Source organism: Desulfitobacterium sp. THU1 (genome assembly GCF_038181555.1).
Lineage (GTDB): Bacteria > Bacillota > Desulfitobacteriia > Desulfitobacteriales > Desulfitobacteriaceae > Desulfitobacterium.
Genome location: NZ_JBBWUA010000013.1, coordinates 1 through 57,671 on the forward strand (window position 1 = coordinate 1; position 57,671 = coordinate 57,671).

The window sequence follows — 57,671 nt, forward strand, 5'->3', positions numbered from 1 at the left end:
CAACAGGAGCGGTGGGTCCGACAGGATCGACCGGGGCAACAGGAGCGGTGGGTCCAACAGGATCGACCGGGGCAACAGGAGCGGTGGGTCCGACAGGATCGACCGGGGCAACAGGTGAGGTGGGTCCGACAGGCCCGACCGGAGCAACAGGTGAGGTGGGTCCGACAGGCCCGACCGGGGCAACAGGAGCGGTGGGTCCGACAGGATCGACCGGGGCAACAGGAGCGGTGGGTCCGACAGGATCGACCGGGGCAACAGGAGCGGTGGGTCCGACAGGATCGACCGGGGCAACAGGAGCGGTGGGTCCAACAGGCCCGACCGGAGCAACAGGTGCTACAGGTGCAGGCTTGGCAGCCTACGGTTATGTCTACCAATTAGCTACTGTAGGAGATGCAATAGTGGTTGGTGGTGCAGATGTGCCTTTTAGCAACAATGGACCGCTTTCCAATGTAACCCATACAGCCGGAGCAACGACGGTTACAGTGGGTGTCGCAGGAAACTACCTGATTGAGTATTCGCTTTCTGCAACAGCTGGTGTTGGAGCATCAATCTCCATTGCCGTGAATGGTGTGGTGGATCCATCAACTCCTAAGACTGCCCTGGTTACCACAGGGCAAGTTGAAGGAAACGCTATTCTGGTCCTTGCAGCAGGGGATGTAATTACCCTGCGTAACAACTCCGCAATTCCGATAACTACGGATCTCGCTCCCGCAGTCGGAGCCCAATTAAACCTGCTTAAACTTGACTAACGCTGAAAAATGGTTAGAAAGGGGAATCCGATAAAAAGGATTCCCTTTTTCAACACAGAGGGTTTTATCGTTGAGGGGAGGAAAACTATGCCTGAACACTCGATCTCTATTAGCTTGTGCATGATCGTGCGCAATGAGGAAATGACCATTGCTCGATGCTTAGATTCTGTGCGTGACATTGCTGATGAAATCATTATTGTGGACTCAGGTTCAACGGACCGCACCAAGGAAATCGTGGCTAGGTACACGGACAAAATCTACGACTTCAGCTGGATTGATGATTTTGCGGCAGCTAGGAACTATGCCTTTAGTATGGCGACCAAAGAATACCTTCTTTGGCTCGATGCTGATGATGTCATCTTGGAGTCTGACCGCATTAAATTTCTGACCATGAAAAAAGACTTTGACCGTTCTATTGATGTGGTCAATATGCCCTATATACTGGCATTTGATGCTTTAGGAGGCCCAAATTTCACCTTAAGAAGAAATCGACTCGTTAGACGGAATAAAGGATTCCAATGGATAGGAGCAGTTCATGAGTATTTGGCAGTGGGTGGAAATATCGTTGATAGTGATATTGCAATCGCCCATAAATCAGAACAGCGTGATTCTGAGCGTAATCTGCGCATCTATGAAAAACGTTTGGAACAAGGAGAAGAATTCACACCAAGGGATCTTTTCTACTTTGCTAACGAGCTGAATGATCATAAGCAGTATCGAAGAGCCATCGAGTATTATCAGCATTTTTTGGACACAGAAAAGGGCTGGGTTGAAGATCAGATTTCAGCTTGTGGGAAGCTAGCAGATATTTATAAATCTCTGGGAGATTTGGATCATGCCCAGACTTATCTTTATAAGTCCTTTGAGTATGATACCCCCAGAGCAGAATTTTGCTGTCGAATCGGCTTTAATCACCTCAATGTAGGGAAATATCATCAGGCAGCTTTTTGGTATAAACTTGCTACTGAAATTGAAAAGCCTATCAATAGTTGGGGGCCACAGATTGAAGCCTGTTGGACCTGGTTGCCTCACCTACAACTATGCGTTTGTTATGACCGCTTGGGGAGGCATGAGTTAGCTTATAAGCACAATGAGATTGCCAGATCCTATCGACCCGAGGATCCTCAAGTTCTTCATAATAAAAAGTATTTAGAGGGAGTATTACGCATAGAAACCGAAGCCAGGAGTTAAAGTCTTGTGTATTGTAAAACCATAGCTAGAGAATTGCAGCTATAGAGTGGGTGCTGCTCTACTAGAATAATAAAGTAGAGCATGCCCTCACTTTTAATAACCATCTGCCAAGCTTAAAGACTGAGCAAAAAGGTCTCCACTTGGTCAGCAGTTCGTTGCCAAGTCCAAGATTGGGCAAAGGCATAACCTACAGTAGCCAGACGTTGGCGTTCATTATCCTGGGTCAGAAGTCGGTAAATTGCCTCTTTAAGCTGACCGATATCGCTGGGTGGGACTACCCGACAGTTTTCACCATTATTAGCGTAATCCCGGCTTCCACCGCAATCTGTTGTAATGACTGCTGTCCCGCAGGACATGGCCTCTAAGGGAGGTAAGCCAAGGGCTTCAAAGTAGGAGTTGTAGATAAAAAGATCAGCTTCGCCATAGAGAGTAGCCATTTCCTGATCGCTAACAGACCTAAATATTCGGCAAGGGATTGAGCTTGTAAGCTGTGTGCTTTCTGGAAGGGTCACTGTCAGTTCGAAATCAAGCTGGTTTTGTAAATCACTAAGGGACTTAAAAAAATCTTCCCCACCTTTCCAGGTATATCCTTGAGCTGGATTGCGCAGGATGTAAAAAATATTTTTACGTCCCGTATGGGTTGAACGTTTAGGGCAAGGATGAAAAAGGGTATGATCCACCCCACCGGAGATGACCGTGCTTTCTCGACCGGTTTCTTGAAGAATGAGTTGACGATGCCACTGGGAGATAGAGAGTATCGGAGCATCGATGAGATAACTTTCTTTGGCCAATTCCCGATCAACCACCCATAGTGGTTCGTAACCAAGACTTAGACGTACCACCTTTCCTTTTTGTGCAGCCCATGCAGGTGCAACTGTCGTATAAAAGTTGGGAAGGATGAAATCTCCTGGGGGAAGGGTAGAAGGAACTAACTCGGAGACTCGGGTGAGTTTGGCACGCAAAGGCCAGACTTGGGCACCCTTTCTGGGCATTACCACTTCAACATCGTGTCCCTTATCGGTTAGGGCATTGGCTAGGTGATATAGGAACCGGGCCCCCCCGCCCATCTCTAGACTCATGACTGGAAAAATAATTTTCATCGTAATCCTCCTAAAAGTAAGAGTGCAGAAACAGGGGTAAATTGAAACCGATTAATCTCAAGTGAATACCATATAAAGTAGGCAAATAGACAAGATATAAATTGGATTAATCAAGGGAAGGATGTTATACCGTGGCAGTAACCGTTGTTCAACACAAAAACTTTATCGATATAATTAAGGGCCTTATGAAGGATGATCAGTCTGTATTGGATATAGGTTGTGGTATCGGTGCAACGTTGAAGGAATTTCCATGCCCCATCAAGCTGGGTCTTGATGCTCATGAACCCTACCTCATAAAAGCCGGAGCGATAGCTCAAATTATCCCCTTAAAATTGAAAGCTGAGCGCATCGGGGAAGTATTCCTGCCCCAATCTATAGATTGTGTGACCTTGATTGATGTGATCGAGCACCTGAAAAAGGAAGTAGGAAGCGAGATCCTGAGCCAAGCGGAAAGGATTGCTTCGAAAAAGGTAATAGTATTTACTCCCCGGGGTTTTTTCAAACAGATGGAAGAAGATCACTATGGTTTAGGTGGAGAAGAATTCCAGACACATCGTTCCGGTTGGGAAGTGGAGGACTTTCTAACGAGAGGATATGAGGTCGTTCTGTTCAGCCAATTCCATGATCAAAGTAACTCGGCTTTTGTCAAGGCATACGGGAAAGAGGCCGAGCCTATCGACGCTTTATTAGCTTGGAAAGAGCCCTCTTAGGAGCGAGTTAGTTGCAGAAGAAACTTTTCCAAACGATCGGCGGCATGTACCCAAGTCCAATCTCGGGCAGTAACTAGTCCGCCTTGGCTCAACCGTCGACGATCCTGCTCATGTGTTAAGAGATGGGTCATGGCTTGGGCCAGTTGTTGGATATCGCTGGGGGGAACGACAATACAGTTCTCCCCTTTTTTTGTATAATCGCGATTTCCGCCGTTATCCGTGGTAATGACAGCTGTTCCACAAGCCATTGCTTCTAAGGGAGGCATAGCAAAGGCTTCAAAATAGGAAGTGGATACAAAAATATCGGCCTTGGCATAGAAAAGTGCCATTTCATGATCTGAGGAGGCAATGATCTGTTCGTACGGGACCGGGGATGGATAGGTAGCACCTTCAGGCGCTACCACTTGCACCGTAAATTGGGGGAATTTTTGTGAAGTTATGCGAATGGCATCCCAAAAGTCGTCGCTCCCTTTCCAGGTGTAACCATGCTCCTTAGCACGAAGGATATAGGCAATTGTGAGACCCGCTCCAGTGGATAGAGATTTTTTGGGGGAAGGATGGAAAAGGGAGGGATCCACACCACCGGGTATGATAGTGCTGTCACGACCAGTTTCTTGGCGGATGATCTGCTGATGCCACTGGGATATCGATAGGATTGGGGCATCAATCTGGTACGTTGCTAGGGCTTTTTCCTTTTCTTTTACCCATAAGGGCTCAAAGCCAAGGCTAAGTCGAACCACTTGGCCTTTTTTTGATTCCCAGGCGGGAAAGACCGTCGGCCAGAAATTGGGCAGGATAAAATCTCCAGAGGGGATGGTCGAGGCAACCAATTCTTTGACCCGACTAATCTTAGTGCACAGTGGCCAGGCAATGACGGCATTTTCCGGCAGAACAACTTCGACCTCGTGCCCTCGCTTAGCCATTTCATTGGCCATCTGATAAATATAACGCGTTCCGCCAGTCTCCAAGCTGAGTACTGGGATTACCAATTTCATGTGGAAACCTCCTCTATCCTTTAGTGTATGTCATAAGGGTTGACAAGGTTGCAAAAAGCTGTGTCAAGAGGGGGGATAATCCCATAGCATGTAATATGTGGAAGTCAGACTTTGGGGAAGCTTTAGTGAGAGCTAGAGTTTGCAAAGCACGCTAGGTGCCTATACTGAGGACTTAGCGTCACTTTGAAGCATCCTAGAGAGTTAAATTTATCGTGGTATGTAGTTACTACGGATGACTTGGGGAGGATAAGTAAAGATGAAAATTGCTGTTGTAGGATTGGGTAATATAGGCTTTAACCTTTTTCTTTATCTTAATAAGAAGTTCCCGAGTTCCGTCATCGGGGTTGATATTGATGCTAGTCGTGTCAACGAACTGCGCAATCAGGGGTATCGTGTAACCACTGATTATCGGGCGCTTACGGGCATAGACACCTGGCTGCTAGCCCCATCGACGGGTGATCAAGGGGAGAATCTCTTTGCTGCCTTAAGGGAAATGATCATCTGTCCCGGTGCTTTAATCTCTATCGAATCCACTTTGCCACCGGGTACCATGGAACTGGTCCGTAAGTACTTGGAAGGAAAGGGATATCAATGCGGGCAGGACGTCTATTTAATTCATGTGCCGCATCGGGTCATGTTTGGCGTCGATGAGACGGTCTGTGACACTCCGAGAGTTATGGGGGCATTTACCCAAGCTTGCCTCGATAAAGGGAGGCAATTCTATGGAGCCCTAGTCCCCCAGCTTGTCGAAGTTCAAGATGTGCGAATTGCTGAACTGTCCAAAGTAGTTGAAAACGTCAAACGTTATGTGGATGTGGCCTTTGCTCAGGAGCTTTATCGGTATTGTGTTGATAACGAATTAGACTTTGAGGTGTTAAGGGAGGCTGTCAATAGCAAGAGCAATGTAGAACTGCTCGGAACAGACTGGGGAATCGGTGGAGAATGCCTGCCGAAGGATATGCGCTTCTTGCGGAAGGTTTGCCCTTCGCCACTGCTGGAAGGAGCAGCTAAAGCAGATCAAGAGTATCGCGATAGAATTCTCCAGCAGGTGGGCAGTGATCAAATCGTTCTTATCAAAGGAGTAAGCTATAAAACAGGGGTCAAGGATCTCAAGCATAGCCGCGGAGTGGAATTAGTTCGAGCTTTAGAAGCAGCGGGTCACATCGTATGGGTAGAAGATTCTCTATTCACACCCGAAGAGCTGGAGACTGCCGGATTCAAAACTGTGGCAAAGAATGACGAAGCTATCACTCAGAATTGTATCGTCCTGGAGCGGGGCAAGGCGCTGAAATAAGTGAAAAGAGGAGCAGTGAGTATGTCAAAAGTTTTAGTGACAGGGAGTAAAGGAACTCTGGGCACTCGTTTAGTCAAGGAACTACAAAAACGGGGGCACGAAGTGTGGGAAGTAGATCTTCAGCATGCTGGGGAAGATAATTACTTTCGGGCTGATATTTCCAAATACCGTCAACTGGAGCGGGTGTTTGAACAGGATTATGATGAGGTCTATCATTTAGCGGCTGAGTTTGGTCGCATCAACGGTGAACACTATTATGATACCCTTTGGGAAACCAATGTGATCGGAACTCGCAATATCTTAGAATGGCAGTTAAAAAAGAGCTTCAAGCTCATTTTTACCAGTTCCTCAGAAATCTATGGGGAAGCCACGGAACCCCTGCTGACTGAAGATCTCCCTCAACAGAAGACTATCATTCAGCATAATGACTATGCTTTAACCAAATGGGCCAACGAAGTTCAGATAATGAACTTTGAGAAGAAATTTAAAACCCCCATCGTAAGATTGAGGCTTTTTAATGCCTATGGACCGGGGGAATATTACCACCCTTACCGCAGTGTTGTTTGTCTTTTTGTTTATCGTGCGCTCAAGGGAATCCCCTATGAGGTCTACGAAGGTTATCATCGCGTGTTTATGTATGTGGATGACCTCATTCCCACTATTGCCAATGTCGGCAATAACTTTAAGGCTGGTGAAGTCTATAACATCGGCGGAACTGAATATCGCAGTGTCAAGGAACTCAGCGATCTTGTGCTCAAACACACTCAAGGCGACCCGGAGCTGGTTCGTTATCTTCCTGAAGACAAACACAATACAGTGAGTAAAAGACCGGATATCAGGAAAGCCATTGTAGATCTTGATCATAATCCAAGGATAGCCTTAGAAGAAGGTCTTCCCATCACAGTCGAGTGGATGAAGAAAATCTACGGGGAGGGACGCTGATGGCAATGCCTAAAGTGAGTGTGGTTATACCCACCTATAACCACGCCCGCTATGTACCCTGGGCTGTGGAAAGTGTTCTTCGTCAAAACTATCCCAATTTAGAAATCATCGTCATTAATGATGGTTCTACAGATGACACTGCTCAACGACTGCAAGCATATGAGAATCGTATTCAAGTAATCAATAAGTCCAATGGTGGGACAGCAAACGCCCTTAATCATGGACTCCAGCGAGCTACAGGCGATTATATTTGCTGGCTGAGTGCCGACGATATGTTTCTAAAAGAGAAATTGATTAAGCAGGTTCAACTAATGGAAGATAACCCTGAAGTGGGGTTCTGCTATACGAGCTTTATTGTTATTGATGAAAATGGTTTGAATAAATATACAGTGACGTCTGACTTCCACCCTACCCGGCAAGAAATGGTGGTCAATTTGCATAGAGGGTGCTTTATTAACGGATCCTCGGTAATGATGAGGAGTTCAGCCCTAGAGCGAGTGGGACCATTCGATGAAGGACTGCCCCAAGCTCATGATTATGAACTATGGTTTCGTTTTCTTCGTCATTTCCCCTCGGGTTTCATTAGGGAACCTCTCATATCCTATCGATGGCATGGAGAGAATATGAGTCTGAAACCTGCCACAGAATGCATTCGCATCGTTCAGCAAAGAGCAACAGAGCTTTTCCCCGAGTGGTTAGGGGATTGAAATGAGGTGGGATGATGACCGTATGGACAACAGGAGAAATTCGTAATCCGGTGGTTGCGGGCTTGAGACAGATCGCTACACTATCCGTTAGGTATCGGAATGCAAGTTCCCAACCCGCTGTGGTTGAAATTAGAGGTTACTATTTCGAAAGAAATGCGAGAATAGAGTATGTGATGGATTCGATGACCTTGATTCCGGGTGAAGTGAAGGATACCCAGCACTATGCTCAATTCGATGCTTGGGAATTTCGGTTTATGACCACTTCCGACGATGTGGGGATCAATGTTTGGGGAAAAAACAGAGTGGGGAACATGATCGCAACTTACCCAGTTTGCCGAGTTGATAATAGTTTAGTAGGGCAAGGTAGGCAGCAGGGGAAGGATATCCTAGGAGATCGACTTTACCAGGTTTGCCCGGAATATAATCGTGTAGACGTTTTGGATAAATATACCCATATGCACATCACGACTATTCCCGTAGGCCTTAACCCGATGGGAGTTGGGGAAAACCCACTCACTGATCGAGTTTACGTGGCTAACCAAGGAAGCCATAACGTTTCAGTTATTGATGGCGCGACCAATGCTGTAATTGCTACAGTGCTTGTCGGAACGTCTCCCACAGCGGTTCGTGTGGATGCGGAGAACAATCGGATCTACGTTACGAATCAGGGGAGTAAAACGATTTCCGTGATCAACGGAACGACCCATACAGTTGTCGCGACTATCAATAACAGATGATTAAGAGGCAATAAGATAGAAGATGCGAGTTAATAAATGAGTTATGGATCGAGAAAATATGAGTTTGGGATAAATAAATATTGTTCGAGCTTAATAAAAGTGCTGTGTAAGACTTTTACGTCTATCACAGCACTTTGCATTCTTTATAGCCCTCATTTGCGGGGACTCTCATTCTATACTTTCGACAAAAACTCCCGCTCCGTTAGGAATCACAATGATATCAGCTTCCGGATGAGTATAGTCATAAGCTTTGGCCAAGGCTTCATCGAGGGTTGTGGCACAATCCAAGCCCATAGCTTGAAGATCGTGAGGTTTAACTCCTTCGGTGACCACAATGACTTTATAATCTAGGAGAATTCGCACGAGAATCTGGACTTGCCATTGATCAAGATCTGTAGCGGTAGGTTCGGTAGCACGGATATCTTCCAGTATGGCTCTTGCTCCTCCTGGATTCAACAGCATTCTATGGAAGGTATCACCGCCGATCCCGTCGATACAAGAAGCGGCAGTAATAATTACACCACCTTTTTTGGCTACATATTCAGCTGTGCGCATGCTTTTGACTGCTTGGTATAAGTTTTGATCAAGAGGATAACCGCCATTACTGGTCAGAACAATCTCCGCACGCTTAGAGGTCAGTTTCGTAAGCTTTTCAGTAAATTGCACACCATGGGCAAAGGCCTTTTCGGGATGCCCTGCAAAGGCTCCGATGATATTTTTTTCTTCATCAAGGGTAACATTGAGGATGAATTTTAAACCCGCTTGACGAGCGGCATCCTCCATATCTCTATGAAAGATGTTACCTTGAATCGTTCCGGATTGGGTCTTGGGATGGTCGATAAATCCGGCGGAATGATTGATTAAGATGGTTTCCCGACCGGAGATGCCCGGCATGATGCTTTTTCTGCCGCCGGAATAGCCTGCAAAGAAATGGGGCTCAATGAAGCCCTCGGCTAGCAACAAATCTGCTTCCACAGCCAAACGATTAACCCAGAAGGGTGCCCCTGATGGAAGATTTTCCAGTCTAAGCAAAGTCGAATAATCATCTGCTTTATGAATAACAAATTTCTCTTGAGCTACAATCTCGGCTCCGAATTTATCCACCATCTCTTGGTCTGTAGGGGCTCTGTGGAGACCGGTTGCTATTAGGATCGTAATCTCTGCAGAAGGGTTGCCCTCTCGGATATTCTTTAAAATAAAGGGAAGAGTCTGCTTGCTGGGCAGAGGTCGCGTATGGTCACTGGTCACCACTACAATTTTTTTAGCTTTCCGAGCCAATTCTTGAAGAGTGGGACTTTCAATGGGGGTTGCTAAAGCATCTTGTACTAAGGCGAGAGGATCTTTTTCTGGAGCATAGTTGTCTAAGGTTAAAATGCCAGCTAATCGATCATCGGGAATCGTGGTTTCCAGATATGAAGTACCATAGGGTAAGCGAATCTGCATGCGATTTCCTCCTGTCATCACTATCTAGAGTTGCCATAATTTTTACTCTATTTCTCTTCCTATAGCTTAAAGTCCTTTTTTGAATCAGATTTCTTCGCTAATGTGAGTCTACTAATATATAGATCATGTGTTAATAGTCAAAGCTCGGTTAGATGGGTATAATAAGGGTGATATTGGGTTGTTTATCAAAGGATGGTTAACGTTCAGAGCGGGTGGATTCCTCTCTATCGAAGTCTAGTTTAATTAAGGAGGTAACAAATTTGAAAAAATATTCTATAATCATCGGCTTAATAACTTTGCTTGGTGCACTCCTTCTTCTTGGGGGATGTGGTACAACTCAAGAAAATCCCCCTACCGGCAACAACCCGGTTGAGCAACCAGCGCAGGAGGATAAATTTGCTTACTACCTTGCTTACCAAGAAAATACGAGATATGTGTATGAAGGCCAAGGCAACGAGTATGCATCTTATGACATCTATGTCGATTACTCGACAGGTGACAGGGTGCAATTGCGGACGAATAATGGTGGCACTGAGATGGTACGCGTGTTAGTACTGGATGCCGGACAAATAGTCCAGCAGTTAGCTCAAGGAGAGACCTATTACCGCGAGGATTTGACCAAGAGTCCAAAACTAAATAAAAACGGGGAAGTTCTTCTGAAGGAGCCTTTGACAAAAGGGACAACCTGGACCTTAGCAGATAACCGCAAACGCACCATTACCAACGTGGATGCAGCCCTTTCCACGCCTTCCGGGAACTATAAAGTTGTAGAGGTGACCACGGAAGGAAATGATAGCAAAGTTATAGACTATTATGCACCTAATGTGGGGCTGGTCAAAACAGTATTTAAAGGTACCGATGGGTTTGAAGTGACGTCCACCTTAAGCAAGTTAGAGAAGAACACCCCTTTGGTGCAAAATGTTAGGGCCTATTATCCCAACATAGATGACGGAAAGATCCATACCACCTCACTACAATTATCCTTTAAGACCAACGATATAACGAAGCAGGTTTTTGAAGGGGAATTCAAAAAGCAGGCCGCTAATCATGGCAAGCTTATTGGAGAGAATGTTAAAATTAAGAGCCTTTATCTCAATCAAGATGGACGAGTTTATGTAGACTTTACCAAAAACTTAGTCACAGAAATGAATGCTGGAGCAGGCTATGAAGGAATGATCCTACAAAGCATTGTTAATACTCTAGGCGATTATTATGGAGTAAGTGAAGTAAACCTTACTATAGAAGGAGAACCCTATGCTTCTGGGCATGTGGAAATGAAAAAAGGGGAGTTCTTCAAAGTAAACAAGAATAACGTCGTGGAAAAATAAAAGCATTTGATTTTGTTGAAGATAGATTGTGTAAAGTAAAATAACTAACTCAAATAAGTTTATAGATGGTTTTTGCAATTAAATAATTGATATAACACAAGAACAGGTGGAGCTTTCACCTGTTCCTGTGTTATACTGACAGACTTCTATGTAGCTAAGGTCTTCGTCGTTTACTTATTACTAAATATCTGCAGTTTGGTAGCTACCTCGCCAGCTGCCTCGCTAGCTACTTCGCCTGTTTGCCCGTCAACACCGAACGAGTGCTAGGATTGTGTCTTCTGGCGACTGCTTAGTTTTGTAAGAACAGAAATGGTCTTGAATTAAGTGCTAAATTGTGTTCTAATAGATGTGTTGACAATAATGAAACAACGTTTCACTGAAAGGGGCCGCTTCATCGTGCAAGAACGTCATCCTATTAAGTACTTAGCGCCTGCCTGGTTTGCCGTCATCATGGGTACCGGCGGACTAGCCAATATATTATATCTTTGGCAAGATGTCTTTCCCCTAGGGCACTTTCTAGGTATAGCCATAGCGGCTTTAGCTGATGTACTTTATTTCTTCGTTTTGGTTCCTTGGGTGATCCGCTGGACAAAGTATTTTCCCTATGCTTATCGGGATTTGAATCATCCCTTGGCGGGGAACTTTTTCGTAACTATGCCTGTTGCAACTACAATTTTAGGGACAAATATCTATCTAATCTGGAGTCATTATTTAAGTGGGGCGCTAACCTATTCTCTGATTTTCAGTGTCTGGATTATTGCCATCATCGGGGTCACTTTCTTTACCTTTTATAGCACCTTTAGATTCATGCGAGCAGAAGAAACCCCCAAGCCGGAGATGATCAATTTTTCCTGGATTATGGCTCCTATCGCCAATATGGCTGTGTCTTTGATTGGGAATCCTGTCCTTGAGCTTACAATGAAAATGAAGCCTTCTTGGGGTGTCTCCGTACTCATCACCAATACCGCCTTATTCGGTATCGGCTTTTTCCTTTTTATCTTTATAAGTGCCATAGTTTTTGTCCGTTTAGCATACCATCCTCTTCCTCCTGCAGAGACGATCCCCTCCTTTGGTATTTTCGTCAGTGCGGTGGGGCTTGCTGTAAGTGCCATCATCGATCAATCAAAGCATGCTCATAGTCTTGGCCTTTTAGCTAACACGGATTTAGCAAATTTAATTGCCGCAGTGATCTGGGGTTTTGGTATCTGGATTGTGGGCATTATCGCGATTATTAGTATCAATCAAATGCGCAAGGGTGGAATTCCCTTTAGCATGGGCTGGTGGGCATATATCTTCCCCTTGGCGGCGTATACGATTTCCAGCCAAAAGATTGCTTCTATCTATTTGACCCCTCTAACAACGGGCTACACTGTTTTTTTAACTGTGCTTCTGGTTCTGCTTTGGGGATATACTTTTGTGAATACAGCAAGGGGAGCAATAAGTGGGAAGCTCTTTACCGGTACTCCCATTCCTGAGGCAGCTAAGAATGAGCCGGCCTGTTCAACTATCTGTAAGTCTGAATACGGTTCTTCCGCCCTCACTCAAGATTGAAGATCAGGGCTGCTTTGACAGCATAATGATAGTTCAGAACATTAAAGTGAACAAAGGGGAGGTTGCTAACTGCTTTTTATGTAGTTAGCAACCTCCCCTCTTTTTTTTGTCAGAAAGTACAACTTCGTTGATACTTTCCTCCTGTACAGGGCAACTAGGTAACTGCCCTCGCTAAGGCTTGGCACCAGCCAAGTTTTCTTTGTAATTATCTATCGTTAGTAGGATTCTATAAGGTGATAATTTGCTTTTAAAAAGGCTAATAGTTCGTGAGCAGCATGAGGAAGGTAACGCCCCTTTTTCCAGGTTAAGGCCAATTGCAAGCATAAATTCGTATCCGCAAAGGGGCGGTAGGTAATCGACTGGGGGTTCAGAGTCTGGCATATTTTAGTGGGCAGGAGAGCTAACCCCAGCTTAGCAGCCACCATTTGAGTCATCAGCTCACGTTGCGAGGTTTCAAAAGCAATTTCTGGAGTAATTCCTGCATTTTTACACCCAGCAATAATAATGTCGTGAAGCTTATAGTCGTTATTGTAGAGGATTAATTGCTCTCCTTCAAAATCTTTATAATCAATGAGGTCATATGGAGCTAAGCGATGGGTAGGGTGCATAATGACGCTGAGAGGGTCTTGCTCGAACCAAATCCATTCAAAGAGGTCAGGGCTTTCCGGCGTAAAAATCCCAAAATCCAGTAAGCCGTCGAGGAGGGAAGCTTCGATCTTCTTGGGTCCATACTCGAAAAGATGAATTTGAATTTTTGGATACTCATTTTTAAAAGCACCAAGCATATGAGAGAAGGTTGTAACAGCCGTAATCGGAGGGAGTCCGATGTGGATCTTTCCTGTTTGTAATTTTGCCAGACCTTCTAATTGAGTGTTGATATTTCTGAAGGCAGCCACAATTTGCTGAGCTTGGTCAAGTACAAGCTCTCCGGCGTCTGTCAGTTTTACATACTTTGTACTGCGATAGAATAAGGTTTTTCCCAACTCTGCCTCCAGATCCTTAATCGCTTTGCTGATTGAGGGCTGAGAGGTATGGGTTACTTCAGCTGCGATGCTGAAGCTTTTGTGACGTGCAACTTCGATGAAATATTCTAAATGCCGTATTTCCACGTATCCCTCCACCTTTGCGTTTATTCTTTGTCCGAATACACCGTATTCGTAACGAGTATTTTACATGTTCATAGATGATAATTAAAATGGGGATTAGAAGTGAGAAAAATCTGAAGAATATAATATTTGTGAGATTTGTTCAGCAATTAGTTTCACAATGGGATGGATAAAAAATTGCAATAGATTAATGCCTTTAATTATAATGCAAATTTTCGAAATCCTCTAGGCTGAACTTGGTTGAATGGATCGATCATTCTGAAAGGGTTAATGCTATGCCCAAAAAATGTTCTTTGAAGTATCGAAGCTTTGTTTGTTTAGCGATCATTGTTGGAATGGGGAGCTGGACAAATATCCTCTATCCATGGATGCCAAAGGTGATGTCTTTTTTCAACCCTTCGCATGTGTGTATTCTACTATTCTCATTATGGATTTTATCAGCAATCGGTGTTTCCTTCTTTATATATAGGAAGATATCCTTTCGGAAAGCGTTACGAGACAGAACTTTCGTTACCCGGATCGTTGAACAGTCGCTTACCTCTGCTGAGCTCAACTCTTTTTTGGTCTACCTCCTCGGAATTGTGGGATTGGCCATAGGCATAATCTTTAATCTTGCTGAAAACCTGCAGCTTATGGGTTTGGTGGATGGTGCTCAACTCCTTAAGTTACTGGCTTGCTGTTTTTGGGGCTTCGGCGTTTGGATTATTGGATTTACCCTTATTCCGTGGTGCTATCACAAGTGGACAAAGAAGATGCCAATCAAAATCGAGTGGGGGATATTCATTTTTTCATTCCAAGTGTATACGATCGCCAGCCAAAAGATTGCTGAAGAATTTCTTTCTCCATTGACTTCGGGAGTTTCACTCTTCCTAACCTTCTTTCTTACTGTACATTGGCTCTGTTTTTGGAGAAGTAAGGTAGGGATAGTCATTCACTCCATAGGTTATTTGGATATGAAACAAAAGAGAAGTAGAGTTTAAGTTCTTCTATTGAACATAAACTCTACTTCTTTAGCATTAACACCGGACTAACATTCAGAGAGGGATTCCCCTCTAACGGGGTCTCGCTCATCAATTATGAAGTTATTCAAGTATGAAGTAAATCAATTTATGAAGATTATTAAATGCATTAAAGATTCAAACCTGATCCCAAGCCATTTTGAGTACTCTCTTCGCATTAGCGATAACCAATTCAGGGTCCTCGTCTATATAGGGTTTGACCTCTAAGCTGACAATCGGCCGGTTCTCTTTGTTAAGAAAACCAATCCTTAAGAGGACGCGGAGGTACTCCACAAGTTCTTTAACGTCATTTTCACTACCTGGGAAGCCAAATCGCGGATGTTCATCTCCATAAACGGGAGAGGATTTGTCCTTAACCAGAGTATTACCCATATGGGCATGAATAATATAGTCCTTTACAGGGATTAGAGATTCCTCGGGTGTTTCCCGAAGCTGAGGCAGGTGGCTTAAATCAACCATTAACCCAAAATTATTGTATTCCTGACATATTTCGCTAGCATAGCGTTTAGTCAATTCCACAGGTCCGATGAGAGAACATTTGTCCACATCATAGTCAAACACTTCTATAGCGACCTTCATATCACCCTTAGATTTAGCATAGGCACATATTTCCTTAGTAGAACGAATTAGTGCCTGATAGGCCTCTTCTCTTTGAGCTTCTTCATATTTTCCGCTAAGGAAAGCAAAATCCTTTGCACCCATCTCATAGGCTTCATCGATACCCTCTTTAGTATTAGCGAGGGCTACTAATCTTTCTTCCTCGTTGAGGGAATTGAGGTTCTGCCTGGTGGTCAAGAGTCGGGGCATCCCTGCATAGGAAAATTCCATATGGGAGGTCTCGATGATCTGCTTAGCCTTTTTTCTTACGACAGGGTCCTTGATCCAGGTCATTTCGACTACTTCGAAGTAATCATCGAGAGCGATTGTTCTCAGAGTTTCCAGAATAGGCCCTTCTCCTTGGGCGGTGCTGGGATAGGCCATAAAATGAACTAGGCCTACTTTCATATACTTACGAAAGGATTCATTCATAGGGCATCCTCCTTAATCTCATTAGTTAACAGGGAAGTATTCGATAGGTACTGGAGCGGAAAAGCAATCACCATAAGGGGTTCATCTATAGAATAAGGAGTATTTCAGAGAGAGTAAAATAATTATTTGGAATATTGAGTATTCGACAAAGGCATAAAAGAAGCGCGCTGTTTTAGAAAAGTGACATTCAGAACTTATTCAGTTTGTAAATATATCGTATTCAGATTAGGTATTTTACTTACCGCCATGAGGTATCTACAATGAAAGCATAACAAGCGTATGAAAATTCTGATTTGTAAGGAGGAAGTAAAAATGACGATTATGAGATCAGTACTTTTTGTTGCCGGGAATGATAAGGAGGCCCTAGACGAGTCCTTAACCTATGGGGCGGATGCTCTTATTTTGGATCTGGAGGACTTGGTACCACCCCTGGAAAAACCCAGAGCTCGCAAAATGGTTCGTGAGAATATTAAACACGCAGGCTCTCGAGGAGCTGAGGTGTGGGTACGGGTGAATGCATGGGAGACCAATATGACCGATGATGATTTGGAAGCCGCAGTGTGTGAAGGCCTTACAGGAATCAATCTCACTAAGGTTGCCGGCGCAGGCGATGTACAGCGCCTAGCCTGGAGGCTTGAAGAGCTGGAACGAAAGAATGGCCTGGAAGTAGGAAGCATAAAGGTCTGCCTACTTCTTGAGACAGCGATCGGTATCATTCATGCTTATGAGTCTTGCGCTGCCAGCCCCCGAGTCGCCGCAGCAATTTTTGGAGCAGTAGATTTTACCCGTGATATGCAGGTTAAGCTGACCCCTGAAGCTAAAGAGCAGCAGTTCGCCCGTGGTTATGTTGCTGTTGCGGCTCGTGCTGCCGGTATTATAGCTCTGGATGCCCCTTTCCTGAATTATACGGATAAAGAAGCTTATGTACGCAATATTGCCGAAGGACGTCAGTTGGGGTATAAAGGCCGGATGATTGTTCACCCCAGTCTCGTAGAAGCTGCTAATCGTCTCTATTCTCCTGACCCAGAAGATGTACAATGGGCGAGAGAGATTAAGAAGGTTTTCGAAGAGGAAGCCATTGCTAAGGGGAAAGCGGCAATCGTCTATAAGGATAAGCTAGTGGATACCCCCGTATATAGCAATGCTCTCGATATCCTTGCGAATCAAGCGGAGATAGACGCTAAGCTAGGACAGAAGTAAATATTACTAAGGCAAGGTATAAATTTTATTAGAATAATAGATAAGGAAGTGTCTTAAATGTCTTTAAGAGAAAATGCACTAAAACTTCATGCTGATCATCGCGGTAAGATTAAGATCGCTCTTAAAGTCCCCTGCCGTGACTACAATGATTTAAGCTTAGCTTATTCCCCAGGAGTGGCTGAGCCCTGTCTGGAAATCGCTAAAAATCCTGAATTGGTTAATACGTATACCAATCGGGCTAATTGTGTGGCTGTGGTGTCCAATGGTACCGCTGTTCTCGGTCTGGGGGATATTGGTGCTCGTGCTGCCATGCCTGTAATGGAAGGGAAATCTCTTCTGTTCAAAAATTTTGCCGGAGTAGATTCCTTTCCCATTTGTTTGGATACTAAGGATATGGATAAGATTGTGGAAGTGGTCAAACTACTAGAGCCCACTTTTGGAGGTATCAATTTGGAAGATATCAAGGCACCTGAGTGCTTTGAGATCGAAGAGAAGTTAAAAGCAGTATACGATGGTCCTGTTTTCCATGATGACCAGCATGGGACAGCTGTTGTAACCTTAGCGGCTATGCTCAATGCTCTGAAAATTGTTAAGAAGGATCTAAAAGATGTTAAGATCGTGACCAGTGGAGCCGGTGCGGCTGGTATGGCTATCGTTAAGCTGCTGATGGATTGTGGTCTCCAAAATGTAATCATGTGCGATACCAAGGGAACCATTTATGAGGGTCGCAGCGAAGGCATGAATAAGTATAAGGTGGAAATCGCTTTAAAGACGAATCGCTCCAAGGTTAAGGGTAGCCTTGCGGAAGCATTGAAGGGTGCAGACGTATTTATCGGAATTTCCGTCGGAAATACGGTGACACCAGAAATGATTCGGTCCATGGCCAAAGATCCGATTGTCTTTGCTCAGGCCAATCCTGTTCCCGAAATCATCCCTGAAAAGGCTAAAGAAGCAGGAGCGGCTGTCGTGGGAACTGGCCGTTCCGATTATCCCAACCAAATCAACAATATCCTTTCCTTCCCCGGAATTTTCCGTGGGACCTTTGACACCGAAGCGGGAGAAATCAATGGACCTATGAAAATTGCCGCTGCCGAAGCAATCGCTTCGATCGTTAGCCCCGAAGAGCTCAATGCAGAGTATATCATACCGAAAGCCTTCGACACCCGGGTGGCTCCTGCTGTTGCCACTGCCGTAGCAAAAGCAGCCATGGAGAGCGGTGTAGCAAAAAAACAGGTCGATCCTGAGCAGGTCTCGCAGAACTTAATAAAATTACTTGCCCAAGAAGGCAGATAAGATTTAGTCGCTCTAAATATCTAAGCAAAGAAACAGCCCATGTCATGGCTGTTTCTTTGTCGGCTATTAAGTGGAACTATAGTGGGAATGGGATAAAAAGGGGCTGTTATGCAAATCAGAACAAAATCGTTCTTAGCATAACAGCCCTTCTTTGGTCAAGCAAATCAATCGTGTTCTAACCTAAATACTCTTATTCAAGGCTGGATGCCTTTTATCCAGGGTTAAATAACTTCTATCTATTATTCAAAGGAACATATTTCTGACGGGGAACGACATTCTTATAGGCGGGGCGAATGATTTTTCCCCCATTGAGGATTTCTTCAATCCGATGTGCGCTCCAACCGGCAATCCGGGAGAGGGCAAAAATAGGGGTGAACATTTCTAGGGGAAGATTAAGCATTTGATAAACGAATCCCGAGTAGAAGTCCACATTGGCACTAACGCCTTTGTAAATCTTCATGTGTTTAGCAATAATCTGAGGTGCTAGCTCCTCTACTTTAGCGTAGAGTTGGAATTCGTTCTCTAAGCCCTTTTCAGCGGCAAGCTTAGAAGCATAATGCTTAAGCACCACGGCCCTTGGGTCGGAGATGGAGTAGACCGCATGACCGATGCCGTAGATTAATCCGGAGCCGTCGAAGGCTTCCTTCTTAAGAATTCGGTTCAAGTATTCGGTAAGCAGTTCTTCATTTTGCCAATCGGAGATATTCTCTTTAATATCTTGGAACATCTGAATGACTTTGTGGTTAGCACCGCCATGTTTGGGTCCTTTAAGAGAGCCAAGTGCGGAGGCTATCGCAGAATATGTATCTGTCCCTGTCGAAGTGACGACATGAGTAACAAAGGAGGAGTTATTCCCGCCACCGTGTTCCGCGTGGAGGACAAGGGCCAGATCGAGAAGCCTAGCCTCAAGTTGTGTATATTTGTGGTTGGGGCGAAGCATGTACAGAATATTCTCGGCAAGGCTCAGTTCTGGTTGGGGACTATGGATGACCAAGCTTTCATTGCCATGATAGTGGGTATAGGCCTGGTAACAATAGACTGCTATGGAAGGGAAAGCAGCTATTAAGCGAATGCATTGCTTAAGTACGTTTCTTATTGACGTATTATCGGGATTGGAATCATAGCTGTAGAAACCTAGGACACTTCGTGCCATACCGTTCATAATATCTTTACTTGGTGCATTGAGGATCATATCGCGAGCGAAATTATCGGGGAGCTTTTGATAGATATCGAGAAGATGATGGAAATCCAACAGCTCTTGTTTGTTAGGTAAGTTGCCGAAGAGAAGAAGGTAGGCTGTTTCTTCGAATCCGAAACGATTATCCTCCATAAAACCCCGGGAGAGATCCTCGATGTCATACCCTCGGTAAATGAGGCGACCTGGGACGGGGACCATTTCCCCTTCGTCAATTATATAGGAGTGAACCTCACCAATCTCTGTTAAGCCAACCAGTACTCCTCTGCCGTCTAAATCACGAAGACCTCGCTTGACTTCGTACTTGCTGTAGAGTTCCTGATCAATCGGTCCCTTTTCAATGGTGAGATCACATAGAGTATCTAGCATTATTTCTTCAAATTGTTTTCCTTCATAATTTTCCATTGCACAACTCCTCTGTTTTTTGAGATAGACGTATTGTATTGTTACATAGATAGACAGACAACTTTATATATATTATGAGTTGCCACCTAAAATTTGTCAAGAGATTTTCTGTAGGCTGTTGTCGGGAAGCTTACTTTATATTATATATGATATTGTGAAGAAAAATAAGAATGGGAGAGGGCTCAATCCATGTATACATGCAATGTTGAGGCTTATGAAAAGAATCTGTTGAAGAATAGGTTCAACCTGTTATAGTTAGGTGGGGAAAATGTGTAGAATTCATAAAGGATGGGGTTCAATGAGCTTTCACAGCCAGCTTCTTACTCATATTCGCAGTATACTGACCTTCGCTCTTAGTATCGCCTATTTGGGCAATTTAGCGATAAAATCTCCAACCATTGAAGACTTAATTTTTGTTCTGTTACTGATTGTGCTTGTTTTGAGCTTCAAGGAGGTTTCAGGATCTTCGAGAATGATTGGTTACGCATCCTTTACGATCAGTAGTATTTTGTTGCTTTATACTAAAGCTCCTTTGAGTGTCTGGCGAGAGGCCTTGCATAGCAATCTTTTTTTTGTGGTTATGTTTGTTATGGTCCCTTTATTGGCAATTCCTATTCAACATGGGGGATATACTCAAGCTCTCAAAGGAGTTTTTGAACGATATATTAAGACCAATAGTCGCTATTATTTACTTGTTAGCTTTCTATCAGCCTTCGTGGGGATCTTGGTCAACATAGCTGTTGTGCCCCTTGTCTATCAAATCTGTCGGAACAGTAGACTAAGTTCAAACCATAAGCTACTCAGCTCAGCCATCAGTCGAGGCTTTAGTACCTGTACCATTTGGGCCCCAACGACAGCAGGCATTGCTTTAGTTGTCCAGCTAACGGGTTCTAATTGGGCTATGTTTTTTCCCTTCGCCATCACTAGCGGGATTATAATAGGAATCGTTGGTTATGTGATGACGATTTTTGAAGAGAGAAGGACGATTCCAAGACACGGAGTTATTGAAGAGTCAATCTCTATCGAAGGATCTACCCCCGGGGAATCGAATTCGTCTGGTGAGGGCCATCAACTAACAAAAATCATCGAACTTTGCGCCTTTGCTATTGTTTTGATTTCAGGAATCGCCATCATCTCCTGGGTGACGGGAATCTCAACTATTGCTATCGTTTCAATCTCAGGCTTGATTTATCCATTAATTTGGTTGCTGCTGATTAAGCGTTTGCCGGTATTTTGGCAAGAGTTCAAAGGGGATTACTTCTATCATCGCTTGCCGGCCATTAAAAATGAGATGATTCTTTTTATCGGGGCCGGCTTATTGGCTCATAGCATCAATTATTCTCACTTAGGGGATTATGTTCCGAAGATGCTATCCTACGTGGTGGGAACAAATGCGCTACTCTTGACCTTGGTGATTCTTGGTAGCTCACTTTGCATCTCTGCATTAGGTGTTCATCCCATTGTCACAGTGACGATTCTGGGGGGAACGGTGCAAGCCGCGGCTTATGGGGTTACGCCCACGTATTTGGCTCTTGTTCTGGCGGCCTGTTGGTCGATTGGCACAGCGATTTCACCCTCATCAGCAAATGTGATCGCCGTATCCAGCATTGTTGGGGAATCACCTTTGCGTGTGAGTATTCACTGGAACGGTCTATATGCACTATTTTCGGTCATTGTTTTGGTGATTTTCCTAACAATTATGCGTGACTTGGGGATTTTGTAGAATTTTAGCCCGATGTATAGTTGCAAAGGACAATTGCTGAAGATTATTCAAAAGAAGATTGCAAAAGATAATGAAAAGACCACAAATAATAAAAGGAAGCAGAGTGACTCTACTTCCTTTTAATGCATGATGCGTTGATGCGTGATTACTCACCGCTTTTATGATCGTTGACTTTTTCCATGATTTCGGGGACCATGTCGATGAGTTTTTCTAAACCACCGGCTTTTTTGATGGGAAGGAGTTCTACTTGATCGCCGCGAATGACAAGGATCGCTGTGGCACTGATTTTTGCACCGGTGCCAGCACCGCCGCCGTCGCCATCGTTGCCTTTCTCATCTTTACCACTGCCGCCGCCGATACCGAGACCGAAGGTAATATCGATGAAGGGGATAATGGTTGTTTCTCCGACTTGGATGGGTTCACCAACGACAGTTTTAGTTTTGAAGAAGTTTTCTAGTTTTTCAAACATTGAATCCATGTTTTCTTTAAGTTGTAGGGACATAGTGAGGACCTCCTTTTATTTTCCTAAATTTGTTGAAAAGCTTAGTGATATATATACTTCTAACTGGCTTGGCGAGCAGGAATCCCAGAATTAAATAGAGGAGAGTGGGAAACCATAGTCTACCACCAATTAAAAAATTTCCTTCCAAGCCTTCTTCATCGAAAACTGGCTGGAGCTGAACGCTGTATTTTTGGCAGAAGGGATAAAATTGGCTGAGCAAAGCATAGAGTAGGCCTGTAACCATCGGGTCGCTAAAGCCGACTTTTGCAGAAAGAGATAAGGTTTGGGGCTGGCAATGCTTAAGTACTTTCTTAAGGGTCAGGAGTGCCTTTTTAATAATCTTCGGGTTGAGTAGCTCTTTGGCAAAAGAGGGGTGCGATTTTTTTTCCTTCTTTAGTGCTTCAGAATTATGAGCTTCAGTATTCTTTTTAGTGATCATCTTAATATCGGTCTTCATAGACTCGGTAAGAATCGCATCGGACGTTTTTGCTTGTTTCGTAGTTATGTGTTGCTTGGCTGTAGTAGCTGTTGCTTTTTTTGCTCTTCTATTGGTTGAGTTTGGCTGGAAAGAAAATTTGATCCATTTAAATAGGGTAAGGATAGTGGTTGCTTTTTCTTTATTGGTATAACGAAAATTAACTTTGATTCCTCCAAAGAGCCAGAGAATTGCGCCTTCGACAGAGGTTTCATCGTTCTTTTCACCGGTCACTCGATACTGATAGGGAATCAAAATAAGTGCAATGAGAAGAATGGCTATGATTAATACCAGGTAGAGGATAATCTGCAAAAGATAACCCAAAATGGATAGGAGCAATATAGATCACCTCCTGATAGCTGTACCTATTCCAACAAATAATTAGTAGAATGATGGATAAGCTGATGAGCGGATAGTGGATGAACAAATTCAGATTGATATTTGTATTGAAAACAGTTATTTGGCTTTTAATAATTTTCCGGTCTTTAGCAAACTTTTTGATACGTATTTAAGAGCGGAAGGAGTAGCTTTGAGACTTTCTTTGGCTAGAGCGTTGCCTGCCTTGATACCGGGAACAAAATCTAGGAACTTACTTGCTGACTTCATGTTGTTACGGGCAGACTTTATGTTTTTGCGTTGCACTTCCATGAGGGAGTTGAATGTGCTTTGGGAAGCGGGTTCTAGGGACTGCTCAAGCAGGGCGTTTTTTATGTGGTCAAGTTCAAGCGGAAGTTCGAGGTCATAAGAGGATTTGTCATTAAGATCCCAGAATAGCAGCTTCAGCTCGTTGATCTCTTGCCGGCATTCCGAGCAGGCTTTAAGATGTTCTTCGACAAATAGCTTTTCGACTGGGTCGATGACGCCGTCCAGCAGATCCTGCAGCAGATTTTTATCTAAATTACATATCATCATGATCTCTCCCATAATCCGTCATTACCTCTCATAATTACCTCTTATCGTTATCTCTCCCATAATCCACCTATGCTCAAATCATCTTTCAGGTGCTTGCGCCCTCTATGTAAATAGGTCTTCACCGTTCCCAAGGGGACACCCATACTCTTAGCAATCTCTTCATATTTCATACCCTTCATGTGTCTCAAGAGGATTGCCATGCGTTCTTCAGGGGGAAGGGCATATATGGCTGTGGTCAAAAGTTTTTTGGTATCTAGAAAGAGCGTTGACTCCTCGGTGTTGGTGCTAGCAGGAAGAAGATCCTGGATTTCGTAGCCATCTTCACCTTGTTGGTTAAGCGATAAGGCATCTTTCTTGTCCCTTAAGTGGTTTAAACACTTATTGATGGTAATGCGCTTTATCCACGGGAGCATCGAGAAACCGGTTTCGAAGCTGTCGAGGGCCTTAAAAATAGACAGAAAGACCTCTTGAGTTAAATCCAAAGCGTCCTCCTTATTACCGGTATAATGGTAAGTGATGGTATAAATGTATTTCTTATACCGATCGTAAAGGATTTCCAACCCTTGATTTTTATCTTTCTTATATAGTTTTAGGATTGTGGCGTCTGAAGCATCCAAAGCTCGGACCATCCTTTTAACTTTGATATGAATTTAACACCGGGGTTCGGGTTGGAGTAAGGATTGGCGTGTGAATATTTTTTGTGTCACTTATTATTAATACACATTGTAGCTTAAAAAGTTTTGATTCCATAGATAGATATATAAAAATTTGATTAATGAGTTATAAAGCTTTACTAAGTAAGTGTTAGGTTTACGAAGCAACTGAAGACAATATTAAGTAGGCTAATAAAAGTAATTGGTAAGATTTCACTAAGTAAATGACTTAACTAAGGAAAAGCCTTTAAGAAAACTTTAAAAAGCTTTATAAGCAAGTCAACGGCTTTTAAGCAAGCATAGATTTTGCTGAGTGGGCAGGAAGCCAATTTGTTCTTGAGTAATGATTCTATTCTGGACTATAATATAATTTAGCATGTCTTACTGAAGTAGTTGTCAAAGGAATGTTATCAGTAGAATATGTTCAAGAGAAGATTATAAGATAATATTTATCAAACGAATAATATCAAACGAATAATATCGAGCGAGTATTATAGAGGAGATGCGGAGAATTGGGGATAAGCTTAAGCAAGAATAGATTTAAGGATTTAAATCTACGCAATATAGCAGCGGGACTTGTTTCGGCACTGATTGCGATCACGGGACCGCCAGCCATCATTTTAGAGGCTGCTGCAAATGGCAACTTTACAACTTCACAGGCTGTCATGTGGATGTTCTCTTGTTACGTGTTTGGGGGGCTTTTCAGTATTATCATCCCCTGGTATTATAAGATGCCGATTGTGGGGGCGAACACCATTACGGGGGTCGCCTTTCTGGCCACTGTGACAGCTCAGTTTAGTTATGCTGATCTCTTAGGTGCTTATATTGTTTCCGCTCTATTGATGTTAGGTATTGGCGTATTAGGCGTTTTTTCCAAGCTCCTTGATTATGTTCCGAAAGAGATCATCTCTGTGATGCTGGCCGGTATGATTACTAGCTATATGGTGAATTTCATTACCTCCATCACGAAGATGCCCTTGATTGGGGGAGGGGCCTTGTTAGCCTTCCTTATCTTCAGCAAATGGAAAACTAAAATTCCTCCTATGGTAGCAGGAGTGTTCACCGCGACGCTCTTATTATTTCTGACCCAGCCATTGGCGGGAATCACCTTTGGCACCGATGTGGTTTTACCAACCATACAGATGCCTGCGTTTAATCCGCTTAGCTTTTTATCGGTCTCCATTCCTTTAGCGTTATTGATATTGAGTAATGATGCGGCGGTTGGCTTAGGAGCCTTGGAACAAAATGATTATAAGCCACCTGTCAATAAGGTCATTGCCTTGAGTGGAATATTCTCGATCATCGCCAGTTTTTTTGGGGGGCAGTCGGCCAACGTGGCGGGTATGATGTCTGCCATTTGCTCTGATCAAGAGGCCGGTCCTAAGGAAAAGCGCTATATGGGGGCGGTGGTTTCGGGGGTCATTCTTCTTGGTTTTGGCTTATTTGCCTGGAAGCTGGTGCCGCTGATCCAAGTCTTGCCCAAACCCTTTATCTCACTGCTCGTAGGCTTTGCCCTGTTAGGGGTGTTTGGCAATAGCTTATCGACGGGTTTTTCTAACCCTAAGATCAAAATAAGTGCGGCTCTGACCTTTGTAATTGCTTTTTCCAACATAACGATTTTTAATATTAGTGCGCCAGTCTGGTCGCTGCTTATTGGGACTTTAGTCGCACGACTTATTGAATCCCAATAGATTTTAGAACTCTTAAAATTTCTAAATTAAAGATTTTATTATATTCACTTCCTTGGAAGGATTTTCAACAAATATGTAGAAAGTTAAGAAATGTGATTGTTTTTATTTGTTTTAATTACATAGGTGTCATAATTTAGTCGAAGTAGGTGAGTTGTATAGATATTCCGATACTTTCTTTATTGCTTCAAGGTATTCCGGAACAAATTGGAGTTGTAGCATTGGCATACGCGATTGCGAAGCTTCCTTTTCGTTGGAAAGAAATTATTCCTTTAGGGACATTGCTAGCCTTAACTGCATTTATCATCAGGTCCCTAAATATGCCCTTTGGAACGCATACGCTTGCGATTATTTTTTCTTTGTTCATATTTTTAATGCTGAAGAGCAAAGAAGTAATCACATCCTTGATTTCTACTCTTCTCTGCATTGTAGCGCTCAGCGTTTTTGAGCTTATTTCTATTTCATCTCTTCTGGCCATTTTTAATACATCGCAAGAAGCTGTTTTTACCGATCCAATGAAAAGGATATTATTTACTGAACCCCAAGTCATCCTGCTTTTTTTAACTGCCTTTATAGTTAAGCGAAAGAGGGAGAGAAATGATAAGCCTTAATGGGATGAGTAACGAACTGACTAATATTATCACGAAAGATTTGGGATTTAATGAAGATAAAAAAGAGATTGTTGCTTATGCCATCGAAACTTCACTCTATTCGGTGATAGGTGTCTTACTTTTGATTCTTTTTTCCTTATTAGTCGATGCTTTAAAGGCATCACTTATTGCAGCTGTCTTTGGCGTTATACTCCGCAGATTATCGGGTGGGGCACATTTTGATACTCCTACCAAATGCTTGATCTTCGGGGCAATCCTGTACACTGGACTTGGCGTGTTGGCCCAAAAGCTGGTGGAGTACCACCTCGTTACTGATCTTATGCTTTGGGCAAGCATAGGTATTGCCTTAATCATCGTCGGCATTTTAGCACCGGTCGATAGCGAGAATAAACCGATTCACTCTGCAAAACTAAAAAGAAATTTAAAAAGCTTATCCATCGCATTTGTTATTGTAAGTTTTATTATTGTTTTAATATCATCTAATGGGTTGCTAAATGTCAGCTTGAGTTTGGGGATACTCTATCAATCCTTAACCTTGCTGCCGCTATTTAATCACGGGGGAGGTGGATAAAGTGAGAAAAACAATCTTTGCAGCTCTCGCCACATCATTGATGGTCCTAGCCAGCGCAACATCTGTGTTCGCATGCGGTATTTGGGCCTACCAACCCAAGACGCCGAAATCCTTGCAGAAATAATCTAGAGTTCTCTTAAAAAGCTGGGTTTTGTCCCAGCTTTTTGAGGTTTGGAGGCTAAAATGGGTAGAGGACATTCTAATCGATCAATTATTCAATCCACCTTATTAAATATTACAATAAGTGTTTTCATTCTCAGTATGATTCTAATTTTCTTATTCGGCCAAACTTTTTGGCAGAAGGAATCGATTAAGTTGGATTATGAATTATTAAGCGTAGCCATTGAGGCCAAGGAAAGAATTGAAAGTCAATACATAGAGAAACTTGCCGATGATAACGCCGGTTCACAGCTTGTAGAAAATAATGACATGCAGAAACTGAGTGCCGAAATAAAACCCTTACTGCAGGGGACAGATTCTTATTCAGTCGCCTATTATGATAGCAGGATGGATTGGATCGTTTCCGAAGAGGAACAGATTAAGTATGTGCTGGATAAGATTCTGCCTGCTTTAAGTGAAAATAATAGTATACAGCAATTGAAGATTGAGCATTTGAGTCTCGTAAGCATTCCTATTTATCAGGATCATCTATTGATAGGGTATGTTTGGGCCTTTGCCGATCACCCGGAATTCAGTTTCACTTCCTTTTCCAGTGTTAATATTTTTTTTGTGTTCATTTTTGCACTTTTAAGCATTATTATCCTATTAATTAATAGGCATTTAAAAAACATCCAAACCCAACTGGAGCGTTTTAGTGAGTCTATTGTTCATCCTGAGTCTGCGCCCCTGTGGGATGTTTCTAAGCTGCCGGAGCTAGAACCGGTTTTTTATAAGATCATGAGCTATACTCAAGAGCTGAGCAGTATGAATGAAGAGTTGCTGGAATCTCAGCATCGATTGACTCGAATTATGGAGGGAATCTCCGACGGGTTACTTTCTATAGATGTCGAATGGCGTATCCTATTTTACAATCAAGTGACCAAGAAGCACCTGAATCGAACAGATAAAGATTTGTATATGAAAAGCATTTTCCAAGCTATTCCGGGCTTCCAAAACTCAACAACCCATCAGTTATTTGCCTCGGCCTTCAACTATTCGGAGCCGCTCCATTTCGAAGCGGAGGGGATAGTAGTTAATGGGAGGATATACCTTTTCAGCGTTTATCCCTTTAAAGGCGGAATCACGGTCTTCTTTAGAGATATTACAGAGCGGAGGATCCAGCAGCAAGAAATGGCTCGTCTAGAACGGCTTAACCTGATTGGCCAGATGGCGGCGGGAATTAGCCATGAAATTAGAAATCCTCTTACCACGGTCAAGGGCTTTCTGCAATTGCGTAGTTCCAAACTGACGAACTCCGAGGAAAATGAGTATAACGAGCTGATGATCTCTGAAATAGATCGGGCGAATATGATTATCACCGAATTTTTATCCTTGGCGAAAAGCAATATAGTTCATAACACGGAGCAGGACATCAATCAAATCATTTATCGGATTTTCCCCATGATTCAGGCTGATGCCAATAACACTGGCAAGGAAATCTTGCTCAACTTAAATCCGCTGCCGAGCTTATCCTTGAATGAAAATGAAATTCGCCAATTGCTGCTTAATCTCGTACGCAATGCTTTGGAGGTTACTTCGACAGGCGGATGTATCATCATTCGCACTTACGAGGAAGGGAATCATGTGATCTTGGCGGTTCAGGATCAAGGTCCAGGGATTCCTGCAGAGATTCAAGAAAAAATCGGTACCCCCTTCTTCACCACCAAAGAAAGTGGCACAGGTTTAGGTATCGCAATTTCTATGGGTATTGCTCATCGCAATAATGGTGATTTGGGCTTTGAGTCGAGCAGTCAAGGCACAACCTTTAAGGCTAAGTTTAAAAAGCTTACCTTAGCTAATGGCTGAGAAGGGTTAATCTACTGCCTTAAACCGTGGGGAAGTTGACAGATAATCAGTCATTTGGTTAAATAAATGAATAACCGTAGAGATGTTTGCAGTATAGGTGTGGAAACGGAGGAGTTAAGATATGTATACGAGTCAAAAGCCTCTGCCGGAGCAGTATCTTTCTCTTAGTGAGGCGGAAATGGATCAACGGATTCGGCAAGCGAAGGAAGCGTTGGGTTCGAAGCTAGTCATATTAGGCCACCATTATCAACGGGATGAGGTCGTGCGCTATGCCGATCATCGCGGAGATTCCTTGCGGCTTTCTCAATTGGCTGCCCAAGCAAAGGATGCTGAGTTCATCGTTTTTTGTGGTGTGCATTTCATGGCAGAGACCGCTGATATGTTGGGTGCGCCTGGGCAGAAGGTCATCTTGCCGGATTTAGATGCGGGCTGTCCCATGGCTGATATGGCAGAGATAGAAGATGTGGAGAGATGCTGGCAGCAAATTTCTGCCAAATACCATGCAGAATTCGTGCCTGTGACCTATGTGAACTCTACAGCGGAGGTCAAAGCCTTTTGTGGCCGTCATGGAGGATTAACCTGTACCTCTTCTAATGCCCTGAAGATCCTGAAGACTTTGTTTGCTGAGGGTAAGCATGTGCTCTTCCTTCCCGATGAGCACCTCGGTCGCAATACCGCTATTCAACTGGGTTTAGAGGAAAAGGATATGTTCCAATGGCATCGAGAGGACTGGGATATTGAGTTGCCGGAGGTTGCCCCACAGATTATTCTATGGGATGGCTATTGTGGTGTTCATCAGAGATTCACTCCCGCTCATGTGGATTATGTCCGGAGTCAGTATCCAGGCATTACAGTGATTGTCCATCCGGAATGTAGTCATGCGGTAGTAGAAAAATCTGATTTGAGTGGCTCTACCGACTTTATCATTCGTCAAATTACTGCAGCTCCGGCTGGCAGTGTTTGGGCGGTGGGAACAGAGATCAATCTAGTGAGTCGCTTGGCCAAGGAAAATCCCGATAAGACCGTCATCTGCTTGAATGAAAACGTTTGCCTGTGCGTGATGATGAGCCGGATCAGCCAGCCCCATCTTCTGTGGGTTTTGGAAAACCTTCAACAGGGTAAGGTGGTCAATCAAATTAGCGTCAAACCGGAAATAGCTAAGGATGCCGTGGTGGCTCTCGAACGCATGCTGGAGTTGAGTAAGTAAAACTACCCAAGATTAGAGAAGCCTGGATCTATCCTACAATCCTGTTAAGCTTGAACGGGGCAAAGGAGCAGCAGGAGGATTGTGCGGGAGCACTATGGATGATGGGATGGAGGGTGTTTATGCGCATTGAGCAGCTATATTATCTTGTTGAGGTGAGCAAGAATAAATCCCTAACTATCGCTGCGGAGCAGATTCATGTGTCTCAACAAAATCTTAGCGTTGCCATTCGTAATTTGGAGAAGGAGTTCAATGTTGAGCTTTTAATACGTTCCCATAAGGGTGTATCCCTTACCAGGGAAGGGGAGGAATTTGTCAATAAAGCACAGGAGATATTGACTAAGATTGACGAGCTGAATTCTCTATTTAATAAGAAACAGCTCGCCAAAAAAGCCCTTAAAGGTAGCCTGCGCATTGATGTGGTTCCTTACATGACCCTCCCGGATATCCTGGTTTCCTTTTATAGGCTGCACCCCCAGGTCAATGTGGTATTAAAGGAACACAGTCCTCAAGAAATTATGAGTAATGTAGCTGAGGGGAAAAGTGACGTTGGTATTATCTTTCGCACAGGCGAGGATCAGGGATTCTCTAAGACCATCTACGAACTGGGATTGAGCTATGAAAATATTCTTGACGATAAGATTTATGTTTGTGCCGGAAAAAAGTCCCCACTTAAGAAAAAGCGTGTGATATCCCATACTGAACTATTTAAACAAAACTTGATCGTATCTGAAGATCTCTATGGATGGATTCTGGATATTATCAAGCGTTATCAGGACCCCTCTTCTATACAGATTCAGAAATCAAATAGTATGCAGATCTATAAAAAGATGATTGAAGAAGGTTTGGCGGTGGGTTTTGTTACCGGAATTGGTTTAGAAAAGGAGCTTATTTTTAAGAAGGGGGAAGTAGTCCCTATAGCCATCGAAAAACACAATAATATCACCATTGGGCTGGTGTATTCTAATGTTGATTCACAAACTGAGATCAGTAAGGAATTCATCAACCATCTTAAATTAACAACGCAAGATTATCAGTGCTGATAAAGTTTTATAGCTCATGAGCAAACCTTGAATAGTTATCCGAGAGACTCTCTCGGATTTTTTCTTACATTTTTATCCCTTAGCAAAGACTCGTTAGTAACTTGCCTCTAATTATTTAGGCTGGAGGGGCACAAATGAAATTTGTGGCCCCCCACAGAATATTCTAAATTATGTGTTAGCCAGAACAAGTGAAAGTGACTACAATGTATATAAGAGGTCACAAGGCGCCGTCACCTCATAACTAAAAGGGGGCAAAAGGAATGAACGTAGTTGTTATTGGTTCGGGTGTTATGGGACCTGGTATTGCCCAAGTATTCCTAATGGGTGGACATCGTGTAATTATGACAGATATTAAAGTGGAAGCCTTAGCGGAAGGAACTAAGGAAATACGTAATAGTCTTAACTTGATGGTGGCCAAGGGTATCATCGATCAGGATGTCACAGCCCTTATGAGCAATTTCCAAACGATGACCAGCTTAGAAGAAGCCGTTAAGGATGCGGATCTGGTGGTAGAAGCTATACCCGAAGTGATTAGCTTAAAACAACAGATTTATGGAAGTCTCGATCAGTTCTGCCCTAAAGATACAGTTATTGTCAGCAATACCTCGGCTTTACCCTTACCGGAAATATTCCCGAATTTTCGCCCGGGGAACTTCTTCGTGGCTCACTTTATGAATCCGCCCCAAATCATACCCTTAGTGGAAATCGTTAAAAATGACAAAACCAATCCCGAAAAGGTTGCTTGGCTCAGAGCAGAGCTGGAGAAATGTGGGAAGAAACCTATTGTCGTTAATCAATTCGTCAAAGGATTCCTCACTAACCGTATGCAGACAGCCATGGCTCGGGAAGGCTTATCCCTCTATGAAAAAGGAATTATCTCTCTAGAGGACCTGGATATTGCCAATACGGCTTGCATCGGTTTCAAATCCGCATGGCAGGGAACCCTTGAAACCATGGATTACATTGGTTTGGATACCTGTGCTTTTGCTTATAATGTCATTTTCCCGGATCTATGCAATGAAACTACAGTTCCATCAATAGTCACAGAAAAAGTTAAAGAAGGAAAATTGGGCTTAAAAACAGGAGAAGGCTTCTTTAAGTATTCCGAAGAGGATGCGATGGCAAGGCAGGAAGGTCTCCTAGAGCAACTCAAACTCTATAATACTTACCTTAATAAATAAGAGGTGAAAGGGATTCTCAACAAAAGTCGTAGCTAAATATCTCCTGAAGTTAGGAAGTTTTACTCGGGAGGAAAATAGAAATGAGCACAAAACTCGTCTTAAGCCCGCGTCAAAAAGCCCTATGGCCCATCCTCATCTTGGGAGCGTTTTTCGAAGGCTTTGATGATGCATTGATCAATATTGCCTTACCCTATATTAAAGCAGATTTTAACCTGAGCACTCAGATGTCTGGTTATGCACTTTCCATTATTGCCTTTGGAACCATGGTAGCTTTCTTTGTTTCGCGGATGGCGGACACCATCGGTCGGCGTAAAGTCTTTTTAACTTGTGTCTATATGTATTCTATTTGCTCCTTAGTCACGGCTTTTTCACCAAATATCCAAGTATTTATCTTTTTACAATTCGTAGCTAGGATTTTCTTAATTGGTTGTTGGTCTGTAGGTTATGTAATCCTTTGTGAGGAGTTCGCTACAGAACATCGAGGAAAAGCTGTGGGAAGATTCCAGTTGACAGCTGTATTTGGAGCTTTGCTGATTGGTATTTTGCTTCCCGTTTTCACCAGTTTCGGTTTAAGCTGGAGAGCTCTTTATGTAGTAGGTGCTGTTCCCATAATTCCTGTTTACCTTATGAGAAAGAATTTACCTGAAACAGAGGCTTTTCTAAATCTGCAAGAAGAGAAGAAGAAAGGCATTCGGCCTCAGAAAGAAGACTTCTTTGGTCCTTGGCGGAGTCCTTTTACCAAGTATATGGTCGTCATGTGTCTGGTATGGGTATTCCTCTATTTCGGAGTCAAAGGATCTTTGAACTTCTTCTCCCTCAGAGTTGTTAGTGAATTAAGCTGGACTCCCAACATGGTAAGCTTAGGCCTTGTTCTTCAAACCCTCACCGGAATCTTCGTCATTGCTATGAATGGCAAAATGATGGATGTCATCGGACGTAAGCGGGCTGCTACCATTATCATCATCGTTGGATGTGTCTTTAGTGTATTGACCTTTACTCTAACAGGATTCTACCCGGTACTTATCTGCAGCATCATTTCCGCGGGATTTGTTAACTCTTTCTTAATCGTAGGTTCCACTTTAACCAACGAGCTCTTCCCAACGGAAATCCGTGCTAATGCGATGGCTTGGTCTAACAACATCGTCGGTCGTATGGGGCAGATTATTGTCCCTACCGCAGTAACCACTATGGCTATCTGGCTAGGTCTTGGTCACGCCACAGCCATTGCCGTAGCCTTACCTCTAATTTCCCTCATGTTAATTCTTTTCTTCCTGCCGGAAACAGGCAAGAAGAGTGCTGTGAGTGTAGAGAGCTCAGAGGCTATTTCCAAGTAAAGAGAATACTTTTTCCCAAAATATATATTATCAAACCCAAACTATGTGCTGTTCTCACTGATTAATTATAATAGAGGAGGTTTTACACATGGAAGGAAAATGCAGAGCAGGAGCTCTTGTTTCTGAGGTCTTAAAAAAAGAAGGTGCCAAATATATCTTTGGTATCCCAGGTGGGCATATCTATCCTGCTATGGAACGCTGCGAAGAACTAGGTATTCCCTTTATCGGTGTCCGCCATGAAATGACAGCTGCTTTTGCAGCGGAAGGTTGGGCCTTAACCACCGGTAAATTCGGAGTATGCACAGGAACTGCCGGCCCAGGGGTCACCAATTTGCTTACTGGCTTAGCCAACTCTTACGTAGGAGGATTCCCGGTTTTTGCTCTCGGCGGTAAAGCTCGGATTACGGAAAATGACCGTAACGAACTCCAAGATTTTAATTCAATGGCTGTTCTCAGTCAAATGACTAAGCATGCTCGCGCGGTCTCTGAGCCCAAACGGATCCCAGAATATGTGGGCAGAGCTATCGCTCATGCCACCACCGGCAAACCTGGACCAGTTTACATCGAGGTTCCCAGAGATCTTATGGAAACTGAAGTGGATCTCTCCACAGTGGAGTTCCAAGAAAGATATATCACTGAAAGCAAGCCCCAAGGAGATCCTGCCAGCATTCAAGCTGCTCTGGAACTGATTAAAGAAGCTCAGAAACCGGTCATCATCGCTGGTTCTGGAGTATGGTTCTCCCAAGCTCATCATGAACTCCAAGCCTTCGTAGAAAAAACCGGCATCCCCTTTGCAACCCGTAACGCAGCCAGAGGATGCATCACTGATAAACATCCCTTGTTCATTAGCCCCGGCTATGATCACCCCATTCTTCAAGCCCTTTTGGCAGAAGCAGATCTAGCCATCGTTATCGGCACTAAACCTGGCTTTACCTTGGGCAGAGGAAACTTCCGCAAAGATTTAAAAATCATCCGCATCGATATCGATGCTGCAGAGTTGTACAATCAGTTAGACGTTAAAGTGGGTATCCACGGCGATGCTAAGGAAGTTCTGAAGCAGCTCATCGCAGGTGTCGAAGCCGGAAGTCGTCCCCAATGGACAGGATTCCTTGGTGCAGTAAAACAACAATTTGCCGGTCTCTTTGGCCAAATGTGTGATCCCAGCCATTCACCTATTCATCCAGTTCATTTGATGAGCCAAATTGCACAAAGGGTGGATGAAGAAACCATCGTCGTCGTCGATGGTGGCGATACAGCTACTTGGGCTACTTTAGTACTACCAGCTTATGGACCTGGACAAATGCTCTCTATTGCTGCAACTAGCTTTGGTCCTTTAGGTGTGGGCATGGGTTATGCCATCGCCGCCAAGCTGGCTCATCCAGAGAAGAAGGTCATTATGATCACTGGAGACGGAGCCTTCGGTTATGGAGTAGCAGAATTCGATACCTTGAAGCGGTATGGACTTGATATCACCACTATTATCCTTAACGATGGTCTCTGGGGCATGATTAAACGCTCTGAGGCTAAGAAGGCCAGCGGCAAAGCCAAATTCGTGGGTGTGGAACTCATGGAACAAGTCCATTACGAAAAGGTCGTGGAAGGCTATGGCGGCTACGGCGAATTCGTCACAGACCCAGCAGAAGTAGGCAACGCCATCGACCGTGCTCTGGCTTCCGGTAAAATGTCCTGCGTCAACGTCATCACCGACCCCCAATTCGGCCCCCCCAGCAGATAAGAGTGAATTAAGGGGACAGGTACAGTTATTCAAATTTGGGACAGGGGAATAGGTCCCTTGTCCCAGTCCACTACCTAAACCCCAAAGCATGTGAGTAATCACATATACTGAATAAAACCAAGTAAATCTATAATGCAACATTACAAAGCATTTAACTACTACTGTAATTGGAGGACACTGAAATGAGCGTAAAAGAAGAAATCTATGCATTTTGCGAGAAAATGAATACAGATTCAGGCCATATGGAAGGAAAGGATCTGAGCTTCCAAGTTAACCTAAAAGAAAGTGGCCCCATCCAAATGGTGATTAAGGATGCAAAAATCACTGTTTATGAAGATTGCCCTCATACACCGGAGTTAACTCTGACTATCTCTGATGACGATTATTCTAAATTACTCAAAAACCAACTCAACACTACAGTGGCTCTAATGACCGGAAAAGTCAAAGTAGATCGTGTAGATAAAGCCTTAAAGCTTTTGGAAGTAGTTAAGCAATACTACTAAGAGCAGCAAAAAATTAGACTCTTGAGTCTTGTTAAGTTCATAGGTAGTTTCATGTAACTATCTTAGTAAAGCATAGAATATGCTGGAGTAGATTTGGAGGAAAGTACTATGGAAAAAGTAAGAATGACACCCAGTGAAGCTATCTGCGAAACCTTATTGGCTGAAGGTGTGGATCATGTAACAGGTATCGTAGGATCAGCTTTTATGGATCTTCTAGATCTCTTCCCCACAGCCGGGATTAAATTCGTCCCCGTTCGTCACGAACAATCCGCCGGACATATGGAAGATGCTTATACCCGTGTAACAGGCCGTGCAGGAGTGCTCATTGGCCAAAATGGCCCTGGTATCACCAATATGGTCACCTCTGTGGCAGCAGCCAATTCGGCTCATACCCCTATGGTTATTATCTGCCCCTCAGCTGGGACTCCAACAGTGGGCTGGGACGGCTTCCAAGAAGCAGACACCGTTCAGATTTTCAAAGCTATTACTAAGGAAACCATTCGCGTACCCCATCCTTCCCGGGCTGCCGATTGCCTGCGGACTGCTTTCCGCATTGCTTATGCGGAGCGGGGCCCTGTACTCTATGATATCCCTAGGGATTATTTCTATGGTGAAATTGATGAGCAGATCCTCGAGCCCCATCAATATCGTGTTTCCCAACGGGGCTGCGGAGATTTGGCTTCCATCGCTAAGTCTGTCGAGCTCTTAGCTTCCGCAAAGCGCCCAGTCATTATCTCCGGTCGCGGAGTTGTCGATACCAAATCCAAGGACATCGTAGCTAAAATCGCGGAGCTCCTCACTGCTCCTGTAGCTTGCACCTATCTCCATAACGATGCCTTTCCTTCAGATCATCACCTGTGGTTAGGGCCTATCGGTTATATGGGCTCTAAAGCAGCCATGAATACAGTGGCTGAGGCAGATGTTATCCTTGCTTTGGGAACTAGACTTTCTGTCTTCGGTACCACACCTCAGTATGACATCAATTACTTCCCAGACAGTGCCAAGATCATTCAAGTAGATATTAATCCTCGCAATATCGCCAGAACCCATCCAGTAGAAGTAGGTTTGATTGCTGATGCTAAAGAAGCAGCCAAGGAAATCCTCAAAGGCTTAGAAGCAAAAATCTCTAATCCTAAAGTTAATGAAGAATACTTAAAAGTCATTAAGAGTCGTCAGGATGCTTGGGATAAGGAAATCGTTGACTTAGCTATGGTAGATGGCGATCCTATCAATCCTCGCCGTGCTCTTTTAGAAATCCAAAAGGTATTGCCTGAAAATGCAATTGTCTCTACGGATATTGGTAATGTTTCCTCTACAGCCAATAGCTACCTGAGATTTAAGGGCGAAGGGATGCATATCGCTGCCTTGACTTTTGGTAACACCGGATTTGCTTATCCTGCAGCATTAGGTGCCCAAATGGCAAATCCAGATGCTCCTGTAGTAGCCATTGTCGGAGACGGAGCTTGGGGAATGAGCCTCCATGAAGTGAGTACCGCTGTAGAACATAATCTACCAGTCGTCGCTATTGTCTTCCGGAACATGGCTTGGTGTGCAGAAAAGAAAAATCAAATCGATTTCTACAACAACCGCTTTATCGGCGCTGATATTCTCAATCCAGAAAGCTTTGCTCCAGTAGCCATCGCCATGGGTGCAGAAGGTATCCGTGTTAGTGATCCAGAGGAAGTGGGACCAGCTTTAGAAAGAGCCTTGTCATCTCGCAAACCTACCGTACTGGAAATCGTCTGCGATGGAACCATACTAGCACCACCTTTCAGAAAAGACGCTCTGAAATTACCTACCCGCCTGTTGCCTAAGTACAAGGATTTAGATGTGAGAAATTGGTAAACATCTTACGCTAGGGAAGCATTCGTTGCAGTAAAAAAGGTATAATTCCTCATAATTTTGACGGAATTATACCTTTGCCTATGTCCGTAAGTATACTCCGCAGGGCACAAGCAAAGAAACATCTATTACTGTATTCGAGCAAAGATGATAGTATAGATATATGGGGGTATGAAATGTATAAGTTATATTGTAGAGCCTTTCAAAGCGTGTTGAAGCTTGGTACCTATTTTATGCCTTGGCGCACCCCAAAGTTGCTTGAGGGAAAAAACAGCCTAGGCCAGCTCCCCAGACTTATTAAAAATAATGAAATCAATAGTGTACTCATCGTAACGGACAAAGGAATTTCTTCCCTAGGGTTAATGAATAGCCTACTTAAAGGATTAGAGGATCATGATATCAAGTATTGTGTGTATGATAAAACCGTTCCTAATCCAACCATTGATAATATTGAAGAAGCCCTAAAACTATACTATAGCAACAGATGTAAGGGGATTATTGCCTTTGGAGGCGGGTCCCCAATGGATTGTGCAAAGGGAGTGGGAGCGCGTATTGCCCGTCCCCAGAAGACGATCCCCCAAATGAAAGGGCTATTCAAGGTCTTAAAAAAGATCCCACCATTGTTTGCTATTCCAACAACAGCGGGAACGGGAAGCGAAGCCACCATTGCAGCAGTAATCACTAATCAGGAAACGCACGAGAAGTATGCAATTAATGATTTGGTGCTTATCCCTAAATATGCTGTATTAGACCCCGCGCTTACCGTAGGTTTGCCACCTCATATTACGTCAACGACAGGCCTAGATGCTCTTACTCATGCAGTAGAGGCCTATATCGGCAGAAGTAACACCAAAGAAACTAAGGAGTTAAGCCGAAAAGCAGTAAACTTGATTTTCGATAATCTATTTGAGGCCTATTCTAACGGGGCAAATCTTGTGGCACGTGAAAATATGCAGAAGGCATCCTTTTATGCTGGGATTGCCTTTACCCGGGCTTATGTTGGATATGTTCATGCCTTGGCCCATCCCTTAGGCGGATTTTATGGAACACCTCATGGTCTGGCTAATGCTGTGATTTTACCCTATGTGCTTGAATACTACGGGGAGCCAGCCCACAAACCTTTGGCAGAACTGGCCGATTTAATCGGAATTTCTGAAAAGACGGATACTACAGAGGAAAAGGCTTTGAAATTTATTGATGCGATTAAGAAGCTTAACCAAAGCATGGAGATTCCTGAAACAATCGGCGGGATTAAGGAGAAGGATATCCCAACGATGAGTGATCGGGCCTTTAATGAGGCCAATCCACTTTATCCAGTACCGAGGATTCTATCGAGAGAAGACTTGATCAAGCTTTATGACCTAATAAGAGTAAAGATATAGATGATGAGTTGAAAAAAGTTCCGTGGGAGGTGTGGTTATGAGTGATGTTAAAGAAATAATCCTTAAACAAAGAAGATACTTTGAAGAGGGTAAAACCAAAGATCTGAATTTTCGTATGGAGAAGCTCAGGGTCTTAAGAAAGGTAATTATTGAAAATGAAGAAGAAATCAGGGAGGCTTTGCATAAAGACTTAAATAAGACTCCCTTTGAGGCCTATGCTACGGAAGTAGGGATTGTTCTAGAAGAATTGAGTTACACATTAAAGCATCTACCGAAATGGGTGAAAAGGAAAAGGGTAAGAACACCGATAACCCAATTCCTAGCCACAAGTTTCACCTACCCTGAACCCCATGGTATAACCTTGATTATGTCTCCCTGGAACTATCCCTTCCAGCTTGCGATGGCACCATTGATTGGCGCCATCGCTGCAGGCAATTGCTCGGTTATTAAACCCTCTGAGTATTCCTTCAATACCTCTGTAGTGATCGAGAAGCTCATAAAAGAGAATTTCAAAGAGGAATTTATTACGGTAGTACGCGGTGGGAGAGAAGCTAATAAAACCTTGCTGGATGAGAAATTTGATCATATCTTCTTTACAGGAAGTGTAGCGGTTGGTAAGACAGTCATGGAAGCAGCCTCCAAACACCTTACCCCTGTAACGCTGGAGTTGGGTGGTAAAAGCCCTTGCATTGTGGATGAAACTGCAAATATTGACTTGGCAGCAAAGCGGATTATGTGGGGAAAGCTCTTGAATTCAGGACAAACTTGCGTAGCCCCAGATTATCTCCTGGTTCACAGTAGTATCAAGAGCAAACTTATTGATAAGATGAAAGAATACGTGATTGAGTTTTACGGGAAAAATCCCAGTAAAAATGAAGATTATCCAAAGATAATTAATGAAAAGCATTTTAAGCGATTACAAAGCCTTATCATAGGTGAAGAAATTGTCTTTGGGGGACAATTTAATGAAGAAACCCATCAAATCTCCCCAACCATTGTTCATAATATAACCTGGGACAGTCCAGTCATGTTGGAAGAGATTTTTGGGCCCATTCTGCCGGTGCTGGAATTCGAGCACTTAAGCGAGGTTATTTCTCAAGTCAATAAACATCCCAAACCCTTGGCACTATACTTCTTTACTACTAAAAAGGAAAGAGAAGAACAGATCCTTAGGGATATCTCCTTTGGTGGAGGATGTATCAACGATACCATTGTGCACTTAGCGACTTCCTATATGCCCTTCGGTGGGGTTGGTGAAAGTGGAATGGGAGGATATCATGGTAAGGCGAGTTTTGATACCTTTTCACATCAAAAAAGTATTATGAAAAGATCTAATTTGCTGGATATTCCTTTAAGGTATCCTCCCTTTAAAAATAAGTTAAGCTTAGTAAAAAAGGTTATGAGATAGGCCGAGTCGATAAATATTGTATACATTGCTAATAACTGTTGAAAACAACCCTCGTACTATGTTATTTTTAAGTCATAAATTCTCATAGAGAAGAGCAAAGGCGCTCAAATGGACTGTACAAACGTACGTCCTTTTGGGCGCCTTTTTATGTGCTGCAAAGGAAAGGGGAACGAAAATGAAAATCTTCGGAACAAATGTCTTCAATGATAGCGTCATGCGTGAGAGACTACCCAAAAACATCTACAAATCCTTAAAAAATACTATTGACAATGGTCTTCCCCTAGATTCCGGTATTGCTGAGGTAGTAGCCAGTGCCATGAAGGATTGGGCCATCGAAAAGGGAGCGACACACTATACCCATTGGTTCCAGCCTCTAACCGGTTTGACCGCTGAAAAGCATGACTCCTTCATTTCTCCGACCCAAGATGGTCGCGTGATCATGGAATTCTCCGGTAAAGAGCTAGTCAAAGGGGAGCCAGATGCTTCCTCCTTCCCTAATGGTGGGATACGTTCCACCTTTGAGGCCAGAGGATATACAGCCTGGGACTGCACATCACCGGCATTTTTAAGGGAAGAGGGTACCAACATTGTCCTCTGTATCCCTACCGCTTTTTGTGCGTATACCGGGGAGGCCTTAGATAATAAAACTCCCTTGCTGCGCTCTATGGAAGCTTTGTCCAAGCAAGCTCTGAGAATTTTGAAACTCTTTGGGGATGAAGAGACCACCCGTGTTTCCAGTACGGTCGGCCCTGAACAAGAATATTTTCTCATTGACAAAGCTTACTATGAACAAAGAATGGACCTTCTCCTCACAGGCCGTACCCTATTCGGAGCAAAGCCTCCCAAGGGCCAGGAAATGGAAGACCAGTACTTCGGCAGCATCAATGAGCGGGTCTCTTCCTTCATGCATGATGTGAATGTGGAAGCCTGGAAGCTGGGCATTGCAGCTAAAACCCAGCATAAAGAAGTGGCACCAGGTCAATACGAAATCGCCCCCATTTTCAGCCTGACCAATGTCTCTACTGACCATAATCAGCTCATTATGGATGTTCTTAAAAAAGTTGCCAACCGCCATGGCTTGGTCTGCCTTCTGCATGAAAAGCCCTTCGCAGGAGTCAATGGCTCCGGCAAGCATAATAACTGGGCTCTAGGCACTAATTCAGGGAAGAACCTCTTGGACCCAGGCTCCACTCCCCATGAAAATGCTCAATTTCTCACTTTCCTTTGTGCAGTGCTCAAAGCTGTGGATGAGCATGCGGATTTACTCCGAGCTTCTGCTGCTAATCCCGGCAATGATCACCGCTTAGGCGCCAATGAAGCACCTCCGGCTATCATCTCTGTTTTCTTAGGCGATCAACTGAGCGATATTCTATCTCAATTGCAAAACGGCGGTTTAAAAAGCTCAATATCCGAAAGCCGCATGACCATTGGGGTTACCACCTTGCCTGCTTTGAGAAAGGATTCCACCGACCGGAATCGCACATCTCCCTTTGCCTTTACCGGCAATAAGTTTGAATTTCGGATGGTTCCCTCCTCCATTTCCATTGCCGGACCCAATATCGTTCTGAATTCCATAGTAGCCGAAGCCCTTTCCTGCATGGCGGATCGACTGGAGCAGGCAGAAGATTTCAACGCTGAATTGAAGAAGCTCCTCAAAGAGATTGCTATCAAGCATTCTCGCATTGTTTTCGATGGCAACAACTACTCTGAAGAATGGGTGGAAGAAGCCGAACATCGGGGATTACCCAATATCCGTTCTACTGTGGATGCTATCCCTGCCTGGATCACACAAAAAGCAGTGGCACTCTTTGAGAAACATAGTGTTCTCAGCGGAACAGAGCTTCATTGCCGTTATGAAATTCTCCTTGAGCAATACAACAAAATGATCAATATTGAAGCCCAAACCATGCTCTATATGGCGAAACGTCAAATTATCCCCGCCGGTTTGAAAATGATTCAAAGTTTGGCTGCCGGAATTTCTGCAGTGAAAGCGGTTTCCAGTGCGCCTGTCTCTGTGCAGGAAGGGCTTTTAAGCCAAGTCTCCAATCTGATGGTCGCTGTAGATGAAAGCCTCCGAAATCTAGAAGCAAAGTCAAAGGAGGCTCAAGCGATTGCTGAGGTCTTTATGCAAGGCAAGTTTTATCGGGATGAAGTATTCACGACCATGAATGACCTCAGGGTAGCCGTGGATCAACTGGAGGAATTGGTAGATAAGGAATACTGGCCTCTGCCCAGTTATGCGGATATGTTGTTTAAGCTGTAACACGTAGATTTGGGCATAGCAATAGCTATAACTATAACCATAACCATGGCCATACTACTTCACAAAAAAGCATAGTTCAAAAAGGACAACTTGGGATATTCCACAATTAGTGGGTGTATTCCAGGTTTTCTTTTTTTATTAGGCCTCTAGAAAATTAAGCAGTCAGAATAAATTTTCCAGATAAAAGCAACATAAAACAATATAAAAAGAAAAGGAATCGATCTATTTCCCGCACCATGAAAGGTTTAAGCTTGATGAAGATTACTTGAAATATGGTGCAGCATTGCATGTGCAATTTGCACTTGATTTTTTAAACAGCTAAAGAATATATATATCGCAATGGGCCACAATAGCAAAAAAATAGCTGAGGAGAATGCAAAGGGAGTTATTTCTAACTGCATTCTCTTTTTTGGTTCATAGACGTGAGGATAATTAATGGAAACTATCGCTAGATTAGCTAGAAATCTAGTTCCGGCTGATATACTATTAGAGTGTAATTGGGTAAACGGCATTTGCTAGCACGAACATCTCTAGAGGAGGCAGAAGATGGATTTCTTGTTTGATGTACAAAAACAATGGGAATCGATAATTTATGGCGCTAGTTTAAAGAGAATTGGAGCAGCACTATTAATTCTGCTTCTGGCTCTTCTGCTGAGAAAAATATTTTCTAAAGTGATCATAGTCTTACTGCGAAAATTTACCCAAAAGACTAAAAGTACTTTTGATGATTCTACTGTGGAAGCCTTGGAAAAACCAGTACAGCTTGCTTTTATCATCATTGGCCTCCAGATCGCTTCACAAGTATTACTCCTGCCCCCGGAGATCGGTGTATTTGTCCACAGAGTTATTCGCTCTTTAGTTCTGTATACTTTATTCTGGTCGGCTTACCGAGCGACAGATGTCTTTACAGCTATATTTGAAAAACGAGCCCTTCTCACTAACGACAAATTTGACGATATGCTGATCTCCTTTTTGAGCAAAGGGGCTAAAGCGGTAATTATTATCTTAGGAGCTATCACCATCGCTCAAGTCTGGTTTACGGAAATCGCCGGTGTATTGACAGGCTTAGGACTTGGCGGTCTGGCCTTTGCTCTGGCTGCTCAAGATACCGCTAAAAACTTATTCGGTAGTGTGACCATTATGCTGGATCGCCCTTTCAACATTGGGGACTGGGTTCAAACCCCCAGCGTGGAGGGTACTATCGAAGAGATTGGCTTTCGAAGTACTAAGGTAAGAACCTCTGCTCAAGCTGTGGTGACTATCCCCAATTCCGTCATGAGCAATGAGGCTATTACCAATTGGTCCAAGATGGGGAAGCGGAGAATCAATTTTCAGCTCAAAGTGAGTTACCAAACGACAGCTGAACAGCTCCAAGAATGCGTCAAATCCTTACGGACCATCCTTGAGGAACATCCGGAAGTTCATCCCGAGACTATTTTGGTAAACTTTGAACGCTTCGGTGATAACTCCTTAGATATCTTAGTCTACTTTTTTACTAACACTACCAATTGGCAGAAATTCCTCGAAGTTCAAGAGGATGTTAACTTTAAGATTATGGCTCTGTTAGAGGAGTTGGGTATATTTGTAGCTCTTCCTTCGCGAAGTGTCTATATTGAAAATGCCAAAGCGGAAGTGCCGAAAGAAGCGTGACTATTTCAAAAGAAACAGGAGGAAGAACCATGCAGAAAATAATTCCTCATCTATGGTTTGACAAAGAAGCCGTTGAAGCGGCTCAAAGGTATGTTGAGCTTTTTGAGGATTCAGGGATCATTAATATCACGACAATTCCCGATACTCCGTCGGGTGATTCCGTAATGGTCGATTTTCGACTTGCTGGAATGAGGTTCTCTGCAATCAGTGCCGGTCCGTACTTTACCCTGAACCCATCGATTTCTTTAATGGTAGCTTGCAATGATCCGGAAGAAGTCGACAGGCTTTATGATAATCTATCTGTTGATGGAACAGATCTCATGCCTTTGGGTGAGTATCCGTTCAGCAAACGATATGCCTGGATTCAAGACAAATATGGCCTTAGCTGGCAACTCATGCTGGTTGAGAATAAAGAAGAACATCGAAGAATAAGGCTTAATTTGTTATTTGCCGGAGAGGTATGCGGTAAAGCTGAAGAAGCCATTGAATATTACCTTTCCGTTTTTGAAGGATCTGATCAAGGTTTTGTAAACTATTATCAGACGGGGGAGTCCATGGATGTGCGAACAAAAATAAACTACGGTGAGTTGAATATCCTAGGAAGTCAGCTTATCGCAATGGACCATGGCTTTGGCGGGGAATTTAGTTTTAATGAAGCCTTTTCTTTGATGATTCTTTGTGATAGCCAAGCGGAAATCGATTATTACTGGGATAAGCTTTCCTTTGTTCCTGAGGCGGAGCAGTGTGGATGGGTTAAAGATCAATTTGGCCTATCTTGGCAGATCGTACCGGAGAATATGAACGAAACTCTGTCAAGGGGAACAGAAGAAGAAGTTAAACGGATCACAGAGGCGTTTTTGAAAATGAAGAAGCTGGATATAGCAGTTCTTGAAAGGGCAAAGTTAGGGTTAAATTATTAGGAGACTAAATTCTCAGCAACTTTAAATATTGTATACATTGGCGAAAACGGTTGAAATGCTAAGCCATACTATGATAAGTTATGCTTAACTGAAAAACGGAGCAAAGGCGCTCAGAGAGACATGTACCTGATAAGTGCAAGTCTTTTTGAGCGCTTTTTCTTTTTGGCTCCTTGATGTTTAGGGAAAACTCCAGAAAAAGGGTGATTGATATGAAAAATTATGGTCTGCCAAAAAAACAAGGTCTTTACGATCCAGCCTTAGAGCATGACGCCTGCGGTATGGGATTTGTGGTCAATATTAAAGGAGAAAAGTCACATGATATCATCGCTGAAGCCTTGACCGTACTGGAGAATTTAAGTCACAGAGGGGCCAGCGGGGCCGATGAAAATACAGGTGACGGCGCCGGAATCTTGGCCCAGATTCCCCATGATTTCTTCCGACGGGAATGCGGGGTGCTGGGGTTTGAGCTGCCCGAAAAAGGGAATTACGGGGTGGGAATGATTTTTGCCCATCGCTATGAGGATTTTAGGAAAATCCAAATAGAGGCCTTTGAAAAGATCGTCGCAGAAGAGGGACAGAAAATCCTTGGCTGGAGAGAAGTTCCCATCGACAAAACTACCCTCGGGGAAGGCGCGAAAGCGGTCATGCCACGATTTATCCAAGTATTCATCGAAAAGAATCCTCAGCTTACGGATGAGATGGATTTTGAACGGAAGCTCTATACTATTCGGAAAAGAGCTGAGAAAGTCATTCTACCTCTATGCCAAGACAAAGGCGGCACCTTCTATGTAGCCAGCCTATCTGCCAAGACCATCGTCTATAAAGGAATGTTGACGGCAGAACAGCTGCGTCATTTTTATCTAGATCTTTCGGATCTGGATTTTGCCTCGGCTTTAGCAATGGTTCATTCCCGATTCAGTACGAACACCTTCCCCAGCTGGGAAAGGGCACACCCGAATCGTTATATTGTTCATAACGGAGAGATCAATACCATCCGAGGCAATGTCAACTGGATGAGGGCCCGTCAAAAATGCATTGATTCTCCCTTGTTTGAGGATATAACCAAAGTTTATCCCATTGTGGATGAATCAGGCAGTGATTCCGCGATGTTTGATAATAGTTTAGAGTTTCTGCATCTGACCGGAAGGACACTTCCCCATGCGGTGATGATGATGATTCCTGAGCCCTGGGAGAACAACGGGTTCATGCCTCAGAATAAGAAGGACTTCTATGAATACAACAGTTTTTTGATGGAGCCCTGGGATGGTCCTGCTGCTATGGGCTTTACCGACGGGGTGCTTATCGGCGGAATGCTGGATCGCAACGGCCTGCGTCCTTCCCGCTATTATGTGACCAAGGATAATAAAGTCATTTTGGCCTCCGAAGTGGGGGTTATCGATATCAAGCCAGAGAATGTTCAATATAAAGGTCGCTTAGAGCCCGGAAAAATGTTGCTCATTGATACTGAGGCTCAGCGAATCATCTCAGATGAAGAAATCAAGGCCAGTGTAGCCCAGAGGAAACCCTATAAAGAATGGATCGAGAAGCACATCCTTAAGCTCAAAGATCTGTCTACTGGTCTACCAGCTAGTCTATCAGCAAGTGTACACAAAGGCCAAACAGCAGACCAATCGACAGATATACGTACAGGCCAAACGGCAGGTCTACAAACAGGCCAATTAGCAAATATACAGGCAGGCCAACTGACAGATATAGGACCAGCTTTATCTCCGTCAATATCCTCAAACGTAGACACGAAAGAATTGGCAGCTTCAGTTCATGCCGAGGTTGCAAGGGATAAGGAGGTAGTAATAAAAGCAGGTGAACACCTGATAAAGCAGCAGAAAGCCTTTGGCTATACCTTTGAAGATATTACGAAAACAATCCAACCGATGGCCGTTGAAGGTGTAGACCCGGTGGGCGCCATGGGCATGGATTCTCCGCTGGCAATCTTGTCGGAAAAGCCACAGATGCTCTATCTATACTTTAAGCAGCTCTTTGCTCAAGTGACGAACCCTCCTATCGATGGCATTCGAGAAGAGATCATCACCTCCTGCAGTCTGCTCTTAGGTAATTCCGGCAATCTTCTCGATCCGGATCGGGAGGGAACTGCATCGGTTTTCCTTGAGCATCCCATCTTGACTAATGAACAGCTTACCACTATTAAGACCATGCATGATGAGAGGTTTAAAACAGTGACGCTATCCATACTTTACCCAATAGCAGGGGGAGCCAAGGCCATGGAGCGAGCCTTGGATCGTCTCTTTAGGGAAGCGGATAAAGTCATGACGGAGGGAGCCAATATCATCATCCTCTCTGACCGAGGAGTGAATAAGGAATATGCGGCGATCCCAGCTCTCTTAGCTTCCTCTGGACTGCATCATCACCTGATTCGCAGAGAGATTCGCACCAATTTAGGAATCGTGCTGGAATCCGCAGAGCCTCGGGAAGTGCACCACTTCTGCACCTTGCTGGGTTATGGCATAACAGCTATCAACCCTTATCTGGCCTATGAAACCATTGAAGACCTAGGAGCTAAGGGACTACTTGATGGGCTAAGTGCCAAAGAAGGGATCAAAAACTTCATCAAAGCCTCAGTCAAAGGAATGCTCAAAGTGCTCACCAAGATGGGTATCTCCACCATGCACAGTTACCATGGTGCCCAGATCTTTGAAGCTGTGGGCTTACGGAAAGACTTCATCGACAAATACTTTACCTATACACCTTCACGCTTAGAGGGAATCGGTCTCGAAGAAATTGCTAGAGAAAACCTAATGCGTCATGAAAGCGCCTACGATGAGAACTCTCTCTATGCCGATAGTTTGGAAGTCGGTGGTTACTTCCAATGCAAGGAAGATGGAGAAAAGCATCTTTATAATCCTAAAACCATCTATCTGATTCAAAGGGCCTGCCGAGAAGGCAATTATGCTCTCTTTAAAGAGTTCACCAAAAAGATCAATGAAGAGGAAGTCTATACCTTAAGACACCTTTTAGATTTCAAATACAATGTAGGGGATACGATCCCCATCGAAGAGGTGGAGCCTGTGGATTCTATAGTCAAACGCTTTAAGACGGGAGCCATGTCCTATGGCTCTATCAGTAAAGAAGCCCACGAGGCCTTAGCCATTGCTATGAACCGACTAGGCGGCAAGAGCAACACCGGTGAAGGTGGGGAAGACCCGGAACGTTTTAAAACTGGGCCTTATGATGCAGGGAACAACAACCCTGATACCCTTTGGCATGGGGACAGCAAAAACAGTGCTATAAAACAGGTGGCTTCGGGACGCTTCGGAGTAACCAGTCATTATCTAGTCAATGCCCAAGAAATTCAAATTAAAATGGCTCAAGGGGCAAAGCCCGGTGAAGGTGGACAGCTGCCAGGACGTAAAGTCTATCCGTGGGTCGCTAAGACTCGTCACTCCACACCGGGGGTTGATCTGATTTCTCCCCCTCCTCATCACGATATCTACTCCATCGAGGATTTAGCAGAGTTGATTCACGACCTGAAGAATGCTAACCGTGATGCTCGCATTAATGTCAAGCTTGTGTCTGAAGTGGGCGTAGGGACCATCGCTGCTGGAGTAGCCAAAGGAAAAGCCGATGTGATTCTCATCAGCGGTTATGATGGTGGAACGGGCGCCTCCCCCCGAACCAGTATCCGCAATGCAGGATTGCCTTGGGAGCTCGGTTTAGCGGAAACGCATCAGACCCTAGTCCTCAATAAACTGAGAGATCGGGTTGTGGTAGAAACGGATGGTAAGCTCTCGTCAGGACGGGATGTGGTTATCGCTGCTATGTTGGGTGCTGAGGAATTCGGCTTTGCCACCACGCCTCTGATTGCCCTGGGATGCGTGATGATGCGGGTATGTAACCTAAATACCTGTCCCGTAGGCATCGCTACCCAAGATGAAGAGTTAAGAAAGAACTTCACGGGAAAACCCGAGCACGTAGAAAACTTCATGCGCTTTATCGCTCAGGAAATGCGGGAGATCATGGCTAAGCTAGGCTTTAGAACGATTAACGAAATGGTTGGACGTACAGACCGCCTGAAGACAAAAGAGAATATCAAGAACTGGAAAGCCTCCCATCTGGACCTTTCCCAAATTCTCTATCAACCTTATGCCGGTGACAACATGACTCGTTATAAAACTCAAGCCCAAAACCACATGCTGGAAAAATCGTTAGATATAAAAAAGCTGTTACGGATTTGTGAGCCTGCTCTGGAAAGCCAAAAGCAGATTCGCGCCAAACTAAAGATCAAGAACGTGGATCGGGTCGTGGGAACCATTATCGGCAGCGAGATCTCGAAAAAGTACGGAGAGGTAGGGCTACCGGAAGATACCATTAAACTGACCTTTGTGGGTTCAGCAGGGCAAAGCTTTGGGGCCTTCGTACCCAAGGGCTTGACCCTAGAGCTAGAGGGAGATTCCAACGATTACTTGGGTAAAGGACTTTCCGGCGGTAAAATCGCTGTTTATCCACCGCAGACTTCGGAGTTTGTTCCTGAAGAAAATATCCTTATCGGTAATGTAGCTTTTTATGGGGCTACATCTGGAGAAGCCTACATCAATGGGATTGCCGGCGAGCGCTTTTGCGTCAGAAACAGCGGCGTCCACGCCGTGGTCGAAGGGGTAGGTGATCATGGCTGTGAATATATGACCGGTGGAAAAGTCGTTATTCTAGGCAAAACTGGGCGCAACTTTGCGGCAGGAATGTCTGGTGGGGTTGCCTATATCTTGGACTTTGAGGAGATTTATTGTAACAAGTCCTTGGTTCTGTTAGAGAAGATCGAGTCCGATGAGGATCTCAAGGAAGTCAAAGTCATGATTCAAAAGCATGTGGAGTATACCCATAGTCCCCAAGGGCGTAAAATTCTCGCCGATTGGGAAAGTTATGCGACTCGGTTTACTAAAGTGATTCCGAAGGACTACAAACGGATGCTAGCCAACATCCGTAAGGCTTGTCAAGACGGATATTCAGGGGATGAAGCACTCATGGTAGCCTTTGCAGAGAGCTTCAAGGCCTTGGAAGCGGCTAAATAAGGGGGGATAGACATGGGGAAAGCAACCGGTTTTTTAGAATATGAACGTGTCGATCCCAAGAAGCGTGCTCCTGAAGAACGCATCCAGGATTGGCAGGAGATTAAACTACCTAGGGATCCTGAGGTGATTAAAACCCAAGGCGCCCGTTGTATGAATTGTGGTGTTCCCTTCTGCAATGGAGGGGTCATGCTCAACGGCATGGTCTCGGGCTGTCCTTTGCACAATTTGATTCCTGATTGGAATGAACTGATCTATAAAGGGCAATGGGAAGAGGCTTATCGGCGCTTAAGCCGTACCAGTCCCTTCCCAGAATTCACCTCCCGTGTTTGCCCGGCACCCTGTGAAGGAGCCTGCACGGAAGGCTATATTATGGAGCCTGTCACCATCAACTGCATAGAGTATGAGATTATCGAGAAGGCATTTGCTGAAGGCTGGATAAAGCCAAGAAAAGGGAAAGCCACCGGCAAAAAGGTGGCTGTGGTGGGCTCCGGCCCCGCGGGACTATCAGCGGCTCATTACCTCAATGCCGTAGGTCATGAAGTCACAGTGTATGAGCGCTCAGATCGCCCCGGAGGACTCCTCATGTATGGAATTCCCAATATGAAGCTGGAGAAAACCGTAGTGGAGCGGCGTATCAATCTTATGAAGGAATCCGGGATTCAATTTGTACTCAATACCGAGATAGGCAAGGATATCCCTGCCCAAGACCTGGTGAACCAATATGATGCGGTCGTCCTTTGTACCGGTGCCACCAAGGCTAGAGGGCTCAACGTAGAAGGTCATGAGTTACAAGGCGTTCATTTTGCAGTGGATTTCCTGAAGGTCAATACTCAATGCCTGTTGGATGACAATCAGAAGGATAATTTCATTAGTGCCCGAGGTAAGAAAGTTATCATCATCGGTGGAGGAGATACAGGGACAGACTGCGTGGCCACGGCCATCCGCCATGGTTGCAAGAGCGTTCATCAGTTTGAGATTATGTCAGAGCCCCCATTCAAGCGTATTGAGGCCACCAATCCATGGCCCGAATGGCCAATAAAGCTTAAAGTTGACTACGGTCAGGAAGAAGCGATCAGTCTCTATGGAAAAGATCCACGCCATTATCTTATCAATACTAAAAAGATCGTGGGCAACGAGCAAGGTGAGGTGAAGGAGGTCCATACCGCAGACATCAATTGGATCAAGGACTCATCAGGAAGAATAGTTCCCCAAGAAGTGCCCGGCAGTGAAAAAGTATGGGAAGCAGACTTGGTTCTTTTGGCCATGGGCTTCCTTGGTCCAGAAGACACTATTCCCGATGAGCTGAAGCTTGAGCGGGACGCCCGCAGCAATCTCAAAGCGGAGTACAAAGACTTTGAAACCAACATGGAAAAAGTATTCACCGCCGGAGACGCCCGCCGCGGCCAAAGCCTTGCCGTCTGGGCGATTCAAGAAGGTAAGCTAGCAGCCCGTGAAGTGGATAAGTATCTTATGGGTAAGAGTAGTATTAGGTAAGAGGTAAGAGAGGTAAGAGATTCAGAATTTACAAGCTTAGAATTAAAGAAGGGACGATTTATTTGGGATAACAATTACCAAATGAATTGTCCCTTCTTCTATGTCTCGCCGGGAATGGGTTAATATGGAGGTAAGGAATCTTCATGTAAAATACAGGAAAATAAAGAGGAAGTAGGTAGTCTGTGGAGAATGTTTGAAAGAAAATACTAACTACATTTGTATCGACAAAAAGTGAATGTCCCATGAAAAGGAAAATGTCACTTGTAATTATTCTAGAGGATGATGAATGTGGTTGGGACGCGGCGGGAATGGCGAAAACAATATGCGCCATGTGGCCAAAAAAACGATTTAAAATAGTTAATCGGAGGAGTGGTAATGTATGCTTCATCTGGTTGAGATTGAGTTGGGCATGGAGGAACAATTTTTCGAAATGGCACGCGATTTTCGGCTAGCTGGTGAAGCCAGATACTCTGAAGTCCTAGAAGATGGCTTTGCCTTTGCATCATACATTGATGCCTTGCGAAGTGAATCTTGCGGACAGGGTCTTCCTCAAGGCCATGTGCCAATGACGACATTGTGGCTAATTAATGACAAGAATGAAATTTGTGGTCTGAGTAGATTGAGGCATTATCTAGTACCCCATTTAGAAAAAGAAGGTGGGCATATTGGCTATGTAGTACCACCTTCAAAAAGAAGGATGGGTAATGGAACAATGCTATTGGGGTCAATGCTTGTTAGCGCTAGAGAATTCGGTTTAGATCGAGTTTTGGTTACGTGCGATAGCGATAATGTTCCTTCGGCTCGGATTATCGAGAAGAATGGCGGCATACTTGAAAATGAGGTAGTGTCTGATAATTCTGGGAAGCTCGTTTCAAGGTATTGGATTAAGCTGTGAAGCAAGCGGCCACACAGCGAATAAACCAGCTAATTGCCGACACTTGGAAAAGATGCATCTGGCTGGGACGCGGCGGGACTCCTCGGGATGTTAGGCAGACTTTCAGGAGGTATGAATATGAATGTTTTGATTTTTGGTGGAACAGGTTTTCTAGGAAGGAAATTAAGCAAGGAGTTAATCTCTAGGGAATATAAAGTATCCGTTATAACAAGAAAACGGCAAATCTCAGTAGATAAAGTTCAAAGTAATGTTGCCTTAATTGAGTGGGATAATAAATCTCCTCTATCTTCAATTGATGATATTGACAAATTTGATGTAGTTATTAATTTTGCAGGAGAATCAATTGGCAACCGTCGTTGGTCTAACTCAGTTAAGCAAGAAATATTGAATAGCAGGATAAATACTACTCGTTCTATAGTTAATGCCATTAACGATTGGACTATGAATCCTAAAGTTCTAATAAACGCTTCAGCCGTAGGATACTATGGACCTCGTCTGGATGAAAGAATAACGGAGAGCGAAGGTCCTGGACAGGATTTTCTTGCGGAAGTGTGTCGGAAATGGGAAGCTGAAGCTTATAAGGTCAAAAATGAATTTAACCGAGTGGTTACTATACGTACTGGGGTAGTATTAGGCAGCCAAGGTGCGCTGACAAGAATGGTCATGCCCTTTAAGTATTACGTTGGCGGCCCTCTAGGTAAAGGAACCCAGTGGCTACCGTGGATTCATGTTGAAGATCTTATTAGAATGCTTAGATTCATTATCGAACATGACGAGATTACTGGTCCTGTAAATGGAACTTCACCAGCACCAGTAAGAATGAAAGATTTTTCAAAGATTCTAGGAGAAGTCTTAATGAGACCATCATGGTTTCCCGTTCCCGAATTTGTATTGAAAATTGTCTTAGGCCAAATGTCTGAAATGTTATTACATGGTCAAAGGGCTATTCCCAAAAAAATTAGTGATATTGGATTCGAGTTTATATTTCCTGATTTAAGGTCTGCTCTAGAGGATGCTCTGGGGAACCGGAACGTCGTTTAACAGAGGAGTCCCGCAACTAGAGGATGATGCATGTGGTTGGGACGCTGCGGGACTCCTCGAAACGTTATCCGAAACCGTACGCAAAGGCCGCGCGCCCATGCGCGGATATGGGATTAGTGGTGACTTTTGACGCACTTGTATGGTAATTGGAGAAATGCGCACTGGAGGTAGTAATGCATTTATATAAAGGTAAAGATACCATAGCAGCGGGTTGTCGTCATACCATTGGTCTTAAATCTGACGGAACGGTGACGGCTGTGGGTGATAATAATTATGGCCAATGCGATGTAAGCGGTTGGCGTGGCATAACTGCCTGCAATTAGTTTTCAATATTAATAGCACATACAATAATTAAAGCGGACGTAATAAGAAATTGGTCGCAAAGACTGCGCCGTCCTGGCGCGGATTGATATACAAATTTTACTGTCGCAAAAGACTTAAAGAGGAGTTTTATTATGAGATATATTGCATTGCTCCGAGGAATAAATGTTGGAGGAAAAAACAAAGTCCCTATGCATGATTTGAAAAACTGCTTCGAGGATGCAGGTTTTCTAAATACGCGGACCTATATAAATAGCGGAAATGTCATCTTTGACAGTGAAGAACAAAGTATCATAGGTCTATCAAATTATTGTATTGATATCATGGAGAAGAAATTTAATTTTCCTATAGGCTTAGCAGTGATTGATGTTCATACCTTAAAAGAGGCATTAGAGCATGTGCCAGATTGGTGGGGGGATGATCCAAACTCAAAACATAATGCCATATTTGTAATCCAACCAGCTACAGCGGAAGAGATTATTGCAGATGTAGGAAATATAAAGCCAGAGTATGAACAACTTTATGCTTATAAAGAGATTATATTTTGGTCAGCTCCATTAAAAACGTTTTCTAGAACCCGGTGGTCAAAGATAGTCGGAACAAAGGCATATCAAAGTATTACAATTCGAAACGCAAATACAACAAGGAAGTTATTGGAACTAGCACAATCATAAAATGCAAGTGAGATTTTTTGGATGATTGAGGGGTCGACCAACTTCATTTAACAGAGAATTGCCGAAACTTTGCAAAGATGCATGTGGTCAGGACGCTCCGAGACTCCTCGAAACGTTATGCGCCATTTGGGTCATTAAAAGGAGGAGGGAAGAAGAGTGAATGGACGGGAAATACTTCGAAGATAGAATGGCAGAAAAAGAAAAGGAACCCCTTGGTTCCCTCTTTGCTGACAGGACAATTAGGCGCTCAGGAATAAAACTTACCCTGTTTATTTAGCGTCAAAGCTAGAACATTCTGTTTCAGTATATATATGAGCTTCTGCTCCTGCCACATTTATAGAAGCTAAATGACAAAGCTTGTTATCATTATGTTTACAACTGATGACATTGCAGGTAAGAGCATCACAGGGTCCTGAGGAATTCGTATTGCTCGTTAAAGTACTGTATTCATATTCATTTAAAAATGAACCACACACAGTTCCTTTCTCAGTGGAAGCAGTAACGCCTCCAATATCAACTCTATTTGAATAACAAACACCAGTTTTATTATGTGAACAATTTGTTACACTGCAATTAATTTTTTGCATAAATACACACTTCCTTTATATGAATTCAAACAATTTATTATTTGCTGAAGTATCTTTCAAGTAAGCCTTTAAAAGCTCTACCATGTCTGGCTTCATCTTTACACATTTCATGAACAGTATCATGAATGGCATCCAGATTTTTTTCCTTAGCAATTGTGGCGAGCTTCTTTTTACCTTCACAAGCGCCATATTCAGCTTCAACTCTGGCAGATAAATTAGACTTGGTATCAGCAACCACTACTTCACCTAAAAGTTCAGCGAATTTCGCAGCATGCTCTGCCTCTTCCCAAGCAATCCTCTTATAAGCTTCAGCAACCTCAGGATAGCCTTCACGGTCAGCCTGGCGGGACATCGCAAGATACATTCCAACCTCAGTACATTCACCCATGAAATTAGCTCTTAATCCTTCGAGTAATTCATCGTTACATCCATCTGCAACACCAATTCTGTGCTCATCAGCAAAGTTAAATTCATCGGTCATCTCTTTAAATTTGTCTGCACCTGCTTTACAGATAGGACACACTTCTGGTGGATTAGCCCCTTCATGGACATAACCACATACAGTACAAATAAATTTTTTCATTTAAATTCCTCCATAATAGAAATAGTCATTATAACTAAAAACACTAATCACTATTATTTCCACTAAGACCAAAATTATTTGTTATCCAGTAAGGTGCATTTTTTGCTAGAGGATGATGCATGCGGTTAGGACGCTGCGGGATGAAACCACTTTTCGGAGATATTTTGGTTTTGACTGAAGTAGGCTACTTGGGACCTGAAGTCTATTTGCGTACAGGGTTTTGGTATTTGCTGACTTATAGGGGGCAGTATTATGGATGACTTACAACGTAGAGGCAGATCTCCCTTAGCATTTTTCATATTGATTTTTACTCTTGCCATTCCATTTTGGGTGATCGGTGAGATGACAGGGCTTCAGATCTTGCCTGGCCTCCCCATTGCAGCGCTAATTGCCATTTGTCCAGGGTTAGCTGCTCTCATTCTTGCATATCGGGAGAATAGGGAGTCGGGAGCGAAGTTACTTCTAATTCAGGCATTTGACTACAAACGGATTTCGGAGAAGATATGGTACGCTCCGATGCTATTGTTGATGCCTGTGGTTATGATATTGTCATTTGGCCTAATGCGCCTAACCGAAATACCGGTTCCTGCCCCGATGATAGCGGTTCTGCCGACGCTGATTATGTGCGTTGTATTTTTTATTGGCGCCTTAGGTGAGGAACTAGGCTGGTCCGGATACATCATCGATCCGATGCAAGATCGGTTAGGCGCGCTGCCGGCTGGCATCGTCTTGGGATTGATATGGGCCGTGTATCACTACATAGGGTTAGCGCAGACTCACCGAGAAGTGGTGTGGATCGCTTGGTGGTCACTCGGTACCGTAGCACTGCGCGTGATTATGGTCTGGCTTTATAACAACACCGGCAAGAGCGTTTTCGCCACAGCGATCTTCCACATGACGATCAACGTCACATGGCAGCTGTTTCCGGTCAACGGCTCTTACTACGATCCGAGAGTTACTGGATCAATCTCTGCCTTGGTAGCAGTTATCATTATCGTCGTTTGGGGGCCACGGACCTTAACCCGTCATGGAAAGGGTTGAAAGGGTAGATTAGTAATGCTTTGGGGGATGCTACAGCGTATACACTGTATTGCCGAAACTAACCAAGATGATTAATTTGTATTTTGGGGGAGCAATAATGAGTTATAAAATACTACTATTCGATTTAGATGATACATTATTAGATTTTAGTGTTCACGAAATTGATTCGTTAAAAAAATTGTTCCATCAACATGGTTATATTTTTTCGGATGAGCTGTTTCGAATATACGATTCCGTCAATAAACGGTTGTGGAGTGATTATGAAAATGGGGATGTTCAGTTAGATGAAGTTTTAAATTCAAGGTTTTCAGAGACCCTATTGAAAATGGGCAAAATTGTAGATGGTACGGAGTGGGAAAATCAATATCGAGAACTTCTGGGCAATGGGTATCAGCTAATAGACGGAGCGTTGGAACTATGTCAGAGCTTATCTA

Annotated in this window: 50 protein-coding genes (1 of these 50 running past the window's edge); 38 read left to right on the plus strand and 12 right to left on the minus strand. The window is 43.8% G+C overall.

Features of this window, described 5'->3' with window-relative positions; genetic code table 11:
* Positions 1–749, plus strand: a 749-nt coding sequence (locus AAC978_RS11080) for a BclA C-terminal domain-containing protein (protein WP_445900306.1), incomplete at its 5' end; no start/stop codon positions are given.
* 87 nt (positions 750–836) lie between these two features.
* Positions 837–1,940, plus strand: coding sequence for a glycosyltransferase family 2 protein (locus AAC978_RS11085; protein WP_341548106.1), 1,104 nt, complete (start codon positions 837–839; stop codon positions 1,938–1,940).
* A gap of 113 nt (positions 1,941–2,053) precedes the next feature.
* Here AAC978_RS11085 and AAC978_RS11090 read toward each other — a convergent pair whose 3' ends face one another.
* Positions 2,054–3,040 carry a glycosyltransferase family 4 protein gene (locus AAC978_RS11090; protein ID WP_341548107.1) on the minus strand — a complete coding sequence of 329 codons (987 nt, stop codon included), beginning with the start codon at positions 3,038–3,040 and terminating at the stop codon, positions 2,054–2,056.
* Positions 3,041–3,171: 131 nt separating this feature from the next.
* On the opposite strand from AAC978_RS11090, the gene AAC978_RS11095 reads away from it, so the two are divergent.
* The gene (locus tag AAC978_RS11095) at positions 3,172–3,750 is read left to right on the plus strand and encodes a methyltransferase domain-containing protein (protein ID WP_341548108.1); all 579 of its coding nucleotides are present in this window, start codon (positions 3,172–3,174) and stop codon (positions 3,748–3,750) included.
* On the opposite strand, the gene AAC978_RS11100 is transcribed toward AAC978_RS11095, so the two are convergent.
* Positions 3,747–4,745, minus strand: coding sequence for a glycosyltransferase family 4 protein (locus AAC978_RS11100; protein ID WP_341548109.1), 999 nt, complete (start codon positions 4,743–4,745; stop codon positions 3,747–3,749). The two genes, AAC978_RS11095 and AAC978_RS11100, sit on opposite strands and share 4 nt — an antisense overlap.
* Positions 4,746–5,001: 256 nt before the next feature.
* Here AAC978_RS11100 and AAC978_RS11105 point away from each other — a divergent pair, with 256 nt between their 5' ends.
* Genes AAC978_RS11105 through AAC978_RS11120 form a run of 4 tightly spaced genes read left to right on the plus strand, consistent with a single transcriptional unit; the run spans position 5,002 to position 8,425 of the window.
* Complete coding sequence (locus AAC978_RS11105) at positions 5,002–6,039, plus strand: NAD-binding protein (protein ID WP_341548110.1); 1,038 nt, start codon at positions 5,002–5,004, stop codon at positions 6,037–6,039.
* Between the two features lie 21 nt (positions 6,040–6,060).
* A complete protein-coding gene (locus AAC978_RS11110) occupies positions 6,061–6,981 on the plus strand; it encodes an NAD-dependent epimerase/dehydratase family protein (RefSeq protein WP_341548111.1) in 921 nt (306 codons plus the stop codon).
* The gene (locus tag AAC978_RS11115; protein ID WP_341548112.1) at positions 6,981–7,688 is read left to right on the plus strand and encodes a glycosyltransferase; all 708 of its coding nucleotides are present in this window, start codon (positions 6,981–6,983) and stop codon (positions 7,686–7,688) included. The genes AAC978_RS11110 and AAC978_RS11115 overlap by 1 nt, the downstream gene beginning before the upstream one ends.
* An 11-nt stretch (positions 7,689–7,699) precedes the next feature.
* A complete protein-coding gene (locus tag AAC978_RS11120; RefSeq protein WP_341548113.1) occupies positions 7,700–8,425 on the plus strand; it encodes a YncE family protein in 726 nt (241 codons plus the stop codon).
* Between the two features lie 168 nt (positions 8,426–8,593).
* On the opposite strand, the gene larA is transcribed toward AAC978_RS11120, so the two are convergent.
* The gene (larA, locus tag AAC978_RS11125) at positions 8,594–9,868 is read right to left on the minus strand and encodes a nickel-dependent lactate racemase (RefSeq protein WP_341548114.1); all 1,275 of its coding nucleotides are present in this window, start codon (positions 9,866–9,868) and stop codon (positions 8,594–8,596) included.
* A gap of 260 nt (positions 9,869–10,128) precedes the next feature.
* Between larA and AAC978_RS11130 the strand changes: the two genes are divergently transcribed.
* Positions 10,129–11,196, plus strand: a complete 1,068-nt coding sequence (locus tag AAC978_RS11130; protein WP_341548115.1) for a GerMN domain-containing protein — start codon at positions 10,129–10,131, stop codon at positions 11,194–11,196.
* A 396-nt stretch (positions 11,197–11,592) separates the two neighbouring features.
* Complete coding sequence (locus AAC978_RS11135; protein ID WP_341548116.1) at positions 11,593–12,747, plus strand: TDT family transporter; 1,155 nt, start codon at positions 11,593–11,595, stop codon at positions 12,745–12,747.
* Between the two features lie 215 nt (positions 12,748–12,962).
* Here the strand turns inward: AAC978_RS11135 and AAC978_RS11140 are convergent, their stop codons facing one another.
* Positions 12,963–13,856 carry a LysR substrate-binding domain-containing protein gene (locus AAC978_RS11140; RefSeq protein ID WP_341548117.1) on the minus strand — a complete coding sequence of 298 codons (894 nt, stop codon included), beginning with the start codon at positions 13,854–13,856 and terminating at the stop codon, positions 12,963–12,965.
* 401 nt (positions 13,857–14,257) lie between these two features.
* Between AAC978_RS11140 and AAC978_RS11145 the strand changes: the two genes are divergently transcribed.
* Positions 14,258–14,833, plus strand: coding sequence for an SLAC1 family transporter (locus AAC978_RS11145; protein ID WP_341548118.1), 576 nt, complete (start codon positions 14,258–14,260; stop codon positions 14,831–14,833).
* Positions 14,834–14,989: 156 nt separating this feature from the next.
* On the opposite strand, the gene AAC978_RS11150 is transcribed toward AAC978_RS11145, so the two are convergent.
* Positions 14,990–15,901, minus strand: coding sequence for a sugar phosphate isomerase/epimerase family protein (locus AAC978_RS11150; protein WP_341548119.1), 912 nt, complete (start codon positions 15,899–15,901; stop codon positions 14,990–14,992).
* 312 nt (positions 15,902–16,213) lie between these two features.
* Between AAC978_RS11150 and AAC978_RS11155 the strand changes: the two genes are divergently transcribed.
* Both AAC978_RS11155 and AAC978_RS11160 read left to right on the plus strand, forming a co-directional pair.
* The gene (locus AAC978_RS11155) at positions 16,214–17,101 is read left to right on the plus strand and encodes an HpcH/HpaI aldolase/citrate lyase family protein (protein WP_341548120.1); all 888 of its coding nucleotides are present in this window, start codon (positions 16,214–16,216) and stop codon (positions 17,099–17,101) included.
* Between the two features lie 57 nt (positions 17,102–17,158).
* The gene (locus AAC978_RS11160) at positions 17,159–18,394 is read left to right on the plus strand and encodes an NAD(P)-dependent malic enzyme (protein WP_341548121.1); all 1,236 of its coding nucleotides are present in this window, start codon (positions 17,159–17,161) and stop codon (positions 18,392–18,394) included.
* Positions 18,395–18,626: 232 nt separating this feature from the next.
* On the opposite strand, the gene AAC978_RS11165 is transcribed toward AAC978_RS11160, so the two are convergent.
* Entirely contained in the window at positions 18,627–19,994 is a 1,368-nt protein-coding gene (locus AAC978_RS11165; protein ID WP_341548122.1) for a citrate/2-methylcitrate synthase, read from the minus strand.
* Between the two features lie 298 nt (positions 19,995–20,292).
* Between AAC978_RS11165 and AAC978_RS11170 the strand changes: the two genes are divergently transcribed.
* Positions 20,293–21,717 (plus strand): C4-dicarboxylate ABC transporter, encoded by a 1,425-nt coding sequence (locus tag AAC978_RS11170; protein ID WP_341548123.1) that lies wholly within the window; start codon positions 20,293–20,295, stop codon positions 21,715–21,717.
* Positions 21,718–21,862: 145 nt separating this feature from the next.
* Here AAC978_RS11170 and AAC978_RS11175 read toward each other — a convergent pair whose 3' ends face one another.
* From AAC978_RS11175 to AAC978_RS11190, 4 genes are all read right to left on the minus strand, one after another.
* Positions 21,863–22,219, minus strand: a complete 357-nt coding sequence (locus AAC978_RS11175; protein WP_341548124.1) for a GerW family sporulation protein — start codon at positions 22,217–22,219, stop codon at positions 21,863–21,865.
* Complete coding sequence (locus AAC978_RS11180; RefSeq protein ID WP_341548125.1) at positions 22,203–23,033, minus strand: DUF2953 domain-containing protein; 831 nt, start codon at positions 23,031–23,033, stop codon at positions 22,203–22,205. Before AAC978_RS11180 ends, AAC978_RS11175 begins: the two co-directional genes overlap by 17 nt.
* Before the next feature lie 117 nt (positions 23,034–23,150).
* The gene (locus tag AAC978_RS11185; RefSeq protein ID WP_341548126.1) at positions 23,151–23,606 is read right to left on the minus strand and encodes an anti-sigma factor family protein; all 456 of its coding nucleotides are present in this window, start codon (positions 23,604–23,606) and stop codon (positions 23,151–23,153) included.
* A 47-nt stretch (positions 23,607–23,653) separates the two neighbouring features.
* On the minus strand, positions 23,654–24,223 hold the full coding sequence (locus tag AAC978_RS11190) for an RNA polymerase sigma factor (protein WP_341548127.1): 570 nt from the start codon (positions 24,221–24,223) through the stop codon (positions 23,654–23,656).
* 548 nt (positions 24,224–24,771) lie between these two features.
* On the opposite strand from AAC978_RS11190, the gene AAC978_RS11195 reads away from it, so the two are divergent.
* The 23 genes from AAC978_RS11195 (at position 24,772) to AAC978_RS11305 (ending at position 55,026) form a co-directional block, all read left to right on the plus strand.
* Positions 24,772–25,950, plus strand: a complete 1,179-nt coding sequence (locus AAC978_RS11195) for a benzoate/H(+) symporter BenE family transporter (RefSeq protein ID WP_341548128.1) — start codon at positions 24,772–24,774, stop codon at positions 25,948–25,950.
* Between the two features lie 146 nt (positions 25,951–26,096).
* Positions 26,097–26,558, plus strand: coding sequence for a hypothetical protein (locus AAC978_RS11200; protein ID WP_341548129.1), 462 nt, complete (start codon positions 26,097–26,099; stop codon positions 26,556–26,558).
* 4 nt (positions 26,559–26,562) lie between these two features.
* Positions 26,563–27,129, plus strand: a complete 567-nt coding sequence (locus tag AAC978_RS11205) for an accessory gene regulator ArgB-like protein (RefSeq protein WP_445900307.1) — start codon at positions 26,563–26,565, stop codon at positions 27,127–27,129.
* A 1-nt stretch (position 27,130) separates the two neighbouring features.
* Positions 27,131–27,253, plus strand: coding sequence for a cyclic lactone autoinducer peptide (locus AAC978_RS11210; RefSeq protein WP_341548131.1), 123 nt, complete (start codon positions 27,131–27,133; stop codon positions 27,251–27,253).
* Between the two features lie 59 nt (positions 27,254–27,312).
* Positions 27,313–29,094 (plus strand): ATP-binding protein, encoded by a 1,782-nt coding sequence (locus tag AAC978_RS11215; protein ID WP_341548132.1) that lies wholly within the window; start codon positions 27,313–27,315, stop codon positions 29,092–29,094.
* A 121-nt stretch (positions 29,095–29,215) separates the two neighbouring features.
* Complete coding sequence (nadA, locus tag AAC978_RS11220; protein ID WP_341548133.1) at positions 29,216–30,301, plus strand: quinolinate synthase NadA; 1,086 nt, start codon at positions 29,216–29,218, stop codon at positions 30,299–30,301.
* A gap of 119 nt (positions 30,302–30,420) precedes the next feature.
* A complete protein-coding gene (locus AAC978_RS11225; protein ID WP_341548174.1) occupies positions 30,421–31,341 on the plus strand; it encodes a LysR family transcriptional regulator in 921 nt (306 codons plus the stop codon).
* 260 nt (positions 31,342–31,601) lie between these two features.
* Entirely contained in the window at positions 31,602–32,522 is a 921-nt protein-coding gene (locus AAC978_RS11230) for a 3-hydroxyacyl-CoA dehydrogenase family protein (protein WP_341548134.1), read from the plus strand.
* An 80-nt stretch (positions 32,523–32,602) separates the two neighbouring features.
* Entirely contained in the window at positions 32,603–33,856 is a 1,254-nt protein-coding gene (locus AAC978_RS11235) for an MFS transporter (RefSeq protein ID WP_341548135.1), read from the plus strand.
* Positions 33,857–33,944: 88 nt separating this feature from the next.
* Positions 33,945–35,591, plus strand: a complete 1,647-nt coding sequence (locus AAC978_RS11240) for a thiamine pyrophosphate-binding protein (RefSeq protein WP_341548136.1) — start codon at positions 33,945–33,947, stop codon at positions 35,589–35,591.
* A gap of 182 nt (positions 35,592–35,773) precedes the next feature.
* Positions 35,774–36,094 carry an SCP2 sterol-binding domain-containing protein gene (locus AAC978_RS11245; RefSeq protein WP_341548137.1) on the plus strand — a complete coding sequence of 107 codons (321 nt, stop codon included), beginning with the start codon at positions 35,774–35,776 and terminating at the stop codon, positions 36,092–36,094.
* A 108-nt stretch (positions 36,095–36,202) separates the two neighbouring features.
* A complete protein-coding gene (gene xsc, locus AAC978_RS11250; RefSeq protein ID WP_341548138.1) occupies positions 36,203–37,939 on the plus strand; it encodes a sulfoacetaldehyde acetyltransferase in 1,737 nt (578 codons plus the stop codon).
* Between the two features lie 173 nt (positions 37,940–38,112).
* Positions 38,113–39,318, plus strand: coding sequence for an iron-containing alcohol dehydrogenase (locus AAC978_RS11255; protein WP_341548139.1), 1,206 nt, complete (start codon positions 38,113–38,115; stop codon positions 39,316–39,318).
* A 37-nt stretch (positions 39,319–39,355) separates the two neighbouring features.
* The gene (locus AAC978_RS11260) at positions 39,356–40,726 is read left to right on the plus strand and encodes an aldehyde dehydrogenase (protein WP_341548140.1); all 1,371 of its coding nucleotides are present in this window, start codon (positions 39,356–39,358) and stop codon (positions 40,724–40,726) included.
* A gap of 175 nt (positions 40,727–40,901) precedes the next feature.
* A complete protein-coding gene (locus tag AAC978_RS11265) occupies positions 40,902–42,989 on the plus strand; it encodes a glutamine synthetase III family protein (protein WP_341548141.1) in 2,088 nt (695 codons plus the stop codon).
* Positions 42,990–43,535: 546 nt separating this feature from the next.
* The gene (locus AAC978_RS11270; protein WP_341548142.1) at positions 43,536–44,639 is read left to right on the plus strand and encodes a mechanosensitive ion channel family protein; all 1,104 of its coding nucleotides are present in this window, start codon (positions 43,536–43,538) and stop codon (positions 44,637–44,639) included.
* Positions 44,640–44,668: 29 nt separating this feature from the next.
* A complete protein-coding gene (locus tag AAC978_RS11275; RefSeq protein WP_341548143.1) occupies positions 44,669–45,559 on the plus strand; it encodes a VOC family protein in 891 nt (296 codons plus the stop codon).
* Positions 45,560–45,768: 209 nt separating this feature from the next.
* Complete coding sequence (gene gltB / locus AAC978_RS11280) at positions 45,769–50,601, plus strand: glutamate synthase large subunit (RefSeq protein WP_341548144.1); 4,833 nt, start codon at positions 45,769–45,771, stop codon at positions 50,599–50,601.
* Positions 50,602–50,613: 12 nt separating this feature from the next.
* Positions 50,614–52,095 carry a glutamate synthase subunit beta gene (locus AAC978_RS11285; protein ID WP_341548145.1) on the plus strand — a complete coding sequence of 494 codons (1,482 nt, stop codon included), beginning with the start codon at positions 50,614–50,616 and terminating at the stop codon, positions 52,093–52,095.
* Positions 52,096–52,474: 379 nt separating this feature from the next.
* Positions 52,475–52,990, plus strand: a complete 516-nt coding sequence (locus tag AAC978_RS11290) for a GNAT family N-acetyltransferase (RefSeq protein WP_341548146.1) — start codon at positions 52,475–52,477, stop codon at positions 52,988–52,990.
* A 117-nt stretch (positions 52,991–53,107) separates the two neighbouring features.
* Positions 53,108–54,031, plus strand: coding sequence for a TIGR01777 family oxidoreductase (locus AAC978_RS11295; RefSeq protein ID WP_341548147.1), 924 nt, complete (start codon positions 53,108–53,110; stop codon positions 54,029–54,031).
* A 173-nt stretch (positions 54,032–54,204) separates the two neighbouring features.
* Positions 54,205–54,354: an RCC1-like domain-containing protein gene (locus AAC978_RS11300; protein ID WP_341548148.1), complete on the plus strand. Its 150-nt coding sequence runs from the start codon at positions 54,205–54,207 to the stop codon at positions 54,352–54,354.
* A 132-nt stretch (positions 54,355–54,486) separates the two neighbouring features.
* Entirely contained in the window at positions 54,487–55,026 is a 540-nt protein-coding gene (locus tag AAC978_RS11305) for a DUF1697 domain-containing protein (RefSeq protein WP_341548149.1), read from the plus strand.
* Positions 55,027–55,295: 269 nt separating this feature from the next.
* Here the strand turns inward: AAC978_RS11305 and AAC978_RS11310 are convergent, their stop codons facing one another.
* Positions 55,296–55,613 carry a DUF1540 domain-containing protein gene (locus AAC978_RS11310; protein WP_341548150.1) on the minus strand — a complete coding sequence of 106 codons (318 nt, stop codon included), beginning with the start codon at positions 55,611–55,613 and terminating at the stop codon, positions 55,296–55,298.
* 37 nt (positions 55,614–55,650) lie between these two features.
* A complete protein-coding gene (locus tag AAC978_RS11315; RefSeq protein WP_341548151.1) occupies positions 55,651–56,196 on the minus strand; it encodes an NADH peroxidase in 546 nt (181 codons plus the stop codon).
* Positions 56,197–56,448: 252 nt separating this feature from the next.
* Between AAC978_RS11315 and AAC978_RS11320 the strand changes: the two genes are divergently transcribed.
* Positions 56,449–57,237 (plus strand): CPBP family intramembrane glutamic endopeptidase, encoded by a 789-nt coding sequence (locus AAC978_RS11320; protein WP_341548152.1) that lies wholly within the window; start codon positions 56,449–56,451, stop codon positions 57,235–57,237.
* Between the two features lie 97 nt (positions 57,238–57,334).
* On the plus strand, positions 57,335–57,671 hold the beginning of the coding sequence (locus AAC978_RS11325; protein WP_341548153.1) for a YjjG family noncanonical pyrimidine nucleotidase. 353 nt of this gene lie beyond the right edge of the window; 337 of the gene's 690 nt are visible here — the first part of the coding sequence; it begins with the start codon at positions 57,335–57,337; its stop codon lies off the right edge, out of view.

Coding starts and splice junctions, on each gene's coding strand:
- AAC978_RS11290 (WP_341548146.1), top strand. CDS start 52,475: ATGCTTCATCTGGTTGAGATTGAGTTGGGCATGGAGGAACAATTTTTC.
- AAC978_RS11185 (WP_341548126.1), bottom strand. CDS start 23,606: ATGATGATATGTAATTTAGATAAAAATCTGCTGCAGGATCTGCTGGAC.
- AAC978_RS11240 (WP_341548136.1), top strand. CDS start 33,945: ATGGAAGGAAAATGCAGAGCAGGAGCTCTTGTTTCTGAGGTCTTAAAA.
- AAC978_RS11165 (WP_341548122.1), bottom strand. CDS start 19,994: ATGGAAAATTATGAAGGAAAACAATTTGAAGAAATAATGCTAGATACT.
- AAC978_RS11120 (WP_341548113.1), top strand. CDS start 7,700: ATGATGACCGTATGGACAACAGGAGAAATTCGTAATCCGGTGGTTGCG.
- AAC978_RS11315 (WP_341548151.1), bottom strand. CDS start 56,196: ATGAAAAAATTTATTTGTACTGTATGTGGTTATGTCCATGAAGGGGCT.
- AAC978_RS11255 (WP_341548139.1), top strand. CDS start 38,113: ATGTATAAGTTATATTGTAGAGCCTTTCAAAGCGTGTTGAAGCTTGGT.
- AAC978_RS11310 (WP_341548150.1), bottom strand. CDS start 55,613: ATGCAAAAAATTAATTGCAGTGTAACAAATTGTTCACATAATAAAACT.
- AAC978_RS11205 (WP_445900307.1), top strand. CDS start 26,563: ATGAGTAACGAACTGACTAATATTATCACGAAAGATTTGGGATTTAAT.
- xsc (WP_341548138.1), top strand. CDS start 36,203: ATGGAAAAAGTAAGAATGACACCCAGTGAAGCTATCTGCGAAACCTTA.
- AAC978_RS11270 (WP_341548142.1), top strand. CDS start 43,536: ATGGATTTCTTGTTTGATGTACAAAAACAATGGGAATCGATAATTTAT.
- AAC978_RS11295 (WP_341548147.1), top strand. CDS start 53,108: ATGAATGTTTTGATTTTTGGTGGAACAGGTTTTCTAGGAAGGAAATTA.
- AAC978_RS11090 (WP_341548107.1), bottom strand. CDS start 3,040: ATGAAAATTATTTTTCCAGTCATGAGTCTAGAGATGGGCGGGGGGGCC.
- AAC978_RS11150 (WP_341548119.1), bottom strand. CDS start 15,901: ATGAATGAATCCTTTCGTAAGTATATGAAAGTAGGCCTAGTTCATTTT.
- AAC978_RS11265 (WP_341548141.1), top strand. CDS start 40,902: ATGAAAATCTTCGGAACAAATGTCTTCAATGATAGCGTCATGCGTGAG.
- AAC978_RS11225 (WP_341548174.1), top strand. CDS start 30,421: ATGCGCATTGAGCAGCTATATTATCTTGTTGAGGTGAGCAAGAATAAA.
- nadA (WP_341548133.1), top strand. CDS start 29,216: ATGTATACGAGTCAAAAGCCTCTGCCGGAGCAGTATCTTTCTCTTAGT.
- larA (WP_341548114.1), bottom strand. CDS start 9,868: ATGCAGATTCGCTTACCCTATGGTACTTCATATCTGGAAACCACGATT.
- AAC978_RS11230 (WP_341548134.1), top strand. CDS start 31,602: ATGAACGTAGTTGTTATTGGTTCGGGTGTTATGGGACCTGGTATTGCC.
- gltB (WP_341548144.1), top strand. CDS start 45,769: ATGAAAAATTATGGTCTGCCAAAAAAACAAGGTCTTTACGATCCAGCC.
- AAC978_RS11275 (WP_341548143.1), top strand. CDS start 44,669: ATGCAGAAAATAATTCCTCATCTATGGTTTGACAAAGAAGCCGTTGAA.
- AAC978_RS11170 (WP_341548123.1), top strand. CDS start 20,293: ATGAGCTTTCACAGCCAGCTTCTTACTCATATTCGCAGTATACTGACC.
- AAC978_RS11320 (WP_341548152.1), top strand. CDS start 56,449: ATGGATGACTTACAACGTAGAGGCAGATCTCCCTTAGCATTTTTCATA.
- AAC978_RS11260 (WP_341548140.1), top strand. CDS start 39,356: ATGAGTGATGTTAAAGAAATAATCCTTAAACAAAGAAGATACTTTGAA.
- AAC978_RS11175 (WP_341548124.1), bottom strand. CDS start 22,219: ATGTCCCTACAACTTAAAGAAAACATGGATTCAATGTTTGAAAAACTA.
- AAC978_RS11105 (WP_341548110.1), top strand. CDS start 5,002: ATGAAAATTGCTGTTGTAGGATTGGGTAATATAGGCTTTAACCTTTTT.
- AAC978_RS11100 (WP_341548109.1), bottom strand. CDS start 4,745: ATGAAATTGGTAATCCCAGTACTCAGCTTGGAGACTGGCGGAACGCGT.
- AAC978_RS11215 (WP_341548132.1), top strand. CDS start 27,313: ATGGGTAGAGGACATTCTAATCGATCAATTATTCAATCCACCTTATTA.
- AAC978_RS11155 (WP_341548120.1), top strand. CDS start 16,214: ATGACGATTATGAGATCAGTACTTTTTGTTGCCGGGAATGATAAGGAG.
- AAC978_RS11115 (WP_341548112.1), top strand. CDS start 6,981: ATGGCAATGCCTAAAGTGAGTGTGGTTATACCCACCTATAACCACGCC.
- AAC978_RS11305 (WP_341548149.1), top strand. CDS start 54,487: ATGAGATATATTGCATTGCTCCGAGGAATAAATGTTGGAGGAAAAAAC.
- AAC978_RS11300 (WP_341548148.1), top strand. CDS start 54,205: ATGCATTTATATAAAGGTAAAGATACCATAGCAGCGGGTTGTCGTCAT.
- AAC978_RS11110 (WP_341548111.1), top strand. CDS start 6,061: ATGTCAAAAGTTTTAGTGACAGGGAGTAAAGGAACTCTGGGCACTCGT.
- AAC978_RS11235 (WP_341548135.1), top strand. CDS start 32,603: ATGAGCACAAAACTCGTCTTAAGCCCGCGTCAAAAAGCCCTATGGCCC.
- AAC978_RS11085 (WP_341548106.1), top strand. CDS start 837: ATGCCTGAACACTCGATCTCTATTAGCTTGTGCATGATCGTGCGCAAT.
- AAC978_RS11245 (WP_341548137.1), top strand. CDS start 35,774: ATGAGCGTAAAAGAAGAAATCTATGCATTTTGCGAGAAAATGAATACA.
- AAC978_RS11160 (WP_341548121.1), top strand. CDS start 17,159: ATGTCTTTAAGAGAAAATGCACTAAAACTTCATGCTGATCATCGCGGT.
- AAC978_RS11285 (WP_341548145.1), top strand. CDS start 50,614: ATGGGGAAAGCAACCGGTTTTTTAGAATATGAACGTGTCGATCCCAAG.